This window comes from Marinomonas foliarum (genome assembly GCF_003337275.1).
Taxonomy (GTDB): domain Bacteria; phylum Pseudomonadota; class Gammaproteobacteria; order Pseudomonadales; family Marinomonadaceae; genus Marinomonas; species Marinomonas foliarum.
On the sequence record NZ_QPJQ01000028.1, the window covers coordinates 1 to 40,400 of the forward strand.

Here is a 40,400-nt window from a genome sequence, read left to right on the forward strand (position 1 = left end):
ATGTGGTAGTCGGGGCCAACTTTGGCTCGTTTGGTTTCGGTGTACAGGTAACGCTGCCTAAGAAGGGGCTTTAATGCAGGTTTATCGAGTTTGTCGAACAACGCTTGGCGACTAGCACCGTACTGTTTCATTTCACACTGATTGAGCCCGTTCATCAGTTCACGAATCGCAAGGTTCAACGCGTTGAGAGTATGGAAGGTTTGATGTCTCAACCGCATCATGATCCAGCGCTCAACAAGAAGCACCGCGTTCTCTGCTTTGGCTTTGTCTTTCGGTTTGTAAGGTCGAGCTGGCATCACAGCGGTTTGATAATGATTGGCCAACTTTTGATAGCTGTCGTTCAGCCTTGGCTCATAGCGATTGGCTCTCGTTACCGCACTGCGTAGATTATCAGGAACCAAGAGTTGCGGTACGCCACCGAAGTGTTCGAACGCATTAACATGGGCTTCTAGCCAGTCGCACTTACCCTGGCTTGGGAAGGCTTCAACATAGGTGTAATTGGACGCACCTAAGGTCGCCACGAACACTTCCGCTTCTCTTACTTCGCCTGTGTCAGGATTAACCACCTGGAGCCTAGGCCCACAGTAGTCAATAAACAACTTGTCACCTGCAGTATGAAGTTGACGCATGCTGCGCTTTTGAGTTTTAAACCAACGAGTGAAGTGTTCGCAGAACTGAGTGTAGGCATAAGCCTGCTCTTGATATTGCTCGTGATATTCCTGCCAGAGCAACATCTTCGTCATGCCCTTACGTCGAAGTTCGACCGCGTATTGAGTGAAGTCAGGCATGACTTTCTTACGACTGGTTTTCTTTGAATGGTAGAGAGCGTGCGTCAAATCGGTGTCGTAACAGTGCTCAGGCAGTGGCCATCCTAATTGACTTTGTTTAAAGCGAGTTAAGAGTTCCGATATCGTGGAAGAGCCGAGATTGAGGCAAGAAGCGATACTACGATTCGATAGGCCGCAGTCGTACTTCAGCCGTAAAACCTCTTTAATTTTATTCATTGGGGTTCTCTTTTTGGTCATGGTCGCTTCCTTACCTTCTAGTTTTAGAAGTAAAGAATAGCGAGCTATTGATTTAAAAGAGAAAAAAGAAGGATTTCGGTCATTCCGACCGCACATTTCGCTAATCCGATCACTGATTTCGGAGTGAGGCTAAAAGTGGCCGGATAATACCGAAATGACTGGTCGGAATGCTCCGAAATATGCATTTGATTGAACGCTGTAGAACTTTTAAAGAATTAGAGAGGCAGATTAGTGAATCTATTGATATTTATAATAGATATCGACCTCACTTAAGTCTTAATATGGAAACACCAGAAGAAGTGCATGAAAAAGCCAGCATGGAATCCATACTGGCTTAACAAAAATCGTCAACGTATTTTAGGACGAGACATACCTCCAAGCTCTACCAATCTATCTGATAACACGCTAAGAAGGTAACAGACGCTGGGTATCTTTAGACAACGTTCTCTTTCCAGAGCTCACGCCAATCGGACTCTTTTGGAACAACGCCCTGGAATGAAGCGATTTTCGCTTGTGGAATCGACGGATTGGTTCCAATTGCAGGTTCACCGTTAGCAACTTTCTGCGCAGCTTCAACCATGACGCGGCGAAACTCAACAATTGCTAGATCCGAAGCGCCAAGAATATCATCGGTGCGGTTCACGATTGGCCCCATAGATACCCACATTGCGATATCCTGATTTGGAATACCCGAAATACCCGTGAAATCACCCTCTTTCATCTTGAGCCGATCCTGACGGAACCGGTTTTCCATGTTACCGACTGTTGCCCAAGTAATTGGATCAACATCAACACCAGGAACAGCATGAGCAAACTCACGCCAAGCCTTAGTATCGGGAGTAGTTTCTGGGTTACCCCAAGCAATGAAGTGGAAATTCGAGTTTTTGTTGTCAATCGGCACGATAACAGCAGACACATTATATGATGTGTTTGGTGGAATCATTGCATAGTACGGCGCAACATACTGAGTTAGTCGAATGTAATCATGCGTACTTGCGTTGCTGATAGGACGGCGAATTGCGCAATACTGGAAACCGTAATCGGTTCTAGCTGCCTGCATACGAGGTGACTTATCCGTAGTCGGGCGATACCAGCTCTTGTCATCAGCAGCAGCACTATCGACTTTAGCTGGCACCATATCAGACGAGTGCAGAGATGAAGAGTGAGCAGAGTCAATTTGACCTTCAAGGATCTGAGCCCAGTTCGCAGGAATTCGAATTTTCAGAATTGAAACTTGAACTTCTTTATTAGGTGCGAATGCAGGCAGCTGGAATTCAGGCTCTTTGCCTTCTTCACCAAGCCAAGCCCAGAGGAAACCGCCCCATTCGACAGTTTTGTAAGACTTGTGTTTTACTTTAGAGCACATGCTCTTTTCAGTCTCAGGAGGCTCAGACGCCATAGCTACCGCGTTACCTTCCACGTCAAACTTCCAACCGTGGTAAAGACAACGAATACCACAGCCCTCGTTACGACCGAATACCAATGAAGCCAACCGATGTGGGCATAGTTCATCCAGAAGTCCAACGCGACCTTCTGTGTCACGGAAAGCAACCATACGAGAACCCAGTACTTCAACTAATACAGGTGTCCCATCGTTATCTTTGACTTCTTCTAGCAAACACACAGGCGTCCAATGCTGTCGCATCAAATCTCCCATTGGATCCCCAGGCATAACATGTGTTAGCAACTTATTCTCTTCAGGCGTTAGCATCTTCTGCTCTCCTAATTATAATTTTTATTCAAAAATGAGGCCAACTTTTCCCGTGATCAACTTTGAACAAGGCCTACCAATCTCAGGTGGACCAACGTAGAAGTTAACCCGAACTTATTTACTCAGCCTGCAAAGGCGGATCTATCAAATCCGTCCACATATCTTAGATATCTAATTTATTATTTACAAGAAAAAAATAGCTAGCTAATATTTTTCAGCCGAATTATTAGATGGCTACTTTTTATCTTGATAAAAAAAATTAGCATGCTAATATATTTGATTTCGAGCAACTATAGTATTCTTTCAAAATGCTTTATAGACAACTTTATATATAGATAACTTTATATGTTGTTGGTTTAAAAGTACTTGGTCTAGACAGAACCAGACTCTAACAACTACAAAACGGAGACAATAAGAACATGAAAATGATAGTTACTGCTCGGAGAGCTCTGACAAGCGACATCGAGGAGTTCACCCTCACATCGACAGATGGGCAAGACCTTCACAGAGCAGAACCTGGTGCTCACATAACTATAACTACACCGTCTGGAGCTCATAGGCGCTTCTCCCTCGTTCATCCGGGAGACAACCTCAGCTCTTATACAGTAGCCATAAAGCTAGAGCCTAAGTCTCGTGGTGGATCTGAGTCTATGCACAAAGATGCAACCATCGGAACTATTCTCGATGTCGAGAAACCTGAGAACGAGTTTCCTCTCGGATACAGCCACGCAGCGTTGCTGATTGCTGGAGGAATTGGTATCACTCCTATCTATTCAATGGCTCAAGCGCTAAAAGAGGAAGGAAGAAAATTCAGAGTCGTCTACTGTTCTCGAGAAGAGGAACAGACTGCTTATCTAGACGAACTAAAAGAGTTGTGCGGCAGCGATCTCACGCTGCATTTCTCTCAAGGCAACCCGGGCGGGCGGCTAGATTTCTGGGATCTATTAATGACCCCGACTGTCGAACATATATACTGCTGCGGGCCCGAGGCGATCATGGAAGAAGTATTAGCGGTTACAGGACACTGGCCGGATGGTCGTGTCCATCTGGAAAAATTTATGCCCGTTGAGGTCATTAGAGAGAACGACAGAGGTTTTACAGTCACGCTAACCAACTCTGGTAAGGAGTTCGAAGTCCCTGCAGATAAGACAATACTTGAGGCAATGCGTGACAACGATTTTGTTTTTACTAGCTCATGTGAAAATGGCACGTGCGGGACCTGTAAATGTCGCTATACCGAAGGTGAAGTTGATCATCGGGACCTCGTACTAATGAACGATGAAAAGGACTCTCAGATCATGGTCTGTGTTTCGCGCGCAAAAGGAGATCACCTTGTCCTCGACCTATAATCCTATCCGGCTCGGAGTCGTCGGGCTTGGCAGAGCATTTGCTCTATCAGCCCCCGCAATTAGTTCTCATTCGGGCATTGATCTAGTCGCAGCGGCCGAGCCCAATCGTGCTCATCGGGAGGCGTTTACCAAGGCTTTTCATGGTGATACGTACGCGGATATCCAGACGATGCTCGACGAAGCAGATATCGAGGCCGTCTACATCTCAACCCCTCATGGACTTCACAAAGAACATGCTTTGACCGCCATCGAGGCAGGAAAGCATGTACTGGTGGAAAAGCCAATGACCATTCCCCTAGCTGACGCTACTGAGATGATAAAGGCTGCTGAGCAGGCTGGAGTAACGCTAATTGTCGGCCCCAGTCACAGTTTCGACGGTCCGGTTGCTCTGGCTGAAAAGCTAATCAAAAGCGGTGAGATCGGACGAGTCCGAATGATTCATGCATTTTATGCAACCGATTTTCTTTACCGCCCAAGAACTTCTGCCGAACTTTCAACCGACCTCGGTGGCGGTGTAGTCTTCAGCCAGGCTGTACATCAAGTCGACCTAGTTAGACGACTAGCAGGAAAGCCCGCTCAACGAGTAACCGCTAGAACAGGCGGTGCTTGGGATTCAGAACGACCGACCGAAGGCGCCTACTCCATGCTGATCGACTTTGAAGATGAGCTGTTTGCAAGCCTCACCTACTCTGGATATGCACACTTTGATGGAGACCGTCTTATGGGTGACATCTCGGAACTGGGCACACCTAAATCTCCAGATACCGGTGAAACCGCTAGACAAAAGCTCACAACCGTAGCCAATGAAGCAGACTTCAAAACTTCACGTGGATTCGTATCGCTTGAGAGCTGTCCGAAAGCCGATACGCACGAACATTTCGGACAAGTTTTCGTCTTTGGTGATCTCGGTGATCTGCGCCTAACGCCAACAGGGGTAGAGGTCCACAATATCAAAGGATGCGCCTTTCACGAAGCCCCTTTCAGAACCAGTAGAGCAGAAGTCTTCGACACGCTCTTTGAGGCTGTGCGTAATCGAGTACTCCCTTTACAGGACGGATACTGGGGACGTGCATCACTGGAAATCTGTCATGCGCTTCTCGCAAGCGAAGCTTCCAAGGATACGACTTCCCTTTCGCACCAACACAATTAACAAGACGAAGATCAATAGCAATGAGCGACATCAACCTAAGTGAAACGCTAGAAAATCTAGTTGACGCCAATTTGATTCTATTCAACGAAGGCGTCTTAGATGCGTTTGGACACATAAGCGTTAGAAGCCCGACAAACACTGACCGATTTTACCTAGCCAGAAACATGGCGCCCGGATTGGTCACAACTGACGACATCATCGAATTCGATATGAACGGTGAAGTATCAGATGGCGACACGAGGAAGGTTTATTTAGAACGATTCATTCATAGTGAGATCTACAAATCTCGCCCCGATGTTATGTCTATCGTACATAGCCACTCCCCTTCCGTCGTACCGTTCAGCGTTGCTAAGGAAACACCACTAAGACCCATTTGCCACATGAGTGGATTTATTGGGACTCACGTGCCAATTTTTGAAATACGTGACCATGCCGGTGATAAAACATCTCTACTAATTACCGATAAATACCTAGGCGAGTCTCTATCAACTGAATTATCCAGCAACACTCTGGTACTCATGCGCGGTCACGGATCCACTGTCGTGGCGCCATCTATAAAGCTAGCGGTTTACCGGGCCGTCTACGTAGAAGTTAATGCAAAACTTCAATCCGAATCGATGAAGCTTGGCCCGATTGAGTATCTCACTCCTGGTGAAACCATCGCGTCACAAGCGGCCAACGAAGGTCAAGTAGAACGTCCATGGGCACTATGGAGAGCCCGAGCGAGACATGCGCAAAAAGAGTGGATTAGTTTTTACAAATAAAGTTCATTCAGAAAAAAGCGAAACTTAGATAACTGACGACTAGCCCGCTCGGTTATCTAATGCAGAACAAAGCCCGGCAGCGTCGGAGTCATACAGGAAGTCTACGGTAACCAAGGCTGACACAATTATTTACCGCTCCAGTCAGGTTGATTGTAGAACCTGCTCCCTGAAGGAACGCTGCTGCCCAGACACAATTTTTAGGAAGACAACTCAAAGTGTCCATGAAGCAGCACGTGATGTGGCAAGAGCGATAACCCCCACCGAAGAGTACGAGAATGTCAGCCGTAATCAGAGAAAGAAAGTCGAGGTGCTTTTCGCCCATATGGGGGTACTGGGGACATCCCCACAAACGGTCGCATAACTCCATAAATCCCACGGATACCAAGGCATCCAGAGGAGCCTTACTTTTAAATCCTTAGTTAATTGACTGGTTTATAGCCAGTTTCAGGTATGATCCGGCTTTTTGGTCCGCAAATGAAGCCCTCTCGCAAGCGCCTGACGATTCTACATCAGCCAGAAATCCAAGACCTGTTTGGTCCGCCAAAGCTCACCGTTGAGGAGAAGAGGCTCTACTTTGCACTCAATGACCCGGAAATCGAAGCCTTTCATTCGATCCGTGACCGGCAGCAGCGCTGCTATTTTGTCTTGCTTCTGGGGTACTTCAAAGTAAAACCCGTCATGCTTAGCCTGGGTTATTCTGATGTGCAGGATGATCTGGCATTTATCGCCAGCGAGTACTTTCCAGGGACAAAGCCAAAAAGAAAAAACCTAACAAAGTCTCAACGCTCTCGTCTCTATCAGCGCATCCTTGGTCTTCTTGATTACAGGCTCTATAACAATGATTGCCGTTCAAGTTTGATAGCGCACGCGGGCAAGACAGCTTTGGCGAGTATTGATGCTCGATATCTATTCGATAGTTGCAGTGATTATTTGGCACAGAATCGAATAGCCATCCCCAAGTATTATCTTCTCCAAGAACTCATCAGCTCAACAATAAATAATGAAAGGCAGAGGTTGAGTGAAGTGCTTAAAAATTCGATGTCGGTGTCTTTGGTATCAAGCCTGGATAGCCTGCTCAGTACCGAAGCATCAACCACTCTGAGTGAAATCCGCAAATCGGCCAAGAACTTCTCTACATCCGAGCTGGAAAAGGAGTTGAAGATACATCAACGCATTGAGCCGTTTATTTCCGATATTGATGAGGTTGTCCAGCGGTTGGGGCTATCATTGAGCAATCTGAAACACTTTGCGTCACTGGTCGAGTATTACACTGTAACCAAGCTCCGTCGCTTCGAACGGGTTGTCCGATACCTGTACCTCACCTGCTATCTCCACGTTCGACATCGACAGGTGGTTGAGCACATGGCAGATGCGTTTGTGTATCACTGCCGGAAGCTGAAAGAAAACGGTAAGGCCTATGCCAAAGATGCCGCCTACCGTGAGTGGCATGAGGCCGCTGGCAATGTCAGCAAAGCCTCTGATCTGTTGCGCTTCTTTATTGATGACTCCATCGATGAGTCAGTGCCTTTTGGCGAAATACGACAGAAAGCGGCAGGCCTGATCCGTCCGCAGGATATTGAATCGCTGTGTCTTTATCTCTCAGATCAGAAGCGGTCTTTGGGGCACTACACCTGGGAATACTATGATCAACAACGGGAGCTGATTGAAAAGACTCTGCGTCCAATCTTCCTGTCCCTACAATTTCAAGCGTCAGAGAGAACTCGCGCACTGGGCTTGCAGATCAAACAAAGTCAATTAGACCTTCAGGAGTACGGCACCGTCAAAGACGCCGATCGGCGCTTGATCAAACCCCGTCATCAACACTTTGTTCTCCAGGGTGGGGCCCTCAACCCTTATCGCTACGAAGTACTGCTTTATTTGCTTATTCCGGGAAAGTTAGATGGGCATCTGTACATTCCAAAATCGCTTAAACACCGGTGTTTAAGCGATGATCTGGTAAATGACAAGGCCTGGAAACAGAGAAAGAAGCTCATGCAGGAATCACTGCTGAGCCGTATCACTACTCCACCAAATAAGTTGATGCAAGCCTTGGAGAAGGAGCTGATGGATAAGCTTGCTCATGTCGGCGAGAGAATCCAGAACGGCGACAACCAAAACGTGGTGTTGCGTTCTCGAACCGGAAAAACTCAGTGGCGGCTTCCATCAACAGGCGTTAAACGTATGCTCAATAATCCTTTCTTCGAACAATTAAAACAGGTAAACGTGGCCGATCTCCTGCGGTTCGTAGATGAGGAAACCCAGTTCTTGGCCGACTTTGAACATGTCAGGCAAGTACAGTCAAAACAAGTGGTGAACCCTAATAACCTAATCGCTGCTATCATCGCCAACGGCACCAATTACGGCCTTTACCGTATGGCGCATATCTCAGATCGTTCCTATGAAGAGCTGCGTTCCACCCAAGCCAATTATCTGCGCATGGAAACCCTGAATCAGGCTAACGACACGATTAGTAACGCGATAGCCAAGTTGGAAATTTTTAAATACTACAATATTCAAGAAGGAGCCCTGCATGCCAGTGTCGATGGGCAGAAGTTTGAATCCAGGCTTCATACTTTCAAAACTCGATTCTCCTCAAAATACTTCGGCACTAACAAAGGGGTATCTGCTATGACTCTGGTGGCCAATCATGTGCCGATCAATGCCCGAGTTATCGGTGCCAACGAGCATGAATCCCATTATGTTTTCGACCTGCTGTTCAACAATACATCAGATATTAAGCCGGATATCTTGTCGACAGATACGCACGGTGTGAACCATGTAAACTTCGCGCTGCTGGATCTCTTTGGTTATACCTTTGCGCCACGCTATGCGCAGTTCAGCCGGGTAATTGAAGACCTGTTTAGCATCAATTATCACGATAATGAAAAGCCGATGTTGTCGCTAAAAAAACCAATCCGAGCAGGCTTGATCGTGCAGGAATGGGAAACTATCCAGCGTATCGTTATCTCACTCCAGCAGAAAACCACAACACAGGCATCTTTGACCCGAAAATTATCGACTTATAGCAAAAATCACCCGTTGTTACAGGCACTGACGGAGTATGATCGAATGATTAAAGCCATGTATATCTTGGAGTACATAGACGATGCGAGTCTACGCAGCTATGTTCAACGTGCCCTCAACCGAGGGGAAGCCTACCACCAGCTGCGTAGAGCAGTTGCCTCGGTTAACGGCAATCGGTTCCGTGGCTCATCCGACCAGGAAATCGATATTTGGAATGAATGCGCTAGGCTGCTCACCAATGCCATTATCTATTTTAACTCGCTGATTTTGAGTAAGCTGCTGGGACACTTTACCGCCACTGGCGATAAGGAAAAGCTTGAGCTGGTTAAACAAGTATCGCCAGTGGCCTGGTTGAATGTGAATCTCAATGGCACTTACAGCTTCAGCTTTGAGCAGAATATGATCAACATGGAAGAAGTTTTAAGCCCTCTGACGGACGGAAACCAAGAAGTTGAAAAGTAGGGCGCCTCTGTAGGGCTTGGTATCCGTGAGATTCAGGGAGTTATGCGACTGTTTGCGGGGATGTCCCCGGTACCCCATATGAAAATCCATCTCAACTTCAATCGACTTCGATTGTGGGGTCTGAAAAGCGCGAATGATGAGTTATTAATGGTGGCTACGATGCAAAACAGTAACCGTCCGGCCACTACACCCAGTATCTTCACTTAAGTGTCCACTTGTTTTTTAGTGGACACTTAGTCTTCTGATTTAGATAGCTTCGTTTTGGGTGGGTGTGCTTAGGTCAATGTTCCATGGTAAGAGTTCATCGACTTTATTGATTGAGTGTTGTCCTATGCGTTTTAATACTGCTGTGAGATATTGATTCGGATTAATATCATTTAATTTCGCTGTACCGAGAATGGTATACAGTACTGCAGCTCGTTCACCGCCGGCTTTAGAGCCTGCGAACAAGTAATTTTTTCTACCCAGTGCAATGGGACGGATAGACCGCTCCGCCGAGTTGTTATCAATAGCCGCACGACCATCTTGGGTATATGCCATAATCCCATCTTGTTGATTTATCGCATACGCCACGGCTTTAGACATCGCCGAGCCTTTTGATAAGGTGCGCAAACTTGTGGCTAAGTAATCATAAAACTCAGTCAGTATCGGCACAGATTGTTGTTGTCGTATTGCTAAGCGCTTATCCGGTGGTTGATTGCGGATCGTTTTTTCAATCGCATACAGCTGTTGGATATATTCGATAGCCTGCTGTGCAGTAGGCGCTGGGCCCGATTGGGTAATATCATAAAACTTTCGCCTGACATGCGCTAAACAAGCGACAAAAGTCACCTTGTTACGATACACATCATTATAACCAGCATACGCATCCGCTTGCAGTGCCCCAGTAAAGTGGCGTAAATGCATGGTGGGATGGATACTTTTTCTGTCTTCACTGTATTGTAACCAGACCGCAGGCGCCGCCGCTTCATTCCATGCTCGACCATCTCTAACATACGTCCAATATCGTCCTGTTTGTGTACGTCCTTTACCTGGTGATAGTGTCGGTGCTGTAGTGTCATCGGCATGTAAGTGAGAAGCCTGTGTGACATGACGCCCTATTGCTTCCGCTAGCGGAGCGAGTAAGCGACTCACTTGCCCCACCCAATCAGCTAACGTTGAGCGCTCAACAGCAATCCCTTCTCGTGCCATCTGTTGTGATTGGCGGTACAACGGCTGATGGTCCATGTACTTATCGACCATCACTTGTGTCAACAACCGAGCACTTGGCAGGCCTTTATTAATCACTCGCTGCGGTGCAGGCGCTTGAACCACGGCGTCACAGGCCTTACAGCTGTATTTAGGACGCACGGTTTTAATCACACGATACGATGCAGGCACCACATCCAAGATTTCTGAGACATCATCACCGATATGGCACAACGCACCTTGGCAGTCTGGGCAGAGCTCATGCGTATCTAAGCGGTACTCTTCTCGTGCTAAGTGTTCAGGTAATGTGATGCGACGACGAGATGTCTTCTTGACCGTGCCTGCAGCACTGCTACCAGGGGTCATCTGTGCTTGGGCGATTTCTAGCTCTTCAAGCTGTCATTCCAACTGATGGATATTTTGCTCAACCTGCTCTGATGATCGACCAAAACGCGCACGCTTTAATACCGCTAATTGATGGCGTAGGTTATCGATAACGGAGTCTTGAGCGGATAGTTTCTTATTATTTTCAGACAGCTCAGATTGCATCTGCAACACCATTTGTTGCAATGCATGAGTATCGGTTGGAAGTGCTTGACGGCCTGTTTTCATGAGCTTAATTATACCACTCAAGCCCAATAAAAAGACGGGATAAAGCAATAAATTCACGGTTTTTTACGTACTATTTCCCGGTCGATATCGCCTTGCCGGTGGGCGCCAATCAATACCCTCTAGTAGCATGGATAATTGGGCTTGTGATAAGTGAACAGCACCGGATGTTGCGCTCGGCCACACAAAACGTCCGTGCTCCAAACGTTTATAATACAGACATAATCCTTGACCATCCCACCATAGTAATTTAACCCGATCACCACGTTTGCCGCGAAACACAAAAACATGCCCATTAAAGGGATCTTTTTGTAATATATGCTGCGCAATCGCAGATAAACCATCAAAGCCTTTACGCATATCGGTGTGGCCGGCACATAACCAGATCCGTACATCATGGGATAAAGTGATCATACGATAACCGATAAGATCTGTTTGATCGTCTCAGCCGTGGGATGTGTGAGCTTGAGCACGTGCCCACTGGCTAGCTCAACGACCACCATACTTGAGTTTGGCGTCTGTTGTTTAGTATTGCGCATGACAGTATTGGAGCTGGACTGAGTCGTGATGGGTAAAAACTTGGTCTCTCCAGGGGTATCTTGTGTCGCCATCACAGGGTGGTTGCTTGCTACTTTTACCCATCTTGCGTTACCAAGTTTATATTCGCGACACCAGCGAAAAACTTGGTTGTTATTGATGTGGTGCTTTTGTGCAATTTGGGCAGTTGATAACTGATTGGCTAATGCCTCATTTACGACCTCTAATTTATATTGAGGCGAGAAGATCCGGCGACTAGTGTGATGAATAATATCTGACATCGGTCATATCCTGGCTGATAAAGTGGATAGGATGCCTTAAGGATAATTAAATAAAAGATGTAGTGGCCGTACGGTTACGCAAAACCTGAAAAGGATGGCCCAGCTATGTACCTAAAAGTCCATATTGGCAGGATTTACGGAGTGAGAATATAAAATCAGGAGCTAATCTGAACTGAATCGATAATCAAATCCGTCATTCAAGTGGCTTTGCGATGCTAGGCAAAGAGATTGCTCCCTGCCTGACGAGTTTTTCAACAGTATCTGCCGTTCTCAGACACTGACCTGTGAGAGCAATGGTACGATCAGATCACGCTCAAGGATCTAGAATGTCAGATTGAGTAGCAGCTAATACAATTTACGTTTAATGTGTGACAACATGAATTGTCTGTCTGAAAAGTTCACTTCACAGTAATTCACTAATCTGGAAGCCTTATTCAGATTTAATGCCGTTTGAAGACTCCGGCCTGTATTAAATTGAATTAACTTCGAAACTGTAAGATCAGGTCGAGCTCTACCTTTTCCCTCTTTTTGAAAAACAGCGACCAAATCTAATCCGAAGGTTCTGTAGAAGGCAATTCGGCTGCACGCAAATTACTAAGCATTTTCAGCAAGAATGTTCGCAGAATATCGGTCTCGTCACTAGACATGTCCCGAACAGCAATAGTGTTCACTTCTTCTGCAAGTGGTTCCAATACACCCCTTAGAGATCTCCCTCTATCGGTAAGATGGACTAGCATCCTAGGCTTGCCTTCGACTATCGGGCGCAACTCAACTAGGTCAGCAACCACCATTCGTTTTACCACGGAATTAGTGGTGGGACCGGATAACCCCACGCGTTCACTAAGATCTCTCTGTGAAACGCCATCCTCTTCCCAGAGCTCTCGAAGATACGCCCAGAAGCCGTGATTCACTCCGTAAGGTTGTATCCTTTCTTCGAGACAATTCTGGAAATCACGAGCCAACTGACGAACGATATGTGCAAGTCGCTCATCGACTAATCTTTCATAACTATTAGGAGAGCTGTAATCCATAGGTGCTAAACAACCAAAATGATATTTATCTTAAGCTAGGAGCCTGTTGAGTATACTTACCATCTTCTCCAGACTCCTCGTTCGCGACTAAACAAATCTCATTGATAAATCGATCGCTTTGACATTCTTAGTGACGTCGCCAACCGAAATATAATCAACGCCAGTCTCCGCGATTGCAGTAATTGTTTCGAGATTAACACCACCAGACGCTTCCAAGGGAACCTTTCCGGCGGCTAGATGCACGGCTTGAATCAAATTCGCTCGATCAAAGTTGTCTAACATGATGATATCAGCTTTAGCATCAAGCCCTTGTTGAACCTCAGCTAGAGTTTCAGCTTCTACCTCGATTTTGATAGCAGGATGAAGCCTACGAGCATTTTCTACTGCGGCAGAAATCGAGCCAGCAGCCATAATATGGTTCTCTTTGATCAGCACTTGGTCAAAGAGGCCGATTCGATGATTCTTTCCTCCTCCGCAAACCACAGCATATTTCTGAGCTGTACGGAGACCAGGAATAGTTTTTCGAGTATCGAGTAGTTTGCAGTTCGTGTGTTGAATTTTTTCGACGTATGTATTGGTTTGCGTAGCCGTTGCTGACAATAACTGAAGAAAGTTCAATGCAGTTCGCTCAGCTGTTACAAGAGATTTTGCCGGTCCTTCAACCTCACAGAGAAGGTCTTCAGCCTTAACTTTATTACCATCAGAAAAGAACCAACTGACTACAATAGTGTCATCTACCTGACGAAACACTTCCTCGAACCAGGCGCACCCACACAGTACAGCATCTTCTCGACTGATTATTCGTGCTTTTGCCGGCGCGTTCGTAGAAATCAAATCCGCAGATACGTCCCCGCTGCCAACATCTTCCAAAAGTGCAAGCTTAACGGTATCTGCCAAATCACTTGGTAAAGTCATCAAAAACCTCAATGCAATGTCATAAAACCCAAAGGGAAACTACGAGTGATCCACCTTCCGAAGCCCATCATCACTTATCGATGAAAAGCCCCTTCTAAAAATCATTCAAAAATCAATCTAGCTAATAATAAAACGGATTAACCCATCTGCCAGAAAAGCATTCTTTCGAATTGGGTAGGACCTCTAACGAAGTCTGATTCGGTGATTATTATAAACCAAACCCTTTACATGATAGCGATATATCTCTAAATTTTCAATAATAATTAGCCTTCTAATAAAGTAATCCTCCCTTTTTTAGCAGGTGCTAAAAGTAGAAGTTGAGTTAGGGAAACTACGATTAAGAAGTTGCGAAACACTCAACCTCTCTTTTTTCAAATAAAAAAACACTGGGTTCCTTCTGTTTTGATGCTTTTCACCACTAAACAAGCTTATCTAGCCTTGTTTAGTGGATTTTGAACGGATTAACCCCTTGCTGCCCGTATCATCTGGTCAACTCTAAACACATTAGCTAAGGCAAACAGCATCGCCAGTTTGTTGTCGTTTTTCGCCAGCCCTCGATAGATCACTTTCCTAAAACCAAACTGACGCTTTATGAACCGAAGTGGGTGTTCTACTTTTGCTCTGATACTGGCTTTGATGTATTCCGTTCGGATAGGTTGCTTGTTTATTCTTGGATGTTTCTTGAAAAGGCGCAGCTTGTTATAGAACAAAATTATAGCGTCGCAGAAGCGGCTGAAGCGATGGGGGTGGGCAAATCCACCATGGATAAATGGGTGAGACAACTCCGCTCAGAGATCCGTGGCGAAGCCCCTAAAGCAACACCAATGACAGATGAGCAGCGTCGAATTCGTGAATTAGAAAAGCAAGTTAAACGCCTTGAAATGGAAAAAGACATTCTAAAAAAGGCTTCAGCTCTCTTGATGTCAGACGAGCTGAAAGGCTTGCGTTAATTCAGCGACTGCAAGAGAGCTTTCCCGTTGATCATCTATGTCAGCTATTCAGTATTCACAGAAGTAGCTACAGGTATTGGCGTGATAAAGCGGTCGGTCAAACACCTGCTCGTATTATACTCAAAGAAAAAGTTCGAGCCGCTTTTGAAGTGAGTGAGGGCTCTGCGGGAGCGAGAACGATCGCAGCGATGGTCACTCAGGGCGGTACAAGCTTAAGTCGGTATGTCGCAAGTAACTTAATGCGCGAACTTGCTTTGCTTAGCTGTCAACAACCTAAACACCGCTATAAACGGGCAAAGCAAGAAAGTTTAGTTGTGCCGAATCTTCTAGCTCGACAGTTCAAAGTGGGCTCTCCTAACAAGGTTTGGTGTGGCGATATCACCTATGTTTGGACAGGAAGCCGTTGGTCTTATTTAGCAGTTGTGATGGATTTATACGCTAGAAAGCCTGTTGGCTGGGCGATGTCTTTGAGTCCGGATTGTGAGCTCATTAGTAAGGCGCTTATTATGGCTTATGAATTAAGAGGAAAACCTAAGGGAGTAATGTTTCATTCCGATCAAGGCAGTCACTTATAACTCGTCAGATAACGAGAAAATGTAACTAGCTAGGGCGGCGTCATTAAAATGAGAAGAGGTAATGTTGACAGCGATAGGAAGTACTTTTCTCTTGTCATTAAGGCAACGACGTAAGCAGTTAAATACTGTTTTATAATAACTATTATCATTACCTGATTTTAATATCAGCTTACACGAAGCATCTTAGGTTAATAATAGTGGTTCATTTGGCTATCTATTACAGATTGCTAGACGTACTATCAGCGACGGTAGTGGTATGTGTACAGCAACTACCTCAAGTACCAAGCAAAATTTGTAAATAGTTAATGAGGAAATAATGACAACAAGACCTGATATAACGATCTCTTCGTTGGATTTGAAGAGAGTAGAAGACCTAATTGATTCGCTTCCTAAAGCGGATATCGCTGGTGTGAGTGAACTAGAAGAAGAGCTTACACGCGCAACGATTGTTGCTCCTAAAGATGTTCCAGACAATATTATCACCATGAACTCAACGGTTAAGTTTATTGTTGAAGCTACAAATAAAGAGTTTGAATTGACGTTGGTGTATCCAAAAAACATGGAATCGAATGGAACAACTATTTCAATTTTAGCGCCTGTGGGTAGCGCATTGCTTGGTCTTTCTATTGGTGATGAGATTGAATGGCCGAAACCCGGTGGTGGAAATTTAAAGATTAAAATCATACAAGTGACGTTCCAACCTGAAAGGGCTGGTGAATATCAACTGTAGTTGACGTTGTAAAAAAGTTTTGGCGATACCCGTTATTGTAAGTATGTAAAAAATTATACATGTGAAACTTTTTTCTTACACATCGTTATCATTCCCGCTGGTCAGATGCTTCAATATCATAGTGAATCAAGCTCTATTGATTAATCAGAGAAATCCTGATGGCGTTGATCCAGCCGCTTTTCAAAAATACTTTGTTCAATTTGGCCGATTCACTGCGGGTACTGCTATCCACTACTCGCAATCAGACTTAGTATCCTCAGGAAAACATCAAGACTTAGCAACAGGACAAACCATTGGTATGCGTTTTCATTCTGCTAAAGTGACTCGCCATGCTGACGCAAAACCTATGCATCTTGGACATAGTATAAAAGCTGATGGTCGTTGGCATATCCTCGCCTTTGCTGGAGAGCAAAGCTTTATGGATAATAACTGCCAAGTTAAAGCACTATGTGAATTTCTACAAAATAATCCGTTATCCCCTATTCAGCGTTTCACACCAAATGGTGCGGATATAGATGAAATGATCACCGTACAAGCGGTTTTCCAAGCATCTCATCGAGAGGTTGAAGTAGACGATATCCATCCGCTTTTACAACCCTCGAAAGATCGCTATGGTTTAACGGATTATGAGAAAGTCTACAGCGCTATTTGTGAAGGCACTTCTTTCTATGACAAACGTGGAATTGATAAGGAGAACGGCTGCATTATTATTGTGAGACCAGATCAATATGTTGCTGATGTTTTGCCGCTAAACGATCATGACGAATTAACAAAATTTTTTGAAGCTGTCCTGAATCCAGTTTCTTAAACATTAACGCCCACTCCTCTCGTTGCCAAACGAGAGGAGTGGTAGCTGATACAGTTGTCAGAGTGTTTATTTAGTATTAATACTACATACGACAAACTCGTTTCCTTCCGAGACTTTGAGTAAAAAGGCCCAATTACGACGACTGCAAGTCGATCCCATGAACTCAACCTATTCGAATACAGAAAAAGGAAATATGCCTGTATTTCTACTTCTTTTGATATTCATTTTTGATATAGTTGTAAAAAAATAGGAAGCCACATGGAAATCAACATTCCCAATTTACGACACTTACGCGTTTTTCTTGCTGTTGCTGAATTTAAAAGCATCACCCGTGCTTCTGAGCGTATTTTTTTATCCCAACCCGCCATTACACAAGCTATCGCAAAATTAGAAAGTGTATTGGGCGCAGCTTTATTTGAACGGCATTCAGATGGTATGTACCTAACCGACTCAGGTGAAGTCTGGCAAAAACGTGTCGCCAGAGCGGTTGATCACATCCAACAAGCTACTCAAGAGATTGTGAAAGACACGACAATTAAAGAGCGCTCTCCGAAAAATCTTATTGCCCTTATTAGTACCACGCAATTACGAGCTCTTATTGCGGTCAGTGAATCGCAAAATTTCAGTATCGCAAGCCGCCAATTGGGCGTGTCTCAGTCTTCTGTTCATCGTGCAGCACGGGATCTTGAAAGGTTATTGGGAGTGATACTTTTCGAAAAAAACAGCTTGGGAATTAGTACTACCAAAGCCGCTAAAACCTTATCGAAAGCCACGAAACTAGCTTTTAGTGAACTACGCCAAGGTATATACGAAATTAACGCGCTGCAATTTAAAGACGTCAGCACCATCACTATTGGCAGTATGCCATTGGCACGCATGACTATTTTGCCCAAATCCATTTTACAATTTAACGAACGCCATCCAGACGTTAATATAAACGTTACAGAGGGCGCTTATATCGATTTATTGCATCACCTGCGTCAGGGAGACATAGACATTATCTTAGGTGCATTACGCCACCCAACACCAGCTGATGATGTGGTGCAAGAGGAATTATGGTCACCACCATTGTCTATAGTTGGGCGAAAAAACCATCCGCTTACAAAGAAAGCACAAATCTGTGTTCAAGATCTAGCTCAGTATGCTTGGGTGGTACCTACAAAAAGTACCCCCACTAGACAGGCCTTTGAGGCATTGTTCCAAGACGTCAATGTTGCTTTGCCAACGCGACTAGTGGAATCAAGTTCACAGGTATTGATTCGTGAATTACTCCTCGAAAGTGATCGACTTACACTTATCTCAGCTCATCAGGTTGAGCGAGAAATTAATATTGAATTGCTCACGGTATTAGATTTTCCGCTTGAACATACTCGTCGTCCAATTGGGCTTTGCGTCCGAAAAAGCTGGCTTCCCACGGTGACACAATCTCATTTTCTTAGCGTACTACGAAAAATATCTGAACACTTTCGTTAACAATGAGCTTAGTCTTGTTGCGAAAACTGAATAGCTTATGCGGTTTATGGATTATCCCCTTCAGATATCAAATGCTAGATTTGTAGTTAATATATATTTGGGTATGACCCCATTCGCACTCGCATAGTTAGGAGTAGATTAATGAGAATTTGTATCGCTGGCGCCTCTGGTGCTTTTGGAATGAAACACATGGACGCCATTGCAGCAATAGACGGCGCAAAGGTGGTATCTGTGGTTGGCACAAAAATTGATGCCATCAAGACATTTGCCCAGGAGCGTGGTGTTCCTCACTACACAACGGATTTGGCTGAAAGCCTCGCCCGTGACGATGTTGACGCAGTGATTTTAGCAACACCTACACAAATGCACGCGGCACAAACGATTCAATGTCTTGAAGCCGGCAAGCACGTAATGTCTGAAATTCCCATGGCTGATACCATTGAAGATGCTCGCAATGTGGTCGCTGCGCACAAGAAAACAAATCTAGTCGCCATGGCTGGTCACACTCGCCGCTTTAACCCATCGCACCAATGGATTCGTAATAAAATTGAAGCGGGTGAATTGACTGTACAACAAATGGACGTGCAGACTTATTTCTTCCGACGTTCCAACAAAAATGCTCTTGGTAAAGCTCGTTCCTGGACAGACCACCTTCTGTGGCATCATGCATGCCACACAGTAGATTTGTTTCAATATCAAACTGGTGAAACCGCCAGTAAAGTTCAAGCTATGCAAGGCCCTATCCATCCAGAGCTAGGCATTGCAATGGACATGAGCATTGGTATGAAGGTACCTAATGGTGCAATTTGCACCTTGTCGCTGTCTTTTAACAACGATGGTCCTTTTGGTACTTTTTTCCGCTATATTTGCGACAATGGAACTTACTTGGCTCGTTACGATGATTTGTACGATGGCAACGACAATAAGATTGACTTGTCCGGCGTTGCTGTATCGAACAACGGTATTGAATTGCAAGACCGTGAATTTATCAATGCAATCAAAGAAGGTCGTACACCAAACGCTTGTGTCTCTCAGGCGATTGAAGCAATGGAAACCTTGCATCGCCTAGAAGAATGCTTAGAAGCCTAAGTCACTCTGCTCTGCCGTGATGAAACACTACTCAAACAGGGAGCCTAGGCTCCCTGTTTTTTATGAAGGATTTTTTAATGTCAGCACAATCACTGTTTACTCATCCACATATTGGCCTTGGTTGCATGAACGTATCTCACGCATACGGTATGCCACTGGAAGAAAACCAAGCTATTGAAGCACTTCAAGCGGCTTTTGAGATGGGCTATCGCCATTTTGATACAGCGACTTTATATGGTGGAGGCAATAACGAATTACTTGTAGGCAAGGCTCTAAAGGATCATCGCAATGAGTTTTTCCTAGCCAGCAAATGCGGTATGGCCATGGTCAATGGCAAAAAAGAAATCAATGGTCGCCCAGATAATCTGCGTAAGCAATGCGAAGATAGCCTAAAACGGCTACAAACTGACCACATTGATTTGTATTATTTGCACCGTTTAGACCCTAATGTGCCTATCGAAGAAAGCGCTGGTACACTCGGTGATTTGGTCAAAGAAGGCAAAATCGGTAATGTGGGGTTATCTGAAGTGTCAGCTGATACGCTGATTCGTGCGCATGTTGAAACGCCTATCAAAGCCATTCAATCGGAATATTCTTTGTGGACTCGCAATCCAGAAATCGCTGTATTAGAAACTTGCCAGAAACTGGGTACCACCTTTGTGGCCTTTAGCCCCTTGGCGCGTGGCTTTTTAACCGGTGTATTAAAAGACATTACCGAATTAGACGCCAAAGACATCCGTAATAACATGCCTCGTTTTCATGCTGAGCATTACCCAAATAACTTAGCATTATTAAATGATTATCTTGCTCTAGCCAAAGACATTGGCTGCACTCCAGCACAGCTTGCCTTAGCGTGGTTGCGTGCCAAAGACGACAACATCGTCTCCATCCCTGGCACACGCTCAGTGCAACACATGCAAGATAACCTTGCCGCAACTCAACTCACATTGGACGCGAAACAAATTGGCTTGCTGGACGAAATGATTAATCAAAATAACGTACACGGCACCCGTTACACCGCAGCTCAACAAGCAGAAATCGACACCGAAGAGTTTTAAATTCACCAAAAAAGGCGAGCCCACCAAAATGAGCTCGCCTTGTAAAATCCCTTTGTAGCACTGTTTTGCTAAGAGTTAACTCTCTGGCATTTCGTGTTCCAGCAGCATTAACCCTGAACCTGTATTGGAAATAGGGGCGTGGTAGTTACGGTGTAATTCTGTCACTTTACCTAATAAGGTACCGCGCATGGCGATGTGCATATTGAGTTCAACGGCTTGAGCGCCACCTTGCTCTACAAGATCTATGTTGGTGTATTTGGTGAGTGCTTCTGGGTCGTTGACTAATTTGTCTAGGCAGTCAATGTCGAAGGCGCGGTTGATAAAGCCTGCACGTTCTCCGTCGAGCTGATGAGACATGCCTCCGGTACCAAACACCACCACATTAATGTCTTTCTCATAGGACTGTACAGCACGGCCAATGGCTTGCCCCAAAGCATAAGTTCGCCAAGGCTGAGCCATTGGGTACTGCTCGCAGTTGATGCACACGGGAATGACTTTTACATGGCCATATTGGTGACCTGGCCACATCAAATTTAGCGGAACAGTTAAGCCGTGATCCACCTTCATTTCTTGGCAGATTGTCATGTCAAAACCTTCGTCAACGATGCTATTGGCGATATGCCAAGATAAATCCGATTCGCCTGTTACCGGCGGTATAGTCGGAATGCCCCACCCTTCGTCGGCATTGTGGTATTCATCCGCTACACCTATAGCAAAAGTAGGTTTTTTGTCGATGAAGAACTCTAAGCCATGGTCGTTGTAAAACAAAATAATGACGTCGGGTTTCTTCTCATTTAGCCAGTCACGCACAGGCGGATACGCATCGAAAAAAGGTTTCCAATAAGGGGTTTGCTCTAACCCATTTGCCATAGCGTTAGCGATTGCTGGGATATGAGACGTAGTGACAGCTCCTATTATGTTCGCCATTAGATTTCTCCTCGTCCGTTTTTCTCAAGCATTGCTTTAAACTCATCAGTACTCATGCCTGTTTGCAACCCACCGATGTCCTGCATGTTCAGCTTTAATAAACCAGCGAATTTTGCTAAGTAATAAATACTGCCACCTTCTCGTAACAAGGCAATTATGTCTTTGTTATGAATGGCGTCTTTTTGTGCGGCACTAAGTTTAAACTTGTCACAATAAGCATTAGGGTCGGTATTAAATTCGTCACGGGCAACTTGTTCGTTAAACGTGTAGCACATTTTATTTAGGCCGTAGCCTTTCTTGGCCATTTGCCCATCAAAAAGATAGGTGCCCTGAAATTGGCGGTCTGTGTAATTACTAGCCATATGGTAACCTCTTATATATTTTGTTGGGATGATACTAAGCCCAATACAAACGCATCGGATTGTCCACCAGCAAAGCTTGTTGTAACTCTGATGTTGGGGCAATATGAGGAATCACGTCCACAAGATGGCCATCATTTGGTGCCTCAACTTTCATGTTTGGGTGCGGCCAATCTGTGCCCCATAAAACGCGATTCGGAAACTGCTCGACTAAAGTACGAGCGAACGGATACACGTCGGAGTAATCAGGTGCGTGTTTGGTTAAACGCTCAGGGCAGCTCACCTTACACCAGACGTTGTCGTTGTCGGCCATAAAGTCTACAAAGCGTTTGAAATCTGGGTGGTCAACACCATTTTTCACATTAGGTGTACCCATGTGATCGACTACTATGGTGGTGTTAAGTGCCTTTAAGAAAGGTATTAATTCTTCTAATTCTGCGGCTTCAAAATACACCACAATGTGCCAACCAAAGGGGCGAATCTTATCTGCAATGGAGAAAAATACTTCTTTAGGGGTGCTATCAACTAGACGTTTTACAAAGTTAAAACGTACGCCACGAACACCTGCGGCGTGCATTTTTTTGATGTCTTCGTGGGTGATGGTGTCGTCCACAAAAGCCACACCGCGGGCCAAATCCCCTGCACTTTCTAACGCATCAATGAGCGCAGAGTTGTCAGTACTGTGACAAGATGCTTGTACAATAACATTACGTGAGAACCCCAAGTGATCACGCAAAGCGAACAGCTGCTCTTTTGACGCATCACAAGGGGTGTACTTGCGTTTTGGGTGGTAGGGGAATTTATCCGCTGGGCCAAAGACATGGCAGTGTGCATCTACCGCACCGGCAGGTGCTTTAAACGTCGGCTTGCTTGGCGTTGGGTGAAAAGGAATGTAGTTTTTGTCCATCATCTTCAAATACCTATTTTATAATTCGTTACTGTGAGCAAATACTTGTCCATCAAACAGTTTACGAGCGGTGCGTAAAATCGCTGCGGAACCCACTTCGCCTTGGTCATTTTGATCTAATATTACCGTCATTGCGCCAATAGGATGTTCTACATCCAAAGTCATTCGTGCACTTGCCTGATAACTGGCGACATCGTTTGCAGGCGAGCCTTTTAATACCGCGGCCGTTGCCACACTGACGGCACCCAAAACACCAATTGAGGCATGACAACGATGGGGAATAAAAGTACGAGTAGATAGCGCCCCACCGTTTGTGGAAGTACTCACCATGGTCATTTTCGGTACCGATTTGTCTTTCACGTTCCCCAGATTCATCATTGGACCAACTTGTAAACGAATCGACTCTAACTTAGCCCGTAATAAGTCATTGGCTTCCAGTTCTTCGCGAGACTCCAGACCTGTGATGCCCATATCCGTCGCGCGCATAATTACAACAGGCATGCCATTATCAATGCAGGTTACTTCAACACCATCGATCACATCGACAACACTACCTGTCGGTAGCAATGAGCCACAACTAGACCCAGCTGTGTCTTGGAATACAATCGGCACCGCCGCTGAAAACCCCGGAACGCCATCAATACGAGCATCGCCTTCGTACTGTACTTCACCATCTTTGACTAACACTCGTGCAACAGCAATTTGGCCAGTATTTTCCATGAAAATACGCACCGAGGTTTCCCCTTCGCACGCCGTCACCAAGCCTCGTTCAATCGCAAATGGCGCAATCCCCGCTAGAATATTGCCGCAGTTTTGTGCGTCGGTCACAATGGCCTTATCAACAAACACTTGCAGGAACAAATAGTCCACGTCAGCGTCGTCACGAGTTGATTTTTGTACCACAGCCACTTTAGAGGTAAGAGGATCTGCACCACCGATACCGTCGATTTGACGCTCATCGGGCGAGCCCATTACGCGCAGTAAAAACTGCGCGCGTGCCTCGTTGTCTGAAGGTAAGTCAGCGGCTAAAAAATAAGCGCCTTTTGAGGTGCCGCCGCGCATCCACATACAAGGTGCACTTTTGTAAATGCCCGTATGTTTAGACATATTTCAGGCCTTTTTCTTTTAGCCGTGCACGCATGTCGTAAATATCCAAACCCAATTCGCCGTTTGCCATACGAATACGTTTAGCTTCCTCGTTGGCCATACGAGCACGAGCAAGCTCAAGCACTTCAGCAGCATTTTCTCGTCGTACTACAACAACACCGTCGTCATCTGCTACGATCACATCACCTGGGTTAATTAGAGTATCAGCGCAAACCATGGACACGTTAACGGAGCCGACGGTTTCTTTAATAGTACCTTCTGAGAATACTGCCTTAGACCAAACTGGAAAATCCATTTGACGCAAATCTCGGGTATCGCGTACGCCGCCGTCAATGATCAGACCCACAACACCGCGGGACTGAGCAGATGTCGCCAATAAGTCACCAAAAAATCCATGGTTAGAAGGCGATGTCGGCGCAAATACCATCACGTCTCCAGGCTGACACTGCTCTATCGCTACATGCATCATCCAGTTGTCGCCGGCGGCACCCGAAATTGTGACAGCGGATCCGGCAATGGTTTTATCGATTTGAATTGGGCGCATATAGTGAGCCAATAAACCAACACGACCCTGAGATTCATGAATGGTCGCTACGCCGCATTGTGCCAAACCATCTATCACGGCTTGCTCTGTACGTTCGATATGTTGCACTACTACATTATTTCGCATGATCTTTTACCCCTAATCATTCAAGCCTTATGCTTTTAATCGAGAAAACACACGACGCGCATTGTCTTCAAAAACGGCCTGTTTTTGCTCAGCACTTAGTACGGTGTTGTTATCGATGTAGCGTTTTGTGTCGTCAAAATAATGGCCACTCTCTGGATCAACGCCACGCACTGCACCGATCATTTCTGAAGCAAACAAGATGTTCTTAGTTGGAATGATGTCCAATAGCAAATCAATGCCTCGCTGATGGTAAACACAGGTATCAAAATAAATATTGTTTAAGACACGTTCGGCCAGATCAAACCCTTGGTCCAGTGCCATACCACGGAAGCGCCCCCAGTGATAAGGCACGGCACCGCCACCATGGGGGATGATGATTTTTAGATCAGGAAAATCTTTAAACACATCTGACATCATTAATTGTTGGAAGCCAGTGGTGTCTGCGCCCAAATAATGGGAACCCGTTGTGTGAAAACAATCGTTACATGCTGCACTTACGTGGATCATCGCTGGAATATCGTATTCGCACATTTTTTCATAAATTGGGTAAAAAGAACGATCAGCCAAAGACTTGTCTTTCCAATAACCACCACTCGGATCAGGGTTCAAGTTAATGCCAATAAAGCCCATTTCTTCAACAGTACGTACGATTTCAGCGACGGATTTACCTGGGTCAACACCTGGTGACTGAGGCAATTGAGCGACCGGTGCAAAGTTGTCAGGAAAAAGATCACATACACGACGGATTAAGTCATTTTGATGCTCAGTCCAATATTGGCTAGTGAATTCATTACCAATGTGATGGCCCATCCAGCTGGCTCGGGGGGAAAATATAGTTAGATCGGTACCGCGTTCTTGCTGTAAACGAAGTTGATTATTGATGATACTGTCTCGAATTTCGTCGTCAGAAACGATGACTTTCCCTTTTTCGCCGACAAATGAAGGGTCTTTAGCTACAGCTGCTTTTTGTTTATCGCGGTATTCACCAACACCAACAGGTGTAGTCGTGTAATGCCCATGGCAATCTATAATCATCTAATAGCTCTCTATAATAATCGTATTTAAAGTCGTGACAAAGACAGTGAAGTCATAAATCGTTTTACCTTGGGGGTATTATGAAACTAAACATTAATACTCCCAATCCGCTTGTGAATAAGCTGGCTATTGTCTTGACTATCTCATCACTTCGTATAAGGAGTATTCTTTATCTAAAGGTAAGTTGGCTATTTCAATTTGTCTTAAAGGGTATTGCATTTTGGTATAGACATGTTTAGCTGAGGAAACAAACATACTCTTTACCTTAATGAGTGATCCTGCTATGGAAGACGCGCTTTATGAAATCACGTCCATGCGTTTGTTTGCTGGATTGTCGTTGGACAGTTCAATCCCTGATCACACAACCATCATGAACTTTAGACACTTACTGGAAAAGCATAAGCTCTCCCGTCAGCTGTTCAAAGAGGTTAACAAGTGGTTGTCCAGCGCTGGTATTTATCTAAAAGAAGGCACGATTGTCGACGCCACCATTATTGAAGCGGCTAGCTCGATTAAAAATAAAGCGAAAGCGCGCGATCCAGAGATACACCAGACTCAAAAAGGGAAACAATGGTTCTTCGGGTTAAAAGCTTACATCGGCGTTGAGGCTAGAACAGGGCTAACCCACAGTCTAAGCACAACGGCGGCCAACGTACACGACATTACAGAAACAGATAAGCTACTTCATGGTGAAGAATGCTTTATCTCGGCCGATTCGGGTTATCGAGGCGCTCAAAAACGAGAAGAGCTAAAAGACATCAAAGCGGATTGGTTGATTGCTGAAATGCCGAGCAAGGTGCGCCTTCTCAAGAAAAATCCAAGAATAAATAAGCAACCTATCCGAACGGAATACATAAAAGCCAGTATCAGAGCAAAAGTAGAGCACCCGTTTAGGATCACCAAGCGACAGTTTGGTTTTAGGAAAATCGTCTATCGCCTAAGCAACATTGATACTCTCCGATTAACGCATTCTCCAGACGAGCTAATTCTGCAACAATTCCGCCAACTAGTAGAAGTCGAATATCAAAATAGAAGGACAGTTTATTTTTATTGTCAGACGTTGAGTTTGACCTATGGTCGTCTACATGCGGTTTGTCAGCGTAACCTTAACAAAACACCTTTGCAGTTAATAAATAACCGAATTTTGATGGAAGCAACCTTTAGGCTAAAAGAATCATCAAGCTCCATACAAGCCATTGCCAACAGTCTGGGCTATCAGGACGCCAGCCAGTTTAGTCACTTTTTCAAAAAAGAAGTCGGTATATCACCCAGTCAATTTAAACGTATTCATTCCGGAAAAAAGGGAAACGCTCCTGAAGGAGCAAAGCAAGATTTTTCTGATTGGCCTTAGTTACTTCGATTATTTGGTTTGTGTACATTACAGCAATGAACATTAAGATCTACATATCCAAATTCGCCTACTGTGTACTCTTTCTGATATGAATGATCGCCATCGTCACTTTACCCGATTTCCCTTTGGACATGTCTTTTCTGCTTCAATAAATTTTCGACGTGCGTGTGCCAAGCAACTAGGCTGAGTAGCCATCTACATTCAGGTGCCCATCGCCCCCTTGTAAGTATCAAAATCCTATACTTATACGAACGAAAGTGAATAGATAAGTTACCACACATAACAAATGTTATAAGGTAACATAAATAATGCATTTTAAATTTATATTACTTTAGGAGTTTCGTCATGCGCGAAAAAAGACAGCCCTCATTATCAGTGCCCACTCAGCAGACTTTGTATGGAGGTGCGGTGGCGCTATAGCATTGCACCAAAAATTAGGTTACGAGGTGACAATCGCCTGTTTGTTATATGGAGAGCGTGGCGAATCCGCCAAACTTTGGAAACAGGAAAATATGACGCTTGAGAAGGTAAAGATAGAGCGGCGTAAAGAAGCTGAGGCCGCCGCTCAGGCACTTAACGCACATGATATTCATTTTTTTGATTTTGGCGATTATCCACTGGAGTGAGCAGATGGAGTGGAAACCAGACACCTTCCTAGACATTACTGAAGTATGGGAGGAGAAGAAAGCTGCTATCGAATGTATGCAAGGACAAGAACATCTTTGGAAATTCTATGAAAACCTAGCTGAAAATCGTGGCAACCACTTCCGCCGTAATTCAGGTGGTCAAAACTGTTAACATGCCGAGGTTTTTCAATCTCTTTATCCACGATGCGTCGATTCTTTATAAAAGCATCTAATCTTAATCGTGCCCTGATTTCATCCTCAGGGTACACTGACTGCGACAAGAAAACTGTCTAAGCTGATAACTCTGTTTTTTTACGTTTCGTTGATCACTACTGGTTGAGCTTTTGGCTTGGCCAGTGTCTAATATTAGATTATTTAGTGATGCTTGGACTGCTAAGCCACTTCTTGTAATCTGAAAATCATGCCACTTTAACCGCATAATAACGGCGTTTTTCAAGGTAGTTGTCGCCTAAAGTAATTAAGCAGCGTCTTTGTGTTGCTCTGGATTTAATTACACATCACCTATTTCTTTCTGCTTTTGACCAACGCTCAGGGCGCTCTTTCTTTTTCTGCTGATACAAGCCCGCTCGTTTCGCTAAGATTACTTGATCAAGCCCTGCATGCCTTTGATTTGGCGTGACAAACTGGATTCGACTATGGCGGTGTTCATGGTTGTACCAAGACACGAACTCTTTGACCCACTCTCTCGCACATTCCAGGGTTTTAAACCCTTCTGACGGCCATCTAGGGTGATATTTCACTGTTCTAAACAGCGACTCCGAGTATGGGTTATCGTTACTCCCCCTTGGACAACTGCGGGAGGTCACAACGCCAAGATCATACCTTTTTGCTCTCATCGTTAAGCTCTTTATGGGCGCACCGTTTTCTGAGTGTAAGACAAGATCTTTTTTAACGCATTTTTCTGCCCAAACACTACGCTCCAGTAGATCGGCGGCATGCTCTCCCGTTTCTTGATGATGCACCTCCCAACCCACTATTTTTCGACTGTAAATATCTTCTATCATGTACAGGTAGTAGTGCTGCCCAATCACGGTGGTTGACAGATAGCTAATGTCCCAACTCCACACCTCATTGGCTTTTTTCGCCGTGTAGCTTGTGGGCCTTTTATGGGCGTTCCTTGGTGCTGCTTTTCCTCTGTGATGAAGCATATTTTCCGCTTTTAGGAGACGATAAAAGCTGGATTCCGAGGCAATATACTCGCCTCTGTCGGCCAATATAGGGACGATTTGGCTAGGTGGCAGGGAAGCAAACTCGTCACGCTTGCAGACCTCAAGTATCTTCTGCCGCTCTACCTCACTCAGCTTGTTTGCCGGGGTGGGCCTTATCGCTGTGACTCTTCTATCCTCACCAATAGAGCCATCACTATACCAACGCTGTAACGTCCTGATCGATAAACCAATCATCTCGCAGGCAGGCTCTTGTCGTGCCCCTGACTCAACCGCATGACGGATCCACTGCGCATACTTTTGCCTATCGGCCAGCGTGATTAGCTGTCCTCTTTTTCCTCCCAATAGGCATCGAACTTTTTTCCCAGCACCAGTAGCGCAGCACTTTCTGCTAACGCTTTCTCCTTTCGTCTGATCTCACGCTCTAGTTCTTTAATGCGTTTTTGGCCGTTTGTTGCTCCGCCGTGAGCTTAGTGTTTCTTGTCGATTTCACCGTGTTGCCAGCAATACAGGCTTGCTTCCATCGCTTTACTTGCTCAGGGTACAACCCTTTTTCTCGACAGTACTGATGCAGATCCGCTTCAGACAAGGCAGCAGTTTCAAGTACGACAGCAAATTTTTCTTCATTTGACCACTTATCTGATGAACTCACTTTTGACTCGCTAAATCCTGATGTGTTGAATTGCTTTTGCCAACTACACAGGGTGGAGAGCTTAATGCCTTCTTGTTCTGCAAACTGTTGTTTGGACAATTCGCTTTGGCTGAGTTTCTGTAAGATAGCTTCTTTAAAGGCACTTGAATGTCTTTGGTAATTCACTGGTTTTAACTTACCGCTCCCTGTCTATTTAAAATAACAAATGAGGCGACAACTATCCTGACACAGGGGGTAAGCTTGCTCTTGATATTGCTCGTGATATTCCTGCCACAACAGCATCTTCGTCATGCCTTTTCGTCTGAGTTCGACAGCGTATTGAGTGAAGTCTGGCATGACTTTATCCCGACTGGCTTTTTTACCGTGATACAGCGCCTGAGTGAGATCGGCATCGCTGCAACTTTCGGGTAAAGGCCAACCTATCTGACTTTGTTTAAAGCGAGCGTTAAGTTCTGAGACCGTTGCAAGGCTAACATTGAGGCAACTGGCAATATTTCGGTAGGACAACCCACAGTCGTACTTAAGGCGTAATATTTCTTTAATTTTATTCATTGGAGTTCTCTTTTTTGCCATGATCGCTTCCTCACCTTCTTGCTTGAAAAGGAAAGAATAGCGAGTTATTGATTTAAAAGAGAAAAAGGTAGGATTCCGGGCATTCCGAACGCGGTTTTCGCTCTTCCGAACGCTGATTTCGGAGTTCGCTTAAAAGTGTTCGGATCATACCGAAATGGCTGTTCGGAATGCTCCGAAATATGCACTTTTGTGGATTGCTGATGAATTAGCACCGGTTATAATAGGAATTTTTGCTGGCGTAATGCTGGATAAGCTTTTTGTTTGCGCGGCAATTGGGCTTATCGTCACAAATCTTTATCGCAAATTCAAAGATAACCAACCAGATGGCTATTTAATGCACCTTCTTTATTGGTTTGGGATTCCCATTACGAAAGCCAAATCTTTCAAAAAAACTTATTCACGGAGATATACTCCATGAAGCTTAGTAGCTATATGAAGTCTTGGGGAGAGACTCAGAATGAGAAAAAGTGGTCGCACATATTTATCGTTGGATTAATCGTCGCGATTATCGTTTTGAGTTTGATACTTACCAATAAAAAACGATTGTAACGATCCAGCCTTTCATCCTCAAAAGCGAGGCGTGGGTGGCAGAAGCTAACGCTTCACAAAGCTATAAAGAGGCTTGAGGTTTACGCTTGTAAAGCTTTTTGGCAATGTAACGAACACAAATGTGGAATCTATCAAAGAAAAAATTTCCACCCTTTTGTCCCTAAAGATTTACTCTGATGTAACGATCGTTCCTCATGGAATACCGCCGCAATAAATGTTTTTTAACCTTGATAATCAGACTAGTCTTGTCGGACTTTATTCTAATCCGATAGCTGAACGCTGGTTAGTTTTACTTCGAAAATCTACTGGTAAAATATAAAAAATTAATGGGAACCGGAATATTCATTCTAATGCTCTATCAAAATGCATGTGTTTTAAATAAACATCGATAAATTTTTGCACAGCTGGTAGCTTTTCACGGTTTTTAGAGCTGTATAGGTAAAAGTTACGATAAATTATCGGGTCACAAATAGGTACCATTACCAGCTCATTTTGTTTAACCGATTCAAACGCGTAGGGCAAACACAAGGTCACGCCTAGGCCGTTTTTCACCATACTAAGTGCCGTAGACATAAAGTTCACCTGATGCTTCGGTTTGATAATGTAGTCGGCTGAGTCTCGCATTAAATTTTCTATTAAAAGATCCGTAAATGTTCCTCGAAGCGTTATCAGCTCCAAAGAGGCAATGTCTTTCCAGCGAATACGGCCGCCTTGTGCAATAGGGTGGCTAGGCAAAGTCGCTAAATGAAATGGCTGAGAAAAAATCAAACGCTTGCTCAACGAGGTTTGTAGCTTACGCTCTGGTCCAATACCTATATCGGCTTCACCACTGCTGACGATGTCTTGTATTTTTTCGACCCCACAATCAATCATGCTGACTTCCACTTGTGGGTACATGGTGTTGTACATGGAGATAATTCTAGGCAGCTCAACTGACGCCAATTGTTGAGCTACAGCAATTCTTACCTTGCCATAATCCAGTTCTTTAAGCCCCTTTACCTCGTTGGTTAAGGTGTCCATTTCATCCAACATGCGAATCACAGCTGGAAGAATATTGCGGCCCGCTTCTGAGGTTTCTAGCTTTCTGGTTGAGCGGTCAAACAGCCCAAGTTCTAAGTTATTTTCTAATTCTTTGATAATGCTGCTTAAAGCTGACTGAGTAATGTGAAGGGTCTCTGCTGCCTTGGTGAAGCTACCCTCTTGATGGACGGCCAAAAAAGCACGTAACTGTCGCAACGTAACATTCATAAGTTTAACCCATATATATATAAATAATTTCTGTTTGTCTTATAAATATATACCTTCTACTATTTTCTCATCAACACAAACACACAAAAGAATTATTTAAATAGAGGTCAAGGACTTATGGATAAGAAAAAAACATTTGTACCTGTTGAGAAAAACAGCGATTTTTCTATCTACAATTTACCTTATGGGATTTTCAGCAGTGAGTCGTTAAGCCCGCGCGTTGGGGTCGCCATTGGCCATCAAGTATTGGATTTAAGCCAACTTGAATCCGCTGGTCTTTTGCCTACTTCAAACAACCCTGTCTTCCATAACAGCACGCTTAATCCTTTTATTTCATTGGGTAAAGCCGTTTGGCAACAAACCCGAACGTGTTTACAAGACCTACTAGACGCAGACAACCCAGAGCTGCGTGACAATCAAGCGTTGCGCACTAGCGCCTTGATCGAGCAGGCGAGCGTACAAATGCACTTGCCTATTCATGTGCCTTCTTATACCGATTTTTACTCATCACGAGAGCACGCCTTTAATGTTGGCTGCATGTTCCGCGGGCCAGAAAATGCACTCATGCCAAACTGGACAGAATTGCCAGTGGGCTACAATGGCCGAGCCAGCTCTATCGTCGTCAGTGGCACCGACATCGTGCGCCCAAGCGGCCAGATCAAAACACCAGACGCTGATCGCCCCGTTTTCTCGGCGTGTCGCAAACTGGATTTTGAGTTAGAAACAGGCTTTATTGTGGGTCGTTCTAACGCCCTAGGTGAGCCCATTCCTGTTGAAGAAGCCCATGAGCACATCTTTGGTATGGTGCTACTCAATGATTGGTCAGCGCGAGACATCCAACAATGGGAATATGTGCCACTTGGGCCTTTTAACTCTAAAACTTTCGGATCTTCTATTTCACCATGGGTCGTCACCCTAGAAGCATTAGAACTGTTCCGCTGCCCAGCGCCTCAACAAGAACCGCTGCCATTGCCTTATTTGCGTGAGAAACGGGACAACAACTACGATATTAATCTTGAAGTGGCGTTTGATGTGGCGGGTGAAGAGACCGTGATCAGTCAAACTAATTTCAAGTACATGTACTGGACTATGGCTCAGCAACTGACTCACCATGCGATCAGTGGTTGCAACATGCAGGTAGGCGACTTGTTAGGCTCAGGCACTATTTCAGGCAAGGAAAAAGACAGCCGTGGCAGCCTACTTGAGCTTACTTGGAACATGTCTGAACCGCTCACACTCAAAAATGGTGAATCACGTAACTTTATAGAAGACGGTGACAGCATTGTGATGCGTGGCTATGCACAAAAAGAGGACGTACGAGTTGGCTTTGGCGAAGTGCGAGGCAAGGTTCTTCCTGCTCATACGTTTAACTTTTAAGGCAAGATCATGATTCAGCTTTACAGTTATTTTAGAAGTTCGGCAGCGTACAGAGTGCGCATTGCTTTGAACCTTAAAGAAATGCCGTATGAGTATCTCCCTGTACATCTGCTCAACAATGGCGGAGAGCAACACAGTAGCCACTATGCGTCTTTAAATCCGATGAAACTGCTGCCCACGCTGGTTGATGGACAAACGGTGTTGTCTCAATCTTTGGCCATTATTGAATATCTTGAAGAAGCATATCCCGATACGGTGTCGCTGCTTCCAGATAGCCCTGAGGCGCGCGCGCACGTGCGCGCCATCAGTCAGATGATAGCCTGCGATGTGCACCCTCTTAATAACTTACGAGTGTTGCAATATTTAAATTGCTCGTTTGATGTCGATGATGCACAGCGTCAACAATGGTACACGCATTGGATCACAGTGGGTTTTGATGCGTTAGAAAAAGTGATCGCAAAACAGCCAGGTAAATTCTGCTTTGGGGATACCCCAAGCCTTGCTGACTGTTGTCTGGTGCCACAGATTTACAATGCTAAACGCTTTAATATGAGCCTTGAGGCTTACCCACATATTGTATCCGTTGACGAGCATTGCAAAGACCACCCCGCTTTTGTGCAAGCAGCACCAGAGCAACAACCTGATATGGCTTAACCACTTAACCGACTAAAGGAAACTCTCATGACATTCAAAATAGAACAAATACATCATGTTGCGTATCGCTGCCACGATGCCAAAGAGACAGTGGACTGGTACAAGAAAAACCTTCACATGAACTTCACTCTTGCCTTTGCCGAGAACCATGTACCTTCAACCAAAGAACCTGATCCTTACATGCACATTTTCTTAGATGCAGGTAATGGCAACGTACTAGCTTTTTTTGAGTTACCTACCAAACCTAAAATGGGCAGTGATAAAAATACCCCAGCATGGGTTCAGCATATTGCCCTCCGTGTTAAAGACCGTGACACACTCGAAGTGGCGAAAGCACATTTAGAAGAGAATGGCGTTGATGTACTTGGTATTGTCAACCACGGTCTGTTTCATTCGATTTACTTTTTTGATCCAAATGGTCATCGCATTGAATTGGCTTATGATGATCCTGCTGCTGCCGAAAAAATTGCTCGAATTACAGAAGAAATGAAGCACGATATGCTTAACGAGTGGACAAAAACTAAGCGTGCACCTGAGCACACTAAGTTTCTACACGCCGAAGAGTTGAAAGCTAAAGAAACAAATTAAGTAGCAAAAAAAGAGCGAATTAAATAATAAAAATAACAGGAGATCGATCTGATGAAAAACTCTGCACAATCACATTGTCCTTTTCATGCTTCAAATAAGCGTAACGAAGAGGCAACGGAATTTGATATGTTTGGAGCGGAGTATCAACATTGTCCTGCGAGTTCTCTACAGTCATTTCGTGAAGAAAAGCCGATCTTCTTTTCGGAAAAAATGAACTATTGGGTAGTAACCCGTTATGCAGACATTCGTGAGATATTTCGTGATCCTGTTGTTTTTTCGGCTCGCAATGTATTAGAAAAATTTACCCCAGATACGCCAGAAACCGCAGAGATCTTACGCTCTTATAACTACGGTATGAATCGCACTTTGGTCAATGAGGACGAGCCGATTCACATGGAACGCCGCCGCGAGTTACTTGATGCTTTTGAAGCCGACAAACTTGAAGGGCTGCGCGAGCTCACCAGAACGTTAGTGACTCAAAAGGTGGATGAATTTATAGGTTTGGGCAAAGTAGACCTCATGGCCACGCTATTGTGGGATATACCTGTCATCGTTGCGCTTAAATTTTTGGGCGTGCCTGATGATGATATTTCGGTCTTACAACAGTATGGCGTAGCGCACAAGGTCAATACTTGGGGTCGCCCTTCACCCGAAGAACAGCAGCATGTGGCCACTAATGTGGGCAAATTTTGGCATTATTCAGGTGACGTGCTAGAACGCATGAAACGCAATACAGACGGCCAAAGTGGCTGGATGTATGACATGATCCGCAAAAATCAAACTAACCCTCGTGTTGTCACAGACAACTACCTGCATTCTATGATGATGGCTATTTTGGTTGCCGCCCACGAAACAACGGCTACTGCCACGGCGAACGCCATAAAGCATCTTTTGTCTAAGCCCAAACTTTGGCAAAAATTACATCATCAGCCAGAGCTTATTCCTGCTGCAGTGGAAGAATGCCTACGCTACGCCGGTCCGATTGTGTCTTGGCGGCGTGAGGCCACACAAAACGTACAAATAAACGGCGTCAATATTGCCAAAGGTGACAAACTGTTTCTTGTGATGGCTGCAGCGAACCGAGACCCAGAACAGTTTGAGAACCCTGAAGAACTTGATATCTTGCGCGATAACGCCAGTGAGCACTTATCTTTTGGTTACGGTGCTCACCAGTGTCTTGGGCGCAATATCGGTCGTCTGGAAATGTGCGCTTTTATCGAAGAGTTGACTCGTCGCATCCCGGATATGACGCTTTCAAAGCAGACCTTTACCGCCACTCCCAATACCTCGTTTCATGGGCCTGAAGCACTGTGGGTTGAATGGAACCCAGAAGCAATCAAAGGCACCGAAACAGCTAGTGTTTTTGCAATTGGCAACCCAGACAAGCGCACCATAGTTCGCCAGGCTAAAGTTGTGGCAATTCATACGGTTGCCACCGACATTAAAGAAATTGTCTTAGCGTCAGAAGACGACACCTTGGCGTTTCCTCATTGGACCCCAGGGGCGCACATTGAGCTTCATCTGCCGAACGGCTTAAATCGCAAATACTCCTTGTGCCCAAGTGTTAATACTGCGAATTATTCTATTATGGTCAAGCAAGAGCCTGAAGGAAAAGGTGGCTCAATGTGGATTCATCAAAACCTTAAATTGGGGGATAAACTGCCCATTCAAGGCCCCAAAAACTTCTTTCCATTACAGTCTCACGCCCAGCCTGTTTTATTGATCGCAGGGGGTATAGGAATCACCCCCATGTTGTCCATGGCTGAACAACTCACACGCGAAAACAAAGCTTTTAGGCTGCTGTACTGTGGTCGTACACGAGACAGCATGGTGCAAAACCACCAGTTGAAAAAGTATGAGCAAAACATTGAGCTATTTATTTCTAGCGAAGGAAAGCGTCTAAATTTAGACGCTGAACTCAAAACAAGCCCACCAGGGACGCCTATTTATACCTGTGGCCCCGAGGGCTTGATCCATGAAATCCAAGTTTTAGCTGAACGGTATCACCATATACTGAGTTCTGAACTTTTCACCTCACAAAGCAATACCTTAAACCCCGAAAAAGAACATGCGTTTGATGTTGAGTTGGTTGATACCGGAAAAACCTACCATGTCCCAAGAGACAAAACACTCTTGGAAGTTATGTTAGATAACAATGTTGACGTACCCAACGATTGTGCAGAAGGACTTTGTGGAAGCTGTGAAGTAATCGTTCTAGGAGGAGGTGAAATAAATCATCGAGACCACGTTCTTAGCGTAAAAGAAAGGCAAAGCAATAAAAGAATGATGACTTGTTGCTCCAGAGCATCAGGAAAAATAACCATAAAACTATAAACCCAATAACAATAAAATAGGAAGAAAGCCAATATGTTTAAAAATATGCGATCTATTGTATTAGCTAGTACCGTTTTAGCGGGATTCAGTACATATACTTCAGCGCAGACCGTGCTTAATGTCAGCACATGGCTACCGCCGACACACGCCCAAAATGCTGTGGTGTGGCCAACATGGGGTAAATGGGTAGAGGAGGCCACTGAGGGGCGTGTCACGGTTAACATCGAATACAGCTCGAACAATCCAGCTCAGCTTTTTGACATAGTTGAAGACGGTGTATCAGATGCTGCATTCAGTTTTCATGGTTTCATTCCAGGGCGCTTTAAATTACAAGAAATCGTAGAGCTACCAGGACTTGGCGTGAACGCTGAAGCAGCCTCAGCTGCTCACTGGCGTACTTATGAAAAATACCTTAAAAAAGCCAACGAACACGATGGTTTAGAGCTGATTGGCCTGTTTACTCACGGTACAGGAGTAATGCAAACACGCTTCCCTGTTACCAGTCTTGATGACTTGAAAGGTAAAAAAATTCGCATTGGCGGTGGCATTCAAGCCGAGATTGGCAGTCGATTGGAAGTGATCCCTGTGGCTGCGCCTGGAAATAAGGTCTATGAACTCATGCAAACAGGCGTAGTAGATGGTGTGTTTATGCCTATGACCGAACAGCAAGCCCAACGGTTGTATGAAGTTGCACCTTACGTTACGGCACTGCCAACTGGAATGTACATGGGCAGTTTTGTAATGTTTATTAGTCCTGACTTCATGGATTCTTTGAGTGAAAAAGACGCCAACGCTATTCGTAGTGTCTCGGGAGAGCGTTTGTCAATTATGGCAGGGGCAGCATGGGACAAGGCTGATATTGCGGCTAAAAAGTATGCCGAAGAGAAAGGCGGCACAGTCGTTGTGTTGGACAAAAATGATCCTATCACGTTGTCTTATACAGAAAAAACATCCGGTTTAGATGAGAATTGGCTGGCATCAGTCAAGGATAAAAATGTGGATGCAAGAGCGGCATTAAAAATGTTGAGAGCAGAAGCTCAAGCGTATGCCAAAGAGCAACAAAAAGACGCTGGAGCGCGCTAGTATGTCGTTTATCTCATGGTTGGACGCAAACTATGAGGAGAGAGGGCCAATGAAATGGTTGGCCTTCTTCTTTGAACTAATAGCAGCCAGTACGCTATTTGCTCTTATGGTCCTCACTTGTTTTGATGTTGTTGGTCGCTACTTCTTCAGTCAACCTATTCTTGGAACAACTGAATTGACAGAAATTGGCTTAGCTATTGTTATTTTCTCAGTGATGCCAGTTGTCACATGGCGTGGTGCACACATTGTTGTTGATTTGATTGATATATTTGTGAAGCATTCTGTTTTACGCCTACTTTCTTTGCTGTCTAGTGCTGTTATTGCCTCATCTCTTTATTTTGTTTCTTTTCGAATTTGGGATTTGGGAGCGCGAATGATAAGGCGCAATATTACTACAGACTTTTTGTATCTAGAGGTGGGCTTTTTTGTTCAATACATTGCCATATTAAGCTGGATTACAGGCATCAGTGCTCTTCTATATTTTGTTTTATCAGCCCGTAAATCATCCCCTCTAGGAGAAGTAAAATGACATTAGTATTAGTTGGCTTCGCTATCCTTTTGATAATGATCATGCTGTTTCGAATCCCTATTGCCTTTGCAATGGGGATAGTAGGCTTCTTTGGTTTTGCTATTCTAAATGGTCTTACGTGGGACAATATCGACAGTTTCCGATGGAAAATCCCCCTTTCTATGGCTTCTAATCGCATTATTGATACCGCAAAGGATTATGGGCTTTCTATTATTCCTTTATTTATCTTAATGGGTAACTTAATAACTCGATCTGGGCTATCAAAAGAGTTGTATGAAGCTTCTTATGCTTTTTTGTGTCATAGGAAAGGTGGTGTTGCGATGGCGACCATCGCAGCATGTGGTGGCTTCTCTGCAGTAAGTGGGTCAAGCCTCGCCACTGCGGCCACAATGGCAAAAGTAGCCATGCCCCCTATGAGAAAGTATGGCTACAGTGATGCCTTAGCGACCGCTTCCATTGCTGCAGGTGGCACATTGGGTATTTTGATTCCCCCTAGTGTCATGCTAATTGTTTATGGTTTGTTAACTGAAACCAGTATTCGTGAGCTGTTTGCCGCAGGCCTAATTCCTGGGATTTTAGGCATCGTATTGTACCTTGGTGCAGTAAAATACACAGTTTGGAGAAATCCAGACGCCGGCCCAAGTGCTGAGCGGATGAGTTGGTCTGAAAGATTGCGAGCCCTAAAAGGCGTACGAGACATATTAGGCTTGTTTGTGTTGGTGATGGGAGGTATTTATTTGGGTATCTTCACTCCAACAGAAGCGGCGGGTATTGGTGCAGGCGGGGCGTTTATCATTGCGTTATTTCGTCGTAGTTTGAGCTTATCGTCTCTTTTCAAAACACTGGCTGACAGTGCACGAACTTCTGCTACCTTATTCGTTATTGTTATTGGTGCGCTGATCTTTTCTGATTTTATTAACCGCGCTGGGCTACCAAGCATGATGGTTGATTTTGTATCGTCCCTAGATGTAGCACCAATCATGGTTATTTTTGTAATTCTAATGATTTACATCATTCTTGGCATGGTATTAGAGAGCTTTTCGATGCTTTTGTTAACCATTCCTGTTTTTTTCCCAATTGTGGTAGATCTTGGTTATAGCCTAGTATGGTTTGGTATCGTGGCGGTAATAGTGGTTGAAATTAGTCTAATCACGCCACCGGTTGGTATGAACGTCTTTGTACTTAGCGGCATCATCAAAGACGTTCGCACTGGTACCATTTTCAAAGGCGTGTTGCCTTTTTGGACCGCCGATCTTATACGCTTGTTCCTTATAGTGGTCATTGCGCCACTATCCTTGTGGTTACCTAGCTTAATTTATGATTAAACTGATATAACCCCCCATGATAATATTGAAATATAATATTAATTAATCCAAAAAAATCTAATAATCGTCACTGAATAATGGCGTTTCAAATATGAAACGCCATACTATTTTTAGGCCTTTGTATCAGAAAGGTTTTTAGCCTTACTCGCTCTAAAAAAAGATCCCAAATATAGAGCAATTGAAGTACTTTTTCCTATTGTCAAGCGTGATTAGCTGTCCTCTTTTTCCTACCAATAGGCATCGAACTTTTTCCCAGCACCAGTAGCGCAGCACTTTCTGCTAACGCTTTCTCCTTTCGTCTGATCTCACGCTCTAGTTCTTTAATGCGTTTTTTGGCTGATTGTTGCTCTGCCGTGAGCTTAGTGTTTCTTGTCGCTTTCACCGTGTTGCCAGCAATACAAGCTTGCTTCCATTGCTTTACTTGCTCAGGGTACAACCCTTTTTCTCGGCAATACTGATTCAGATCCGCTGCAGACAAGGCAGCAGTTTCAAGTACGACAGCAAATTTTTCTTCATTTGACCACTTATCTGATGAACTCACTTTTGACTCGCTAAATCCTGATGTGTTGAATTGCTTTTGCCAACTATAC

Annotated in this window: 33 protein-coding genes and 9 pseudogenes; 24 read left to right on the forward strand and 18 right to left on the reverse strand. The window is 44.7% G+C overall.

The window, feature by feature from the left end:
• Positions 1-1,025: IS21 family transposase (gene istA / locus DFP77_RS13800; protein ID WP_114412845.1), on the reverse strand; the 1,025-nt coding region annotated here is incomplete at its 3' end.
• 179 nt (positions 1,026-1,204) lie between these two features.
• On the opposite strand from istA, the gene DFP77_RS13805 reads away from it, so the two are divergent.
• Complete coding sequence (locus DFP77_RS13805; RefSeq protein WP_211537707.1) at positions 1,205-1,363, forward strand: integrase core domain-containing protein; 159 nt, start codon at positions 1,205-1,207, stop codon at positions 1,361-1,363.
• Between the two features lie 95 nt (positions 1,364-1,458).
• On the opposite strand, the gene DFP77_RS13810 is transcribed toward DFP77_RS13805, so the two are convergent.
• Positions 1,459-2,736 (reverse strand): Rieske 2Fe-2S domain-containing protein, encoded by a 1,278-nt coding sequence (locus DFP77_RS13810; protein WP_072842444.1) that lies wholly within the window; start codon positions 2,734-2,736, stop codon positions 1,459-1,461.
• 419 nt (positions 2,737-3,155) lie between these two features.
• Here DFP77_RS13810 and DFP77_RS13815 point away from each other — a divergent pair, with 419 nt between their 5' ends.
• The 5 genes and pseudogenes from DFP77_RS13815 (at position 3,156) to DFP77_RS13835 (ending at position 9,485) form a co-directional block, all read left to right on the forward strand.
• Positions 3,156-4,085, forward strand: coding sequence for a PDR/VanB family oxidoreductase (locus tag DFP77_RS13815; protein ID WP_072842443.1), 930 nt, complete (start codon positions 3,156-3,158; stop codon positions 4,083-4,085).
• The gene (locus DFP77_RS13820; protein WP_211537708.1) at positions 4,069-5,235 is read left to right on the forward strand and encodes a Gfo/Idh/MocA family protein; all 1,167 of its coding nucleotides are present in this window, start codon (positions 4,069-4,071) and stop codon (positions 5,233-5,235) included. Before DFP77_RS13815 ends, DFP77_RS13820 begins: the two co-directional genes overlap by 17 nt.
• 20 nt (positions 5,236-5,255) lie before the next feature.
• Positions 5,256-5,999, forward strand: coding sequence for a class II aldolase/adducin family protein (locus DFP77_RS13825; protein ID WP_072842442.1), 744 nt, complete (start codon positions 5,256-5,258; stop codon positions 5,997-5,999).
• A gap of 94 nt (positions 6,000-6,093) precedes the next feature.
• Positions 6,094-6,324, forward strand: a pseudogene (locus DFP77_RS13830) (IS5/IS1182 family transposase); the annotation flags it as partial.
• Positions 6,325-6,473: 149 nt separating this feature from the next.
• Positions 6,474-9,485 carry a Tn3 family transposase gene (locus tag DFP77_RS13835; RefSeq protein ID WP_114412833.1) on the forward strand — a complete coding sequence of 1,004 codons (3,012 nt, stop codon included), beginning with the start codon at positions 6,474-6,476 and terminating at the stop codon, positions 9,483-9,485.
• A 246-nt stretch (positions 9,486-9,731) separates the two neighbouring features.
• Here DFP77_RS13835 and tnpC read toward each other — a convergent pair.
• The 6 genes and pseudogenes from tnpC to DFP77_RS13865 form a co-directional block, all read right to left on the reverse strand.
• A pseudogene (tnpC, locus tag DFP77_RS13840) lies at positions 9,732-11,285 on the reverse strand (IS66 family transposase).
• A gap of 63 nt (positions 11,286-11,348) precedes the next feature.
• A complete protein-coding gene (gene tnpB / locus DFP77_RS13845) occupies positions 11,349-11,696 on the reverse strand; it encodes an IS66 family insertion sequence element accessory protein TnpB (protein WP_072842440.1) in 348 nt (115 codons plus the stop codon).
• Positions 11,693-12,100, reverse strand: coding sequence for a transposase (locus tag DFP77_RS13850; RefSeq protein WP_072842439.1), 408 nt, complete (start codon positions 12,098-12,100; stop codon positions 11,693-11,695). The genes tnpB and DFP77_RS13850 overlap by 4 nt, the downstream gene beginning before the upstream one ends.
• A gap of 548 nt (positions 12,101-12,648) precedes the next feature.
• Positions 12,649-13,131 carry a MarR family winged helix-turn-helix transcriptional regulator gene (locus DFP77_RS13855; RefSeq protein ID WP_072842438.1) on the reverse strand — a complete coding sequence of 161 codons (483 nt, stop codon included), beginning with the start codon at positions 13,129-13,131 and terminating at the stop codon, positions 12,649-12,651.
• Positions 13,132-13,218: 87 nt separating this feature from the next.
• Positions 13,219-14,046, reverse strand: a complete 828-nt coding sequence (gene nadC, locus DFP77_RS13860; RefSeq protein ID WP_072842437.1) for a carboxylating nicotinate-nucleotide diphosphorylase — start codon at positions 14,044-14,046, stop codon at positions 13,219-13,221.
• A gap of 461 nt (positions 14,047-14,507) precedes the next feature.
• Positions 14,508-14,729: pseudogene (locus DFP77_RS13865) on the reverse strand (transposase); the annotation flags it as partial.
• Between DFP77_RS13865 and DFP77_RS13875 the strand changes: the two are divergent.
• From DFP77_RS13875 to DFP77_RS13900, 6 genes and pseudogenes are all read left to right on the forward strand, one after another.
• Positions 14,721-15,565 (forward strand): annotated as a pseudogene (locus tag DFP77_RS13875) (IS3 family transposase); the annotation flags it as partial. The pseudogenes DFP77_RS13865 and DFP77_RS13875 sit on opposite strands and share 9 nt — an antisense overlap.
• Before the next feature lie 322 nt (positions 15,566-15,887).
• Positions 15,888-16,301 (forward strand): nucleoside diphosphate kinase regulator, encoded by a 414-nt coding sequence (rnk, locus tag DFP77_RS13880; RefSeq protein ID WP_072842434.1) that lies wholly within the window; start codon positions 15,888-15,890, stop codon positions 16,299-16,301.
• 121 nt (positions 16,302-16,422) lie between these two features.
• Positions 16,423-17,109, forward strand: a complete 687-nt coding sequence (locus tag DFP77_RS13885) for an FAD-dependent phenol hydoxylase family protein (RefSeq protein ID WP_258861168.1) — start codon at positions 16,423-16,425, stop codon at positions 17,107-17,109.
• 258 nt (positions 17,110-17,367) lie between these two features.
• The gene (locus DFP77_RS13890) at positions 17,368-18,582 is read left to right on the forward strand and encodes a LysR family transcriptional regulator (RefSeq protein WP_072842362.1); all 1,215 of its coding nucleotides are present in this window, start codon (positions 17,368-17,370) and stop codon (positions 18,580-18,582) included.
• 141 nt (positions 18,583-18,723) lie between these two features.
• Positions 18,724-19,671 carry a Gfo/Idh/MocA family oxidoreductase gene (locus DFP77_RS13895; RefSeq protein WP_072842363.1) on the forward strand — a complete coding sequence of 316 codons (948 nt, stop codon included), beginning with the start codon at positions 18,724-18,726 and terminating at the stop codon, positions 19,669-19,671.
• Between the two features lie 77 nt (positions 19,672-19,748).
• On the forward strand, positions 19,749-20,729 hold the full coding sequence (locus tag DFP77_RS13900) for an aldo/keto reductase (protein WP_072842364.1): 981 nt from the start codon (positions 19,749-19,751) through the stop codon (positions 20,727-20,729).
• 75 nt (positions 20,730-20,804) lie between these two features.
• Here DFP77_RS13900 and DFP77_RS13905 read toward each other — a convergent pair whose 3' ends face one another.
• From DFP77_RS13905 to DFP77_RS13930, 6 genes are read right to left on the reverse strand one after another with little or no spacing between them, the layout of a single operon-like run.
• On the reverse strand, positions 20,805-21,656 hold the full coding sequence (locus DFP77_RS13905; protein WP_072842365.1) for a class III extradiol dioxygenase family protein: 852 nt from the start codon (positions 21,654-21,656) through the stop codon (positions 20,805-20,807).
• Positions 21,656-22,018: a protocatechuate 4,5-dioxygenase subunit alpha gene (locus tag DFP77_RS13910; protein ID WP_072842366.1), complete on the reverse strand. Its 363-nt coding sequence runs from the start codon at positions 22,016-22,018 to the stop codon at positions 21,656-21,658. Before DFP77_RS13910 ends, DFP77_RS13905 begins: the two co-directional genes overlap by 1 nt.
• Before the next feature lie 34 nt (positions 22,019-22,052).
• Positions 22,053-22,925: an amidohydrolase family protein gene (locus DFP77_RS13915; RefSeq protein ID WP_084122669.1), complete on the reverse strand. Its 873-nt coding sequence runs from the start codon at positions 22,923-22,925 to the stop codon at positions 22,053-22,055.
• A gap of 15 nt (positions 22,926-22,940) precedes the next feature.
• Positions 22,941-24,029 carry a 4-oxalomesaconate tautomerase gene (locus DFP77_RS13920; RefSeq protein ID WP_072842367.1) on the reverse strand — a complete coding sequence of 363 codons (1,089 nt, stop codon included), beginning with the start codon at positions 24,027-24,029 and terminating at the stop codon, positions 22,941-22,943.
• Positions 24,022-24,699 (reverse strand): 4-carboxy-4-hydroxy-2-oxoadipate aldolase/oxaloacetate decarboxylase, encoded by a 678-nt coding sequence (locus DFP77_RS13925; protein ID WP_072842368.1) that lies wholly within the window; start codon positions 24,697-24,699, stop codon positions 24,022-24,024. The genes DFP77_RS13920 and DFP77_RS13925 overlap by 8 nt, the downstream gene beginning before the upstream one ends.
• A 27-nt stretch (positions 24,700-24,726) precedes the next feature.
• The gene (locus DFP77_RS13930) at positions 24,727-25,734 is read right to left on the reverse strand and encodes an amidohydrolase family protein (RefSeq protein WP_072842369.1); all 1,008 of its coding nucleotides are present in this window, start codon (positions 25,732-25,734) and stop codon (positions 24,727-24,729) included.
• Positions 25,735-26,002: 268 nt separating this feature from the next.
• On the opposite strand from DFP77_RS13930, the pseudogene DFP77_RS19845 reads away from it, so the two are divergent.
• The 4 genes and pseudogenes from DFP77_RS19845 to DFP77_RS19975 form a co-directional block, all read left to right on the forward strand.
• Positions 26,003-26,663 (forward strand): annotated as a pseudogene (locus DFP77_RS19845) (IS5 family transposase); the annotation flags it as partial.
• A gap of 131 nt (positions 26,664-26,794) precedes the next feature.
• Positions 26,795-27,085: pseudogene (locus tag DFP77_RS19850) on the forward strand (helix-turn-helix domain-containing protein); the annotation flags it as partial.
• Positions 27,086-27,507: 422 nt separating this feature from the next.
• A complete protein-coding gene (locus DFP77_RS19970; protein WP_281251036.1) occupies positions 27,508-27,711 on the forward strand; it encodes a PIG-L family deacetylase in 204 nt (67 codons plus the stop codon).
• Positions 27,712-27,715: 4 nt separating this feature from the next.
• A complete protein-coding gene (locus tag DFP77_RS19975) occupies positions 27,716-27,883 on the forward strand; it encodes a PIG-L deacetylase family protein (protein ID WP_281251037.1) in 168 nt (55 codons plus the stop codon).
• A 339-nt stretch (positions 27,884-28,222) separates the two neighbouring features.
• Here DFP77_RS19975 and DFP77_RS13945 read toward each other — a convergent pair.
• Positions 28,223-29,715: pseudogene (locus DFP77_RS13945) on the reverse strand (IS3 family transposase).
• 27 nt (positions 29,716-29,742) lie between these two features.
• Positions 29,743-30,123: pseudogene (locus tag DFP77_RS13950) on the reverse strand (IS21 family transposase); the annotation flags it as partial.
• A 154-nt stretch (positions 30,124-30,277) separates the two neighbouring features.
• Here DFP77_RS13950 and traL point away from each other — a divergent pair.
• On the forward strand, positions 30,278-30,541 hold the full coding sequence (gene traL / locus DFP77_RS13955; RefSeq protein WP_114412835.1) for a type IV conjugative transfer system protein TraL: 264 nt from the start codon (positions 30,278-30,280) through the stop codon (positions 30,539-30,541).
• 473 nt (positions 30,542-31,014) lie between these two features.
• Here traL and DFP77_RS13960 read toward each other — a convergent pair whose 3' ends face one another.
• Entirely contained in the window at positions 31,015-31,920 is a 906-nt protein-coding gene (locus DFP77_RS13960) for a LysR family transcriptional regulator (RefSeq protein ID WP_114412836.1), read from the reverse strand.
• A 117-nt stretch (positions 31,921-32,037) separates the two neighbouring features.
• Here DFP77_RS13960 and fahA point away from each other — a divergent pair, with 117 nt between their 5' ends.
• Genes fahA through DFP77_RS13995 form a run of 7 tightly spaced genes read left to right on the forward strand, consistent with a single transcriptional unit; the run spans position 32,038 to position 39,810 of the window.
• On the forward strand, positions 32,038-33,297 hold the full coding sequence (gene fahA / locus DFP77_RS13965) for a fumarylacetoacetase (protein WP_114412837.1): 1,260 nt from the start codon (positions 32,038-32,040) through the stop codon (positions 33,295-33,297).
• A 9-nt stretch (positions 33,298-33,306) separates the two neighbouring features.
• Positions 33,307-33,951, forward strand: a complete 645-nt coding sequence (maiA, locus tag DFP77_RS13970; RefSeq protein ID WP_211537288.1) for a maleylacetoacetate isomerase — start codon at positions 33,307-33,309, stop codon at positions 33,949-33,951.
• Between the two features lie 27 nt (positions 33,952-33,978).
• Complete coding sequence (locus DFP77_RS13975; protein WP_114412838.1) at positions 33,979-34,539, forward strand: VOC family protein; 561 nt, start codon at positions 33,979-33,981, stop codon at positions 34,537-34,539.
• A gap of 51 nt (positions 34,540-34,590) precedes the next feature.
• The gene (locus tag DFP77_RS13980) at positions 34,591-36,873 is read left to right on the forward strand and encodes a cytochrome P450/oxidoreductase (RefSeq protein ID WP_114412839.1); all 2,283 of its coding nucleotides are present in this window, start codon (positions 34,591-34,593) and stop codon (positions 36,871-36,873) included.
• A gap of 33 nt (positions 36,874-36,906) precedes the next feature.
• The gene (locus tag DFP77_RS13985) at positions 36,907-37,956 is read left to right on the forward strand and encodes a TRAP transporter substrate-binding protein (protein WP_114412840.1); all 1,050 of its coding nucleotides are present in this window, start codon (positions 36,907-36,909) and stop codon (positions 37,954-37,956) included.
• A 1-nt stretch (position 37,957) separates the two neighbouring features.
• A complete protein-coding gene (locus DFP77_RS13990; protein WP_114412841.1) occupies positions 37,958-38,485 on the forward strand; it encodes a TRAP transporter small permease in 528 nt (175 codons plus the stop codon).
• Positions 38,482-39,810: a TRAP transporter large permease gene (locus DFP77_RS13995; protein WP_114412842.1), complete on the forward strand. Its 1,329-nt coding sequence runs from the start codon at positions 38,482-38,484 to the stop codon at positions 39,808-39,810. Before DFP77_RS13990 ends, DFP77_RS13995 begins: the two co-directional genes overlap by 4 nt.
• 183 nt (positions 39,811-39,993) lie before the next feature.
• On the opposite strand, the pseudogene DFP77_RS14000 reads toward DFP77_RS13995, so the two are convergent.
• Positions 39,994-40,400: pseudogene (locus DFP77_RS14000) on the reverse strand (IS3 family transposase); the annotation flags it as partial.

Coding starts and splice junctions, on each gene's coding strand:
- DFP77_RS13805 (WP_211537707.1), top strand. CDS start 1,205: ATGCATTTGATTGAACGCTGTAGAACTTTTAAAGAATTAGAGAGGCAG.
- DFP77_RS13810 (WP_072842444.1), bottom strand. CDS start 2,736: ATGCTAACGCCTGAAGAGAATAAGTTGCTAACACATGTTATGCCTGGG.
- DFP77_RS13815 (WP_072842443.1), top strand. CDS start 3,156: ATGAAAATGATAGTTACTGCTCGGAGAGCTCTGACAAGCGACATCGAG.
- DFP77_RS13825 (WP_072842442.1), top strand. CDS start 5,256: ATGAGCGACATCAACCTAAGTGAAACGCTAGAAAATCTAGTTGACGCC.
- DFP77_RS13835 (WP_114412833.1), top strand. CDS start 6,474: ATGAAGCCCTCTCGCAAGCGCCTGACGATTCTACATCAGCCAGAAATC.
- tnpB (WP_072842440.1), bottom strand. CDS start 11,696: ATGATCACTTTATCCCATGATGTACGGATCTGGTTATGTGCCGGCCAC.
- DFP77_RS13850 (WP_072842439.1), bottom strand. CDS start 12,100: ATGTCAGATATTATTCATCACACTAGTCGCCGGATCTTCTCGCCTCAA.
- DFP77_RS13855 (WP_072842438.1), bottom strand. CDS start 13,131: ATGGATTACAGCTCTCCTAATAGTTATGAAAGATTAGTCGATGAGCGA.
- nadC (WP_072842437.1), bottom strand. CDS start 14,046: ATGACTTTACCAAGTGATTTGGCAGATACCGTTAAGCTTGCACTTTTG.
- rnk (WP_072842434.1), top strand. CDS start 15,888: ATGACAACAAGACCTGATATAACGATCTCTTCGTTGGATTTGAAGAGA.
- DFP77_RS13890 (WP_072842362.1), top strand. CDS start 17,368: ATGGAAATCAACATTCCCAATTTACGACACTTACGCGTTTTTCTTGCT.
- DFP77_RS13895 (WP_072842363.1), top strand. CDS start 18,724: ATGAGAATTTGTATCGCTGGCGCCTCTGGTGCTTTTGGAATGAAACAC.
- DFP77_RS13900 (WP_072842364.1), top strand. CDS start 19,749: ATGTCAGCACAATCACTGTTTACTCATCCACATATTGGCCTTGGTTGC.
- DFP77_RS13905 (WP_072842365.1), bottom strand. CDS start 21,656: ATGGCGAACATAATAGGAGCTGTCACTACGTCTCATATCCCAGCAATC.
- DFP77_RS13910 (WP_072842366.1), bottom strand. CDS start 22,018: ATGGCTAGTAATTACACAGACCGCCAATTTCAGGGCACCTATCTTTTT.
- DFP77_RS13915 (WP_084122669.1), bottom strand. CDS start 22,925: ATGATGGACAAAAACTACATTCCTTTTCACCCAACGCCAAGCAAGCCG.
- DFP77_RS13920 (WP_072842367.1), bottom strand. CDS start 24,029: ATGTCTAAACATACGGGCATTTACAAAAGTGCACCTTGTATGTGGATG.
- DFP77_RS13925 (WP_072842368.1), bottom strand. CDS start 24,699: ATGCGAAATAATGTAGTAGTGCAACATATCGAACGTACAGAGCAAGCC.
- DFP77_RS13930 (WP_072842369.1), bottom strand. CDS start 25,734: ATGATTATAGATTGCCATGGGCATTACACGACTACACCTGTTGGTGTT.
- DFP77_RS19975 (WP_281251037.1), top strand. CDS start 27,716: ATGGAGTGGAAACCAGACACCTTCCTAGACATTACTGAAGTATGGGAG.
- traL (WP_114412835.1), top strand. CDS start 30,278: ATGGCTGTTCGGAATGCTCCGAAATATGCACTTTTGTGGATTGCTGAT.
- DFP77_RS13960 (WP_114412836.1), bottom strand. CDS start 31,920: ATGAATGTTACGTTGCGACAGTTACGTGCTTTTTTGGCCGTCCATCAA.
- fahA (WP_114412837.1), top strand. CDS start 32,038: ATGGATAAGAAAAAAACATTTGTACCTGTTGAGAAAAACAGCGATTTT.
- maiA (WP_211537288.1), top strand. CDS start 33,307: ATGATTCAGCTTTACAGTTATTTTAGAAGTTCGGCAGCGTACAGAGTG.
- DFP77_RS13975 (WP_114412838.1), top strand. CDS start 33,979: ATGACATTCAAAATAGAACAAATACATCATGTTGCGTATCGCTGCCAC.
- DFP77_RS13980 (WP_114412839.1), top strand. CDS start 34,591: ATGAAAAACTCTGCACAATCACATTGTCCTTTTCATGCTTCAAATAAG.
- DFP77_RS13985 (WP_114412840.1), top strand. CDS start 36,907: ATGTTTAAAAATATGCGATCTATTGTATTAGCTAGTACCGTTTTAGCG.
- DFP77_RS13990 (WP_114412841.1), top strand. CDS start 37,958: ATGTCGTTTATCTCATGGTTGGACGCAAACTATGAGGAGAGAGGGCCA.
- DFP77_RS13995 (WP_114412842.1), top strand. CDS start 38,482: ATGACATTAGTATTAGTTGGCTTCGCTATCCTTTTGATAATGATCATG.